The organism is Microcoleus sp. bin48.metabat.b7b8b9.023 (genome assembly GCF_013299185.1).
Lineage (GTDB): Bacteria > Cyanobacteriota > Cyanobacteriia > Cyanobacteriales > Microcoleaceae > Microcoleus.
This window is the reverse complement of sequence record NZ_JAAFKG010000020.1, coordinates 57,672-104,482: the sequence shown is the minus strand read 5'-3', so window position 1 is coordinate 104,482 and position 46,811 is coordinate 57,672. Positions and strand designations below refer to the sequence as shown.

The window sequence follows — 46,811 nt, the reverse complement described above, 5'->3', positions numbered from 1 at the left end:
CTTTAATCGTTCACTGTTCATTTAGGGAGTGGATAGGTTTTCTTTTTCACCCTCATTCTCTCCTGGGACGGTGGCTTTAGTTCTTCTTTTGCCACCGTTCTCATCTTTGGTTAGTCTAAACTACAGTAAAGAAGCACCGGGGCTGAAAAATGCCGGGATCGGTTTAGGATGGGATATCAATGCTACAGACACCGGAGGAGCATTTGACTTAGATGCTTCCGTGTTTATGCTGGGCGCTGCTGGTAAAATTCCCAGCGAAAAATACTTTGTTTTCTACAATAACAAAGAGTCGCCGGATAATTCTGTAAAACATCTGGGAGATAGCAGAACCGGAGAAGGAAGTGGCGATGATGAAAGAGTTACAGTCGATTTAACCAAGGTAGATCCTGCGGTGCAAGAAATTGTGTTTGTGGTGACAATCCACGAAGCGGAATCGAGAAGGCAAAATTTCTGTCAACTGCGGAATGCTTTTATCAGGATTTACGACACTACTACTGACATTGAAGTCACTAGATACGATTTGGATGAGGATTTTGGGAAGGAGACTGCGGTGGAGTTTGGCAGACTTTACAAGAAAGATGGCGAGTGGAGGTTCCAAGCTGTCGGACAAGGTTACAATTCAGGCTTGCAAAGCTTTGTAGATAAGTACGCCTGATCGAAGGTCGATCGCTCTAAACTAGATTAGTTCGCGATCGCACTCCGAGACCAAGAAACCGGGTTTTTTGCAGTTTTAAGTGGTGACAACAAACTATTTTGGTCAAAAAACCCGGTTTCTGGCTATCCTGGCTCCAGGAATATCGATATCGAGACTCAATTTGGCAACAGTACAAATATTCCCCTGAATTGTAGTTTCTAGAACCTCAGTCGCGTTAATCCGTAGGGTGCGTCGCTGCGACATCTTGGACATAACTTGCGGATTTCTGAGGGCGACGCGCCCTACTTACTAGAATATGCTGTATAGCATTTCTCAAAAAGGTTCGCGGACGAATTTTGAGCTGGAAAGCTTGACAACAATACAGGGTTTGTGTTTCTTCAGTATAGAAGACCCGGAACATATTACCGATGAGGAATTATACGATTGGTTGACAGCAGAATATCCGCATTGGGTAAAATCAGCGCGTCTGGAAAATATCTTATCCTAGAAATAGCAAACCTTACAAAATAATCAAACTATGGCTATCAACTTGACAAAAGGACAATCGATCGTACTCAGCAAAAGCGAATTCGACTTATCTCGATTGACAATGGCCTTGGGCTGGGATGTAGCGAAAGCTAAAACAGGTCTTTTCGGTAGAAGCAGCGGTGCAAATTTTGACTTAGATTCCTACGCTCTGCTGCTGGGAGAAAATGGCAAATTAAAAAACTACAAAGAAGATGTAATTTATTACTCTCATTTGGAGTCAAAGGACAAAACCGTGGTTCATTCCGGCGACAATCTCACGGGAGCTGGAGACGGAGACGACGAACAAATCTTTGTAAAATTGAGTTCTTTGCCAGTAGAATATCACAAAATTATCTTGGGTGTAAATATTTACGATGGGCCAGCAAGAAAACAGCATTTTGGCATGGTAGAAAACGCTTACGTAAGGGCTGTAGATGCAGCCGGAAAAGAAATCGCTCGCTATCGCTTGTCAAATGACCCTTCCTATGAAGGCAAAATAAATATGTTGATGGGAGAAGTTTATCGAGAAGGTGGCGAGTGGAAATTTAAGGCATTGGGAAATCCTTTGGCTGAAGATTTGAATGGTGTTGTCGGTTCGTTTATGCGGTGATATCAAAAACTTCGGTTGTGTTGAAAAGATAATTCATTCTTTCATATCATGTCCGGTCAATTGACCGAAACAAGTAAGGTTCGTAGTGCGGACTTCAGTCCGCATCCAGAAAGCGGACTAAAGTCCGCACTACGAACCTTTTTTCTGATGGTTGATTGGACATATGGGTAGGGACACAGCAATGCTGTGTCCTAATTTGTGTGCTAACCAATCAGTTATTCTTGGACAGCCACACAGGTAGAAAGCATTTTCGCCACTCCAACAATCGGCAATTGATTGAGCATTTCCGCCGCAAAAGCATCAATTAGCAAATAGCGACTTCTTTCTAAATCTAAGCCGCGGCTTTGCAAGTAGAAAAGTTCATCATCTTCCAACTGGCTGACTGTTGCACCGTGGGAACATTTAACGTTATCCGCCACAATTTCTAACTGCGGTTTGGTATCTACCCGCGCCCTCGGCGACAGCAACAAATTCCGGCTCAATTGTCCGGCATCTGTCAATTGTGCGGCTTTACGAACAAAAACTTTACCGTTAAATACTGCACGAGCTTTGTTACCGACAATGCACTTGTGCAATTGCCGGCTTGTGCCGTGGGGGTGATTGAAATCAATTAAACTGTGAGTGTCCGCTAACTGTTCGCCAAAGGCTACAGTTAAGCCATTTAAAGTTGTTTCGGTGCCTTCGCCGCGCTGAAATACTTCTAAATTGTGCCGCGATATTTTGCCACCCAAGCTGATAGCATGACAAGTATAACGGCTGTTGCGGGATTGCTCGATCGCACTTTTGCCCACATGAACCACATCCAAACCTTCGCGCTGAAGCCGAACATGGTTCACTGTGGCGTTTTCAGCGACAACAACATCCGTGACAGCATTCGTCAAAGCCGAGACATTACCAACAGTTGTGTAATCCTCAACAACAGTGACTTTGCTGCCAGCCTCAGCTACAATTAAGCAGTGCGGCTGACACATCGCCGGAGATGCACCTGGTGCAGTCACGAACAGCAAATGAATCGGAAGGTCGATCGACATATTAGCAGGTACAAACACCACCGCAGCATCCACCAAACCCGCAGTATTCAAGGCTGTAAACACTTCAGTTTGCTGTTTGTGCTTGCTCAAAACATCGGTGATGCGCGATCGATATTTTTCCGGTACGTTAGATAGATTACCTGCATAAAAGTCGATCTGTAAATTCGGAACAACCCCAGAATCAACCGTTGACAAATCCGGCGCATAAAAACCGTTAACAAATACCAATCTCAACGGTAAATCATCCCGATTCTTCACAGGCATAATAACATCAGCCAGCTTAACCGTTGACTGATTGCTCTGCGGTACATGAAAAGGAACTTGCAAAACCGGCGACAAATCAGTAAAGCGCCATTCCTCATCCCTCACCGTCGGAAAACTTGCAGCCAGCACATATTCAGTCGCCGCATCCCGCAAATCCTGCAACCCGTAAGTCGAACTTTCGCTATTAGCAACCTCCAACTTACCGCACTGATTCACCAAATCAGCCAAAAACATTTCCCTAGTAGCAACCTGCGTATTTATCATCGCGCGCCAACTCCTGCTGCTTCCTCTTCCACAACCCAGTCATAACCGCGCTCTTCCAATTCCAGCGCCAACTCTTTCGGGCCAGTTAAGATAATTCTGCCCGCTTCCATGACATGAATAAAATCAGGAATAATGTAATTCAACAACCGTTGATAGTGAGTAATCACCAACATCGAATTTTCAGCCGTTGACAACTGATTTACACCACCGGCAACAATTTTGAGAGCATCGATATCCAAACCAGAATCAGTCTCATCCAAAATAGCTAACTTCGGTTCCAAAAGCGCCATTTGCAAAATCTCATTCCGCTTTTTCTCACCGCCAGAAAAACCCTCATTGACACTCCTTCCCAAGAAAGCCGGATTCATCTTGACAACATCCAGCTTATCCTCGATTAAATCTTGGAAATCAAAAGCATCCAACTCTTCCAAACCGCGATGTTTGCGATGAGCATTGTAAGCCACGCGCAAAAAATCGACATTACTAACGCCCGGAATTTCCAAAGGATATTGGAAAGCCAGGAAAATTCCTGCTAAGGAACGTTCTTCCGGCGGTAATTCCAGGAGATTCTGTCCCAGGAAAGTAACTTCTCCACCCGTCACCGTATAAGCAGGATGGCCGGCTAATATTTTGGATAAAGTGCTTTTACCCGAACCGTTGGGGCCCATGATGGCGTGAATTTCACCCGATTTAATTTCCAGATTCAAACCTTTTAGGATTTGGGTATCTTCCACATTCGCAGTTAAATCGCGGATAGATAAAACCACTTGACTATTTTCAACAATCATCTATTTTTTTCCTTGGCCTCAATGGGGTTTACACTTTTTTTTGTCGTTTCTAGGCTGTGCCGATTGCTGACAGTTTAGGGTAAAATCTATAGTCTCTCTTGTTTGTATCGAAGTTTCGATTCCCCCTAGCCCCCCTTAATAAGGGGGGGACAAGAATGTTCTTAAAGTACCCCTTCTTAAGGGGGGACACCAGAAGTATTCTCTTTCGTCCCCCTTATTAAGGGGGATTTAGGGGGATCTAGACTCGAATAAAAGCGACATTAAACCTACCTACCATCTCTCTTGTTTGTATCAAAGTCTGGATCCCCCCTAGCCCCCCTTAATAAGGGGGGGACAAGAATGTTCTCAAAGTACCCCTTCTTAAGGGGGGACACCAGAAGTATTCTCTTTCGTCCCCCTTATTAAGGGGGATTTAGGGGGATCTAGACTCGAATAAAAGCGACATTAAACCTACCTACCATCTCTCTTGTTTGTATCAAAGTCTGGATCCCCCCTAGCCCCCCTTAATAAGGGGGGGACAAGAATGTTCTCAAAGTACCCCTTCTTAAGGGGGGACACCAGAAGTATTCTCTTTCGTCCCCCTTATTAAGGGGGATTTAGGGGGATCTAGACTCGAATAAAAGCGACATTAAACCTACCTACCATCTCTCTTGTTTGTATCAAAGTCTGGATCCCCCCTAGCCCCCCTTAATAAGGGGGGGACAAGAATGTTCTCAAAGTTTCCCTTATTAAGGAAGGATAATAATGTTCTCTTTCGTCCCCCTTATTAAGGGGGATTTAGGGGGATCTAGACTCGAATAAAAACGACATTTATTTGGTTGCAGTTTTAAGTTGTCATCCATTGGCAAAGCCTGGAAGGGTTTTTCACCCACATAAATTATCCGACGCTGCCTTCCAACTTCAGACTCAACAGCTTATCAGCTTCCGCCGCAAATTCCATCGGTAACTGATTGAAAACATCTTTACAGAAACCGCTAATCATCATCGAAATCGCATTTTCTGCGGAAATTCCCCGCTGGGCAAAGAAGAACAATTGCTCCTCCCCTATCTTGGAAGTCGAAGCTTCGTGTTCCACTTTAGCAGTATGGTTCTGCACTTGAATATATGGGAAGGTATTCGCTTGAGCGTTATCGCCAATCAGCATCGAGTCGCACTGAGAATAATTCCGAGCACCTTTAGCACTCGGCCCCATTTTCACCAAGCCGCGATAGCTGTTAGCAGAATTTCCCGCCGAAATTCCCTTAGAAATAATCGTGCTGCGAGTGTTTTTGCCGACGTGGATCATTTTGGTGCCGGTGTCAGCTTGTTGCTTGTTGTTTGTCAGCGCTACGGAGTAGAATTCACCTACGGAGTTGTCGCCGACTAATACGCAACTGGGATATTTCCAAGTAATCGCTGAACCAGTTTCTACCTGCGTCCAAGAAATCTTGGAATTTACTCCTTGACACAAGCCGCGCTTTGTTACAAAGTTGTAAATTCCGCCTTTGCCGTTGGCGTCGCCGGCGTACCAGTTTTGCACTGTTGAATATTTGATATCGGCATTGTCCATTGTTACCAATTCCACGACGGCGGCGTGCAGTTGGTTGGTGTCAAACATCGGTGCGGTGCAGCCTTCCAAGTAAGAAACAGAGCTGTTTTCTTCTGCGACAATTAGGGTGCGCTCGAACTGGCCGGAATCTCCGTTGTTGATGCGGAAATAGGTGGACAATTCCATCGGGCATTTGACGCCTTTGGGAATGTACACGAAGGAACCGTCGCTGAATACGGCGGAGTTTAGGGCTGCGAAAAAGTTGTCGCCGACTGGGACGACGCTACCGAGATATTTTTCTATTAATTCGGGATAATCTTTGACTGCTTCTGATATGGAACAGAAGATAACACCGTCTTTGGCTAGTTTTTCTCTAAATGTTGTGGCGATGGAAACGCTGTCGAAAACGGCGTCAACGGCGACATTTCCGAGGCGCTTTTGTTCGGATAGGGGAATGCCCAGTTTCTCGAAGGTTTCCAGCAGTGTCGGGTCAACTTCGTCCAAACTGTTGAGCTTTTTGGGCTTTTGTTTTGGCGCGGAATAGTAGATAATTTGTTGGTAGTCGATCGCCGGATAGTTGACATGAGGCCACGTCGGCTCGGTCATTGTCAGCCACTTGCGGTATGCCTTGAGGCGGAATTCCAGCATGAATTCCGGTTCGTTTTTCTTCGATGAAATCAGTCGCACTACATCTTCACTCAAGCCGCGGGGGATGGTGTCTGACTCGATGTCGGTGACGAAACCGTATTTGTAGGGCTGGTTGACTAGGGTTGTGACTGTAGAGCTCATGATTTTGCGTGTTCAGTGTTCTAGATAGTGCTCTCAAAGATGGCAGACGGGTCAATCGCTGTCTGGGCTTGAGCGAGTTCTGCTGGACTGCTCGGTTGAGTTAAACAACTGGTTTGTTGCTTTACTATATTTTAAGCTACATTAACAATAGTGATATTGTCAAAGTCTCAGAAATATTTTTTTGTGAAGATGATGCAGACTCAGCAGACTTCCACTAAACAAGACATCTTGCAGTTTTTGCTCAAGGGGGATAAAGCGACGGCTCTGGAGTTGGCGGAGTCTTTGGATATCAGCCCGCAGGCGATTCGCCGTCATTTGAAGGATTTGGAGGCGGAGGGGCTGATTCAGTATCAGTCGGTTCAGGCTGGGATGGGGCGGCCGCAACACATTTATGAGCTTACCAGTCTGGGGCGCGATCGCTTCCCGAATCGTTATGGCGATTTTGCGGTTTCTTTTTTGGATACTTTGGCTGAGACTGTTGGCCGCGAGCAGGTGATTTCTATCCTGCAAAAGCAGTGGGAACGGAAGGCGATGGAGTACCGCAGGTTGGTGGGTTCTGGTTCGCTTCAAGAGCGGGTGAGCGGGTTGGTGGAGCTGCGGAGGGCTGAGGGTTATATGGCGGAGTTTTATCCTGTGGACGATCGCGATTCTGATTTTAGTGCTCAGGGCGATCGATTTGTGTTTATGGAACACAATTGTGCTATTTCTAATGTGGCTGAAACTTTTCCGAGTGTCTGCGGTAATGAGTTGGAGATGTTTGCGGCTGTGTTGCCGGATTGTTCTGTAGAGCGGACTCACTGGATTATTGATGGGGAACACCGTTGCGGTTATTTGATTGTTGCAAAGAAGGAAGTTCGGCAGCGGATTTTGTAGCGGATGTAGCGGATGTCGGTTCGGCAGCGGATTTTGTAGCGGATTTAACGGATGTTACGGATGTCACGGATTGCCAATAACAAGTAACAAATAACAAATAACAAATAACCAATAACAAGTAACTAATAACTATGGAATCTGATTTTTTAAAGCCGGAAGAGTGCGCGGAAGTTGATATGGCGCTGTTGTCGTCGAAGGAGAAGTTTTCGGCGCGGTTGGCTATTTATGCTTTGAGGGTTCTCAAGCAAATTGCTGGGGAGACTGGTTTGTCTGTGGCCGAGGTGAGCAATCAGCAGGTGATGGATTGGGTGAGGAATGATGAGAGTATTCAGCAGTCAATTCAAGTTGATGCGAGTTTTGAAAACTTTTTTACGAATTTGGTGGTGGCGTCTTTGCGGCCTTTGAGGCAAATTGCGGCAGAATCTGAAGGGGCGATCGAGCAATTAACTGTTAAGCAGGTTGTGGCGTGGTTTGAGAAGGATGCGAAGATTCGCAGAGAGTAGGGTATGGATGCTGCGTTTTTGGATTTGCGAGTTTCATTCTTTGTAGGGGCAATCCCCCCGTGGTTGCCCCGATACCTGAAATGCCCACCTATCGCCTATGGGCTGGGCGGGCACGGGGGCACCGCCCCTACAAAACCTTGGTTGTTCGGACGGCGAACGTCAAAAATATTTCAAAAAGGGGTTGACAAACCTAGGCGAGTTTGGTAATGTAATAAATGTCGAGCGAAAGAGATGCAGCGCATCAAGTTTAACGCAGACACAGGATTCAAAGTTTTCAAAGCTTTCCTGGTGCTTATGATGTAATGGAACCACTCCGATCCATCCCGAACTCGGTTGTTAAACGTTACTATGGCGAAGATACTCGGCGGGTCACTGCCCGGTAAAATAGCTCGGTGCCAGGTTAATAATAAATTAAAGCTCTTTTCCCGCAACAACGGAAAAGAGCTTTAGTTTTTGGGAGTTGTTAGTTTCCTTTAGGGCTCGGCGGTTGAAACCGCTTCTACACAAACGAAGTCCGCCTTCGCGGACTGAAGAATAAGAGGTAAAATTTAATGAAGATTAGTTATGATTCCGAAATTGATGCTCTCTACATTAGACTTGTAGAAGGTAAGCATCAGTGCCGCACTTTACAGTTAACTGACGAAATTGCTTTAAATATTGGGGAAAATGAGTTATTGGTAGGGATAGAAGTTTTAGATGCTACACAGGTTTTAGGTAGTGGAAATGTACCTAATGTAGTGCTAGAAAATATAGCTTTTACCGTAGCTTAAATAGGTAAAGCAATCGCTACCTATGCAAATCTAAGTAAGGATGAGTGGAAAAATGATCCGTACTTTTGATGCAAAATTTTATACAGATTTACTTGTTCGGTATCAACCAAAACCGATCGCAAATGAAGCAGAAAATGATGCCGCGATCGCTCTTGCTTGCGAACTGGAACACGGCCCGATGCGATCGGTGGAGGAAGAGCTATTTCTGGAGCTTTTGATAACGCTGATTGAAAAATTTGAGGCTGAAAATTATCCAATCCCCGCAGGTAATGCTGCTTCAATGTTGCAACATTTAATGGATGCGAGAGATTTGGACAAATCCGATCTGATTCCTGTTTTGGGAACGGAAACAGAGGTTGAGAAAGTTTTTGTTAGTGGAAGGGCGATCGAAATAGATGAAGCCAGAAAATTAGCTGATTTTTTCCAAGTGGATATTAGTTTTTTGCTTTAAGTGCGATCGCAGTTATCGGTTGGGAAGGGCGGGTTGATTAATATTATCGATGGGTGGCAAAAATTATCGATGAACCCGCCCATACAAATTTTATTCAATATCGATCGCCCTTAAACCAACTCTACATCACAATAACTGGAAATGGGCCCATCACGTAATCCACCATCAAGACCAAAATTTGTGAAATTTGCAATAGAATTTAAGTCACGATTGCCACTTCTAGCTGAAACGCTCACGAATTGACCTGATGTAATACAGTCCCCAAAAGCGTTTGGCTTGTTTCGTATTCCAAAACTTATCGTGCCACTGGAAGATGAAACGGGAATGATTTTGGTTTGTGTTCCACTCCCTGTACTAAGTTCTACGAGAAAATTGTCTATGTCGTTTATTGGATCGCAGTATGTCAGTGTGTATTGTGCCGTTTGTCCATAGGGGATGCGATCGGGTATCAAATCTACTTTAATGTTTAAAGCTCCTCCTAAACAAGTTGGTGCTGGTTCAGGAGTAGTCGCAGGTTTGTCGCAAAAGTCAAATGGAAAATTATACTTTTTAGTAAGAAACTTTCGGATCTGAGGCAAAAAATTGGTTTGAGAAGGTTCAGTCGGCTCCTCCTTCCCAAATGAATCAATGAGATCCTTGGTAGATGAAGATAAATCTAAAGTACCTCCTACAGCATTTTCTAGGTCTTCAGCAAGTCCTGCGGATTTGAGAGCTTTTTCAATTCCTATTCCCTTCAATTGGTCAATGACCGCATCACCAAGGTCTTTATCGCTACCTGTAAGAAGTTTGCAACTGTAGTCAATGACTGTCAATGCCGTTGATACTCCCTTCAATCCTAGTCCAATAGCGTCAAGTGATAAGCTAGTTCCCCCGCTAGGAACAGCAAACAATAAACCAGTAACTACTGCAACGTTAGCAACAAAATCCACCACTTTAGCCACTTTGCCAATTCCTTCACAGAACTTTTTAAGCGGCTCACAATTTGTCGCAAAATCTGGCCCAACTGGGGGAGGAGTAACTGGTGGCTCAGGATTAGTAGGTACGGTCGGCTCCAGTGGCAGAGGAACAGTTACAGTGTCAATAATCTGACCATCTTTGAGCCGCGATATAACACCTCGATCCGGCTTTCCAGGTTCTTTACTCGGTTGATTCTCAACTCGTACAGTTTCATTAGATCCTTCAACAGTAATATCCGCCCTTGTACCATCTCGATTCAAGCGCGTTGTACTACCACGAACACCCGTTGTACGATTGGGTACAAATATAACTGATTCTACGAAACGTCCATCAGCATCATCTTGAAAAACTACTGTATATTTGCTACCATCACTAGCTGGAAATTCCATCTGAAATTTGTTATCAGATAGCTTTTTAACTTCCGGTAAATCAATTGTGACTTTATCTTCAGGACGATCGGGTTCCACATCATAAGGTCTGAAACGACCTTTTAAATCATCTGGTGTCACTCCCAAAACAGTACCTAACAAAGCCCCTGTTGCGGCTACTTTAATATCCACAGCCGAACCACCAGCAGGCTGCACTTTCGACTCCAAAACAATATCGGATTCCTTAAGATTTGTGCTAAGTCCGATGAAATCGATCGTTCTTTGAAAGTCGGTGATTAAGTCAAACGTAGGAGAGCCTAAAGCCGCCTCAGAGCGCAGAAAAAATAGATCTTGACCCGCACCACCAGTCAGGGTGTCATTGCCCAAATCGCCAATCAGGAAGTCATTGCCATCTTGCCCATTGATAATATCGTTACCGCGACCACCCCGCAAAAAGTCGTCTCCGCCTCCACCGAAAATTACGTCATTACCAGAATTTCCATTGACACCATCGGCACTTTCACCACCCTGCAAAGTGTCAGCACCCGGACCGCCAAGCAGACCGTTTTGGCCCGTACCGCCACTGAGAAAGTCGTTTCCCAAGCCGCCGTACAGCAAATCATCACCACCTCGGCCCTCAATTCGGTCATTTCCTTCGTCGCCATAGATGATATCCCCGGATTCCGAGCCTGTAATGGAATCTGCACCTCCTAAGCCTCGCAAACCGCCCAAGAGAGTATCGAGCAAGCCAAGAGGAACCGTAAATGTGTCACTTTGCTCAGTTAAAATGTATGCACTACCATCGGCAGAAAGCGATCCAATGCCGACTTGAGAACTCGATCGCCCAATATCGCCATCAGCACTACCGGAGATAAAGTCCTTTCCTGTGTTACTATCCAGAAAGTCTTGCGCGCTGCTACCGTTCAGTATGTCATTCTTGTCCAGCAAAGCTAAATTGTCAGGCATATAATATTATTCTGTGTTTGTGATTTAAGAAATCTACCTCACCTGTCTCATCTATGTCATCGCTGAAAAAGCCCGAAAAAGACTGAAAAAGCCCGAAGTTTCCCCAACTTTATATTTTATTCACTTAACCCATGCAGCCCAACGACGATCGCCCGTTGCAAGCCGTCCCTGACGATAACGAACTGCTGAAATTGGTCGATGGTCTAATATTTGAGAAAACAGGCAAACATCTCAACACGCTGCAACGACTACTGTTTCAGGGAATGTATGATGGCAAAACCTACGAAACGATCGCCCGCGACACCCGCTACACCACAAAATACGTCCGAGAAGTCGGCTACAAGCTACTCAAAACTCTCTCCGCAGTGATGGATGAAGAGATGCAAAAAGGCAATCTCAAAGCTGCGATCGATCGCAGAAATATCAGCAATACCTCAAATTTTGGTAGAGATTATATTCATCAATACGTCGAATACGTCCACACCCTCAACCTCAAACCCTGTGCTTTTTCGCCTAACAACTCCGACAACGATCCCCCCACTGAATCCAGATTTAAAACTCAGATCGAACGGCTAGAAATTGATGTCGCTGATGTTGTTTGTAAATTGCACAGTCAAGGTATCCAACCATCTCAAATCGCTCAGTTGCTTGGTTTGCCGGATGCGGTAATCGACAAAATATTGCGTGAATTATCATAAATAAGGGCGATCGCCCAAAATCGCACTAATCATCATTCTGCAACTTGCCTAAAATTACGCGATCGACTATTCTTCCTAATAGCAGTCCTAGACGCACGGGTAGTCAGAAACCGGGTTTTTTCCGAGATACTTTGTTACAGCCCGATTCTCTGGCAAAAACCCGGTTTCTTGGGTTTTGATGCGTAATTCCTATTGATATAACAACCGACAAAAACATGAAAGCAATATTGCCACCTTGGATAGTTTTAGACTCCCTATTGCACAACTGGCTGCTAGAAGATATCGGTAGGGGCGATCGCACAACATCGGCCTTATTCCCCGCAGCCAGCATCCAGGGTACTGCTAAATGGATAGTCAAAGAAGCTGGAGTTATAGCCGGATTGCCGATCGCACATCGCACTTTTAAACTTTTAGACAGCAGCCTCAGTTTCATCCCCCAAGTACCAGAAGGGAAACTGTGCGAAAAAGGAGAAGTAATCGCCGAGATTTCCGGCAATTTCGATGCGCTGCTAACCGGAGAAAGAGTAGCATTAAACTTGGCAATGCGTTTGAGCGGCATTGCTACTTTAACTCAGAAATATGTTGACAAAATTGCCGATTTGCCCGTGCAATTAGTGGATACCCGCAAGACAACACCAGGATTGAGATTGCTGGAAAAATACGCGACTCAAGTCGGCGGTGCTTGCAATCACCGCATGGGATTGGATGATGCGGTGATGGTGAAAGACAATCACATTGCGGCGGCTGGGGGAATTGCTGAGGCGATCGCCCTTATTCGCAATTCTATCCCCTATCCCCTGACGATCGAAGTTGAAACAGAATCTCTGGCTGAAGTGGAGACAGCTCTTCAGCACAAGGCGGATATTATCATGTTGGATAATATGTCTTGTGATTTAATGCGGCAGGCTGTGGCAATAATTCGCGAAAAGGGCGATCGGGTAAAAATTGAAGCTTCTGGGAATGTTACTTTGGAAACGATTCGGAGTGTCGCGGAAACCGGAGTTGATTATATTTCAACCAGTGCTCCAATTACGCGATCGACTTGGCTGGATTTGAGCATGAAAATTAATAGTTAATGGTTATTTGTTGTTAGTTGTCGGTTGTTATATCAAATTTGGTGACATCGGAATTAATGTGTTATGTTAATTCCGGTGGCATCGGAATGATTTTGAACCACAGAGAACACAGAGAACGCAGAGGAAGAGAAGAGAGAGCGGATTTCATACTTACCCACACTCAGAATGACATCATTACTTTGAAATGCGTCCAAGACTATATTTGTTAGTTGTTACTAATAACAAATAACCAATAACTGATGACTTTTCCGGTGGCATCGGAATGATTTTGAACCACAGAGAACACAGAGAACGCAGAGGAAGAGAAGAGAGAGATGAATAATTATGATTAAGAGCGAATTTCATATTACTACACTCAGAATGACATCATTACGTTAAAATGCGTCCATAACTATATTGGTTAATTGTTACTAATAACAAATAACAAATAACCAATAACAAATAACCAATGACTACTTCGAGATAAAATGCACCCAAAAATTCCCGTCAGCCATACAAACGCTGCGGATTAAGCGATAGGAATAGTGCAAGTAAGAACCGCTGACAGTTGTGTCATAACCCGTGGGGAACCATTCGCCGTAGGGATCGTGCACGAAGAATCCGTCGCTGTCGTAGCCTGTGGCAACTATAATGTGACCGAAGGATGTAAAGTATCCGTGGATGACAGCCGGATTTCCGCTGGCGAGCCAATCTTGAACGTCATCAATCGTTGCATTCTCGGTAAAGTAATCTTGAGCGCCGTAATCTCTAACAATTTTGGCTAAATCTCTGGGTTCCCAGCGACTGTAACCTTTGTCGATCGCATATTGGTAGAGTTCATCTTCATATTGTCCGGTTTTTTGGCGCCGGGGAACTCTCAAAAAGTCCAAACACATCGCGATGGAAGTAACATTGCAAGAACCTGTAGGATTGTACAAGTTATCCATTTGCGATCGATAAGGAATGCCAAGTCTGACAGTCGGCGGATTCGGTTTGGGATAAAGCAAAACGCCGTCTAGAGTAACTTGAGCGTGTAAACCGTAAACATACCAAATCCCTGAACCTTTGAAAGACTCGTTGCGGAGAGCTACTCTAATGTGACCCCGAATCGGAGCAAAAGCTAGAAGTTCAAACTGTTTTCCCGCTGGGATTACTTGTTTTTCCGCTTCCTGAAGTTGAGATGACGCCAGCGGTTTTGATTTAAAAATGGTGTCTTTGAGGATTTTCAGGATCGGGCGAGGTGTCGGAATGTCCGCCGGTTTGGCTTCGATCAGCTTTTGGGCTGTGATTGCTCCCAAAAAACCCGGTTCCCCGCACTTCATTAGGGTTTGAAATCGGTGGAGGGCTGCGGTAGAAAGAGGGCCAAAGATGCCGTCTACTGGAGGTTTCAGTAAACCTAGGTCAATGAGGCGACTTTGAATTTGACGGCTGAGTTCGTTGTCAGCAGCGATCGCCCTAGAATCATACCTAATTTTTGACTTGAGAAAGTTTTGTAATTTCATGATTCCCTGCGCGCTTCAATGATTCCAAGTTTATCCTCTCAGAAATTTACGGCAATTTTACCGATCGCCCGCACCTTAAAAACTTTGTATTCATGATTCGATACAAATCTTTAAGGCGACAGCCGATCGAACTTGATATCGTGTCCGATCGATGGATCGCAATAAGATTGCTTCGTAGTACGGACTTTAGTCCGCAACTTAAGAGCGGACTAAAGTCCGTACTACGAACCTTTTTTTGTGACGATCGTAGATCGGACCTGATATGACGGAGTATTCTCTAATCTAAGATGACGATAATTTAACTTTTTTGTGCCGTTGCAAGTCTCCCTAGCTTAGCCATGAAACGATTGCGCTGTTTAGCAAAAAGTCGATTTTATGCTTCGTTGGGGCGAATTACCACCACACCCATCGCATCGGGAGACAGGTATTTGACGGCGGCTTCCCGGATATCCTCCGCAGTTTGAGCTTGGATGCAGGCTGCGTAGTTGAGGGCGGGAGCGATATCTCCTACCATCGACTGATAGTAACCGTACAAACTTGCTCGATCGCTCGGAGTTTCGTTACCGAAGATAAACCGATTTGCTACTTGGGTGCGGATGCGGGAAATTTCGGCATCTGTCACGAGTTCGGTTTGTAGAGTGCGGATGTGTCCGACGATGGCTGCTTCCACTTCTTCTATATGTTCTGTCGCTAGTTGAGCAGAAATCGAGAATACACCGCCCAGTCGCTGAGTCATGTTGCTGACAGAAATTGACGAGACTAGCCCTCTGTCTTCGCGCAAATCCTTAACCAAGCGAGTTGTGCGCCCGTGGCCCAAGACTGTCGCCAAAACGTCGAGGGCATAGGTTTCAGACATTTCCACGAAACCGGGCACCCGCCACATGACAATCAGTCGGGCTTGCTGAAGTGCTGAGTCTACAAATTCGCGGCGGACTGTTTCGGTAAATGGCGATTCTTGGCCGTAGTTGAGAATTTCCGATTCTGGGCTAAAGCTGCTGACAGCGGGCAGATTGATGCTGCTGTTTTGGGCTGTGCTTTTGGCGGCAAAACTTTCTGCGACAATTTCAATTAGTCGATCGACCGGCAAATTGCCTACAGCGACGGCTGTCATCGCCCCTGGCTGGTATCTGGTGCTGTGGAAATCCCGCATTTGTTGGGCGGTAAGATTTTCGATAACGGAAGTCGGGCCGAGTACGGGTCGTTTGTAGGGTAGGACTTCAAAGGCTAATTGCATCGATCTTTGATAGGTGCGGCGGCGCGGATTGTCTTCCGATCGTCTAATTTCTTCCAATACTACCAGCCGTTCGCGATCGAAAGCGTCGTCGGGAATGCTGGCGTTGAGCAAGACATCGACTTGCAGCGGGGCTAGTTCGGCAAAATCTTTAGGAGCTGTCGTGATGTAATAGTTCGTGTAATCTTGGCTGGTGGCTGCATTGGTGACAGCGCCCCGTTGCTCGATCGCCCGCTCAAATTCTCCGCTAGGAATACTCGGAGTTCCCTTAAAAATCATATGTTCTAAAAAGTGCGCCATGCCGTTGATTTCGTCGGATTCGACGGCTGAGCCTAAATTCATCCACACGCTGAGGTTAACGGCATCGACCGGCAAATGTTCCGCTATAACTGTGAGGCCGTTGGGAAAATGGCGCACTGTTGGGGCGTTGAGGGGCGATTTGGAGGAGGCTTTGAGTAGGGTTGATGTCATGCGCTTTTAAAATTATCTTCTTCTCTATATCTTAAAGGGTATTGAAGGAAGTCATCAGTGATAAGCAGGCGATCGACTGTTGGCTGGTGGGCCGTGGGGAGCGGTGAGGGGGCGATCGGGTAACACCAGATACATAATATTCTCTGTAGGCATGATATGATAGACTGCGTCGCAACTTGTTTACCAATTGCTCAAGAGTGTAATTGATAAACTTGGAGTCTTTTGTAAGTCAGGGCGATCGGATTTAGCGGCGTTGATATTTATGTGGGTTGTCAAGTCAAACGAGCAAAAAAAAATCATGAGCCAAAATTATCGCAAATTCAATCACCCTAAATTGGGTTTTCTCTTAGGTCTTGCTATTGCTTTAGTAGTACCAACTCTAGCTGCTTCTTCACCTGCTGCACCTCCCAAACCTACTACTCGTACAACCGAGGGATTTCGATGCCAACTAATGTACGGATTTTCAGCCAAAAACTATAATGACTTAATTACTATTGGCAAGCGCACTGAGGAACCTACAAGCCGTTTTTACATTTCCTCTTCAAATCCCAGATCTATTACCTGTAAAATCATTAATAACCCAGGTGAAATCAAATTAGCTTACGGTTTACCTGACAACTCTAATTTGATTCGTGTATCTGTCAAAATTTATGTGGATGGTGAACTCAGAAACACTTTAGATTTTGGTCGTGGTGAGGCTATACGTGAGTCAATAGATATTACGGGTGCGTCGGGGTATACCATCGATTATAAAGTTATTTCAGCCAATGGTGCAGATTATATCTATAATTTGCCTAAATCCTGAGTTTTTTTAGGTGGCAGTAAAAGATAAAAAATTAAAATTGGCTGAGCAGCTTAATATTTAAATATTAAGCTGCTCAGCCAATTTTAGAGATAGAATTATACTAGATTAGTACAATCAACAAAAATAATTTTTACAACTGTAAAAATTAAAGTTATGTATGAAGTTATCCTTTAATTCCTGCTTTCATATTTAAGTTTCGGAGTTCCCAATGCAATTTGAGTTTCTGATTCCAAGACGCCCTGTATCTTTGCAAACTAGGCAGAGAAGAAAGCTACAGGATTGGCAAACATTTGTACGTGCAGAAGCATCAAAAACTTGGGTAGGAACTCCTTATTCTGGAAACGTTCATTTAACTTTAGTTTATCTCTATGATACAGACCCTGTTGACACAGACAATATAATAAAACCCATACAGGACGCATTAATTGGGTTAGTTTATGAGGATGATTCACTTGTCACAGATGTGGAGTCCCATCGTCGATCGCTTAGTGACACATTTAAGATTGCTCTATGTCCATTATTGTTGCTGGATGGCATCAGATCTGGCAGTGAGTGCGTCTACGTTAGAATAAGTGAATCAAAAGCATTGGAGAGTTACTTATGACTGCTAAATTGATACAGAACACATCAGTGTCTAAAATTGCTGAAAAATATCGACAAGAAGGCTATAGAGTATTTGTTGAGCCTGAACCGGAAGACATCCCTTTCAATTTAGGCACATATCGCCCAAATTTAATTGCCAAAAAGAACGAAGCCGAAGGTTATATAATCGAATTCAATGCTTCTGGCAGACAAAAATCCATAGACAGGTTGAAAGAAATTGCTGAAATAGTCTCTGAAAAAACAGGCTGGCGTTTCTTGTTAATTACTGAAGAAGATGCTTTACTGAAAGACGAAGCCAAGGAAGTAAATCTCTTATCTTGGGAACAAATTTTTAGTAGAATAACACAGAGTGAACGCCTAATCTCATTGGGAGAAAATGAAGGGGCTTTTTTGTCACTTTGGGGAATATTTGAAGCACTCCTGCGTAGACGGGCCCAGGAGGCTATTATTCCAATTGAAAGATTTCCCACTGTATCTCTGATTAAACATATGTATTCGCAAGGAGAACTTTCAATCGAACAGTACGATCGCGCTATGCTACTTTTAAACGTGAGAAATCGATTTATTCATGGATTTGAAGCGCCAGAAGTCAATGAGTCTGTATCTGAATTGCTCGCCCTTGTCCATGAATTAATCAGTTTATGGGTACCACACGGATTTTAGATGGTAATGAAACAGCAAAAATCGCTGAACAGCTTAATATTTTCACAGCCTGCTTGGCAGCGATTTGCCCGATCGACATCTGGGAAAATCGGCTTAATTTTGACTCTAGCGCTGATTGTTGTGGCAGTGTTAGCCCCCCTAATTTACCCTTACAATGCTGCGGTCGATCGCGATTATTTATCCCGCTTAGTGGCTCCTAGCGTCAAACATTGGTTCGGAACCGACAGTTTGGGGCGAGATTTGCTAGTGCGGGTGTGGCACGGATTGGGGATATCTTTGCTCGTCAGTCTGGTTTCTGTGGGTGGGGGATTATTTGTGGGAACTCTGTTGGGACTCTTGGCTGGGTATTTTCGCGGATGGGCTGAAGTGGCGATCGGGATTTTGGCAGATATTTTGCTAGCTTTTCCTTCGATCTTACTGGCGATCGCCATTGTTACCGTCACCGGGCCCAGCTTGCAAAGCGTAATTATCGCTGTCAGCATCGTGCAAATACCGATTTACATCCGCCTCACTCGCAGCATGGTGCTGTCACTGCGAGAACAAGAATTTGTCTTAGCTGTCAAAGCCTTGGGCGCCAGCGACTTGCGGATTATTTTTCGCCACATTTTGCCGGGAAGTCTCGCCCCGCTTGTTGTACAAGCAACTCTTTCCACAGGTACAGCGACGCTAGAAGCTGCTGGTTTGGGTTTTCTAGGTTTGGGCGCGCAGCCGCCAGCCCCAGAGTTGGGAACGATGCTTTCCGATGCTTTCAAAGGCGGATACGCTCTTTCGTCTCCTTGGACTATTTTGTTTCCCGGTTTGCTGATCACCTTAACAGTTCTGGGTTTCAACCTTTTAGGCGACGGGCTGCGAGACGTTTTAGACCCTAGAGGGAATTAGATGGGGAGAGGAAAGAGGGGGAGAGGGGGGAGAGGGGAAAGAGGGGGAGAGGGGGAGAGCTGACAGGTGTAGGTTTTCCCCTGGCAAAACCCAGCAAATCCAGACAGTGCAACGGTTTTGGAAAGTGGCTTACTGGAAGCATCAAACTCTTATGGGATAAGGCTTTTACTAAAAAACCTGCACCTGTCAGGAGGGGGAGAGGGGGAGCATTTATACTTGTGTCTTCAAAATCAAAAATCTAAAATCTAAATATAGATTGGCTTGACTGATGTCACAATGTACGCGAAACTTTACATACAACTGATGTATTGCTTCTACCTATTAATAACTTCTGTTAAGTTGTGACTCAAAACCTATCAATTAGTCAAAATTGATATAGCGGTTTTTTTAGTCCGCCAACTCTCAAGAAGCGACTTCAGGAGGCATCGTCCCACGCGAAGCTGGTGTCAGTGTCTGATTTCACTATTCCTATTCAGTCAGCCCGGATTATGGAAACACTAGAATTTGTCATTTATCCAGATGGCCGCGTACAGGAAACAGTCACCGGCATTGTCGGTGCTTCCTGCGCTGAGGTAACGGCAGCAATTGAAGCCCAGCTCGGTGTGGTGCTTCATCAAGAGTCAACATCTGAATATTTCGCGCAAGTGCTGCATCAGTCAGCCGAAGCGACGGCCCAAGTGGCTTTTAGCGATTGGTAATCTTTTTTGTTCAGTTCACTTAAATTTTTTTGGAACCACCATGTCACACTTTAGCCAAATTAAGACCCAGATCCGCAATTTGAATTCTTTGGAATCTGCTTTAACTGACTTGGGTATCGACTGGAAGTCCGGCCCGACTGAGGTGCGCGGCTATCGCGGCCTCACCAGCACTGCTGAGGTGGTGATTGAGCAAGAAAACGGCTATGACTTAGGTTTTAGCTGGAACGGGACTGAGTATGAATTGGTGGCTGACTTGCAGTTTTGGCAGCAAGCTTGGTCTGTCGATCGTTTTCTGAATAAGGTGACTCAGCGCTATGCTTACCATACTGTGGTGAATGAAAGCGCTAAGCAAGGTTTCCAAGTTTCTGAGCAAAAGCAAAATCAAGACGGTTCGATCCGCCTGGTGGTTCAGCGCTGGTGCGCTTAAGAGTTGTTGGAGATTTTTACAATTTTGTTTCATCTAAAGTCCGCCCAGGCGGACTTATTTATTATTGTGAGGGATCTAAATGTCTGAGCTTTCTGGACTCGGAATAGATACAGCAGGCGATCGCACTGGTTTAGAGCCTGAGTTGGGCGGATTTTTGCGAGATTCACCCGATCGCACTGGTTTAGAACCGGAGTTGGGCGGCGTCTTGCGCCAAAAAGGCGTCTATGTTGATGAGATTACCTGCATCGGCTGCAAGCACTGCGCCCATGTTGCTCGCAATACTTTCTACATTGAGCCGGATTACGGGCGATCGCGGGTAGTCCGACAAGACGGAGATTCCGAAGAGTTGATTGCTGAGGCGATCGACACTTGTCCGGTAAATTGCATTCACTGGGTTGACTACACTGAGCTCAAAAACCTCGAAGAAGAGCGCAAGGATCAGGTGATTCCTGTAGTTGGTTTTCCCGTGGATATGGCTACAGTTCAGGCGGGTGTTCGCCAGCGCCAAAAGGCTAAGGGCGATCGTCAGTTCAAAAACAGTCATTAAAATCCACCATCAAAATCCACAGCTTGAAACCTGTGGCGACAAAAACAAAGCCCGCCTGCGCGGGCTATTTTTATACAAAATATAACTTGCTCCGACTCTTAGTCCGCGGAGGCGGACTTCGTTTATGTAGCCGCGGTTTCAACCGCCGAGTCAACCGCCGAGTAACTTATTTCAAAGGATGGTGATCTGCGAGAATTTTCTCAACTCTAGCCTCATCAATTCTCGCAGTCAATCTAGTTGCCTCATTGTTATCCCGAATCGTTTTTGCTAAAGTAAAAGACGAACCAACCGAAAAAGTTAACCCCATACCCACGAAACTTTTTACCCAGATATCTACGGGCAGATAAATGACACCTATAGCCGTAGTGGAAATGGCTAGAATAAAGGAAACCCAGCACTGTAAAATCCAAGCATTAGTATCTCTTTGACGTACAATTTGTTGCTGCATAATGCCTCTATCTAAAGTATATCTTTTGGTTAATTAACTTCAAGAATAGAGAGTATAAATGAAGCGATCGGGAGAGATAGGGACAGTTTGGATAAGTGCACAGGGCGATCGGGCTTTAAACTAAAAATTAGAACGCTGTAGATAGGTTTTAGCCTAAAGCAACACACGCAGCCAGTGGACAGTTTAGAAACTCTACTCAAGAAAGCTACTTTTTCCTCAAAATAGCGTAGGGCGCGCAATACGTAAACTGCGCGCCCTACTTCTCCCAGTCCGCGGAGGCGGACTTCGTTTTTGTAGCCCCGAATTCCATTCGGCGGGCTTCTTTGTTTGTGTACCCGTAAACTCCCCGAATTCTATTCGGCGGGCTCTTCTTCCGCTCTACTTATTTTTCTGCTGAGTCTTAGCTTGTTCGATCGCAATTTCCCTCACAGCTTGGAAAGAACTCAAATTCGACGAACCCTCAATCGCCTTCACCGCCAAATCTTGAACCTGTTTCAAAGCAGAATCAAGCTGTTTCGACAAACTCGCAATCCGCGATTCCTGATTTTGAATTGTCTGCAACATTCCTTGAATTTGCAATTCATAATTTTGCTTTTGTCCCTCGATATCCTTAGCCGACAAATCAGCTTTAACCTTAGCTTGATAATTGCCAATATTGCGACCATTATCTTTCCCATTCTTGATATTAGCTTCCAGTTCCTTCGGGAAAGCTTCCACCTTAGCTTTAACTTCCGCAGACAATTTTTCCCGTTCCGAAATGGATTTTTCCCGTTCCGCCCACTGTTTCTCCTGTTCCTGACGAAACTCTTCAATTTCTTGATACAGCCTTTTCTGACGCTGTTCGTATTCTTCGATATCCAAATCTCGCTGAAGATTCAGATCGTAATCATACAACTCTTCATCGCGATCGCGAGTTTTTTCCTGATTCTCATTGCGTTCTATAACCGCCAACTTTTGCAATTCCTGCTCTTTTTCCCAAGCCAGACGCTGTTCCAGCAATTCCTGTTCAACAGTATCGCGCTGTTCGGTGAGTTCGTTAGTAAAAGTTTTCGCACTTTCTTCGTACTGCTGAATTAAATTATCCAGTGTATCTTCAGCAACATCTTCTAAACCGTGTAACTCTTGCAGTTGTTGAATTTCCTCGCCCACTGTGCACCGCAATTCTTCCAGTTTAGCAGCTTCTGAAGTTAGTTTTTCCGACAACTCGCTGACAGCGCCACCAAAGCCAAATTGCAGCAAGATTAAATTATCAATTGTGGACTGCATTTTTTGTTGAGTTTGAGTTAAAGCCATTGGTTTTTGTGCCTCCACAATAGGTTTTTCTGGTGCTGGTGCTGCTGCTGATTGCTTTGGAGAAGCATTTAGCTGTTTGATTTGCAATTCTAACGCAGCTTTTTCTTGCGCGGCTTCCTTGTACGCTTCTAAGATTTCAGCCTTAGTGCTTTTGTCCGTAAGTTTTTTGTTCATGGCTTTTCATTTGTTAATATTTGGGAATTAGGTTCGTAGTCAGGACTTCAGTCCTATTAGGTTCGTAGTCAGGACTTCAGTCCTATTAGGTTCGTAGTCAGGACTTCAGTCCTATTAGGTTCGTAGTCAGGACTTCAGTCCTATTAGGTTCGTAGTCAGGACTTCAGTCCTATTAGGTTCGTAGTCAGGACTTCAGTCCTATTAGGTTCGTAGTCAGGACTTCAGTCCTATTAGGTTCGTAGTCAGGACTTCAGTCCTATTAGGTTCGTAGTCAGGACTTCAGTCCGAAAGTTTTGAGAAAATAAGGACTTGCATTCCGATGCTACGAACCCGGATGCGGACTAAAGTCCTCACTACGAACCCGGATGCGGACTAAAGTCCTCACTACGAACCGGGTTTTAAGCTTTGCTCGCAAAAGCTTTCATTGCCAAATCTTGTGCTTGCTTCATCGTAGCTTGCAGTTGTGCAGAAATTTCGGCAATTTGTTCAGTTTGACGCGCAATAGTTTGCTGTAAAGATTGTACTTTCAACTCATATCCCTGCTTGCTTCCTTCCCATTCTTTATCCGCTAAATCTGCCTTGACTTTAGCTTCGCGGGAAACTTCTTGAATTGCTTCTTCTTTGGCTTTGATGTAAGCCTGTTTGAGTTCTTCTTCAAATCCCGCAGCTTTGGTCTGATTCTTTTCAAACTCCGCTTGATTGTCGCTCAGGACTTTTTCTCTTTCGGCCCAGTTTTTGTCTTTTTCGCGGGTAGACTCTTGCAATTCCCGTTCTAGTTTGCGCTTCGTTTCTTCGTATTCGTCGGTTTCAATTTTGCGATCGCGCTGCAATTGGTATTGATAATCTGCCGCTTCCTGCTGGCGCTGTTTAGTTGTGAATGCAGTTTTTTCGGAAACTGCGGTGTCAAATTCTTGCTGTTCTTTTGCCCAAATTTTGCGTTTTTGGGTCGTGTCTTTTTCGATAATTTCGCGCTGGTTCGCAGCATTTTGTTCGAGTAAAGTCAATTTTTCTTGATGCTCTTGAGTTAAAATGTGGAGGGCATCTGCTACAACTCGAATTTGCTGCAACTCCTGTAATTGTTCAGCTTCAATGTCGATCGCCTTTTTTAACTCATCTAATTTTGCAGATTCCGCCTTCAGTTTTTCGGAAAGTCCGCTGGTGATGCTGCCGAAATCTAATTGTAAGTCTGCCAAGCCTTTGACAATGCTGTCAATTGTGTAGGTAGATGCGACTTCGAGGAGTTGTTTGTTTTTAGCTTTTTCGGCTGATTGTTCTTTCGTTTCGACTTTAGATTCAATCTTTTTCTTTTCAGCTAAAATCTGCTGAAAATTTTGCAAAATTTTGGCTTTGCTATCTTTAACATTTGCCAATGTCATAATGCTTGTTGCTCCTGATTTTAACTTTTCGAGACCTTGTTTCTAAGACGTGTTGAACTATCCTAAGTTCCGGAGTTGGCTGAGAATAGATCGATATTTTTTGGCTGCATTTGGTGGGAAGTTTGGATGATTGCTCTCAAGAGATTTGAGAATTTTTTTACAGCGAGCGCACCGATTGGATTGCCAGCACTCGCAATCGTCAACTATACTTACAAGTGTGTCTTTAAGCAGTTGATTTTCCGAGAGCAAAGCTTGGTAATTTCGCCGGATAGATTCGGCAACTACACTCATGTGCTGGAAGTCTTCGGTGAGACTTTCGATGTCGTTAACTGTATCTGCCCGAATTTGGTCGAGTAGCTCGCAATTTTCTCGCAAACGGCTTTCTTGCAGGTTTGGTTTGGTTTTAATTTTCGTTAATTTCTTCATTTTACTTTTCGCTGTCACAGTTACGGAAAAGGCGCGATTGAATCGCGCCTTTTCCACAAAATTAGAACAAGTCAGCAGTTGCTCTGTCTTCCGCTGATGGTAGGGACATATTACCGTTGGAATTCAAAGCAATAGCATCGCTTTCACCGTTGGCGTGAGCGGCCATCAAGGACGCAACTTGTGCTGCTGGTAGGTTGTCTAAACAAATCATAGCCCTGGTTCCTTCCAAGTCAATCATCCGCGATTGATTGCTCAGATCGGATAAAACTGCTGCTGCTTGATCGATAACTCCCCAGTCTTTCCGCTCCATCCACGACCATTTTAAACTGTAGTAATTGATCGGTTTTACTACTCCGCTGTCGTCGGGTTTTTGACCGGAATGTTTGACAAATTCGGGGATAAATATTCCAGTTGCTGGCTCTACGCCGCGTGATTGAACTGATGCGACTAAACGGTTAAAATCGTTCAAGCTGCGGTTTTTGATGTAGGTCACCATGACAACTCCTTGGGGCAGTTCGCCTGTTTCTGCGACGAACCAAAGTTGACCCCAAAGTGTGTGAGAAGTTTGACCGAGGGAACCGAAGAATTTGGCAAATTTGAGGATGGTGATCGAACACTTGGAACCGTAGTCTGTGTCGCCGATCGCCCATTGGCCACTTTGGCAATTGTTGCGAACTGCGATCGGAATTTCTGGTACTAGCAAAGCATTGGTTGGTTTGGCTCCAAATACTGAAAATGTAGGTCTTTCTTTTGTAGTAGTCATTGTTCGTTTTTCCTTGGTTATTTATTGATTTACTGACTATGGGGAATTGGCAATTGCTAATCCGCTACATCCGTTGCATCCCGTACATTGCTCGTTGCCGAACTTCCTTCAATTGATTACCGAATGAGATGTGTTGTGGCTTTTGGTTCTGGATATGTGTACTCAAGCAGCGCCTCTTGTTGAGCTTGAATAATTCGCAGCGCGGTGAGCAAATGCTCTAACGTTTCTAAGTGCGCTGGGGTGAAGTGGATGCTGAAGCCTTCGCCATCCCGTGCGTAGCCCGGACAAACCAGTGAGGCCGAGCTTTGTTCTTCGTGGGTGGCGATGTATAGCCAGTCATCGTCTTCGAGCTTGTAATGCGTGTCTGTCCAGGTTCTCAGCATTTGCTATCTGTTCCTCCTTAATTTGCTGCGTACAAGCGTTTTGACGCCCAGCGCCGATCGCTCCTCTAAAGTTAATGGTGCTATATCTAGTGTTTTGTCTGGATATTTTGCACCCTCAACCATACCCGTGTGGTTAATTTGGTTGATTAAACCGTCAACTAAACCTATGGTAGCCTGTGTTGATTTTCCCGTCAAGTGTTTTGTTGAACTTTTGATCAAAACAGGCTAGAATGCCTGTCAGGAGGCGAAAAACCGTGGAACAAACATTTGGAAGACTGATCCGTCAAGCTCGCAAGGACAAGGCTTACTCACAACGTGAGCTAGCTGGTATGTTAAGTGTGGATTTTACTTATTTGTCGAAGCTGGAGAACGATCGCGCCGATTACGCACCAAAAGAGGAGGTAATTCGAGCATTAGCGCGGAATCTAGATATCAACGAAGAGGAATTGATTTTTCTGGCGGGGAGACTGCCTCAACAGTATGAAGCGCTGCTGAAGCAGAATCCGAAGGAAATGCAGGCTCTTTTCCGGCGGATGCAAGAAAATCCAGATTGGCTCAAACAATCTTTTGAAGCGTAACAGAGGCCTATCACAGTGAGTATTTTTAAACCGTATTGCTTCTATCCCAAAGAATCGATCGAGCGTTTGGCAAATGACATCCTGATGCAGATGCAGAAAACGCAAAATTTTGCTCCGAAATGGCCTTTTGAAGCGACAACGGTGGCTGATTTTCTGGACTTGGGCGTAGTCTGGGACTGCATTGAGCCGGATGACGAAGGTGCGATCGCCGCCAGGATTTTACCCCAGCAGCGGTTAATCGAAATCAACGAATTGATTCTCGAAAAACCGCCGGGGTTCATCGAATCGACGATCGCCCACGAAATCGGCCATTGGGTGCTGCACGTCAATCAAGACGAAGCAGACGGGACTGCGAAACAGTTGGAACTCAACCTGGGCGATACAGAAAAAACCGTTCAGGATGTCGAGGAACCGTTTGTGTGTCGGGGCGCGGGTGCTGATAATAAGGTTTTGTCGATCGAATGGCAAGCCCAATATTTTGCAAGTTGCTTGTTGATGCCTCGATGTATTTTGGAGGAAAAAAGACAGGGACGGGATTTAACCAAGTGGTCGCATTTATACAAAATGAGAGATGAATTGGGAGTGAGCATTTCCAATTTGACCAACCGCTTGCAAGAGTTTGGCTGGATTTACATTCCCAAGGGAACCCGCGAGATTTATGCCGGGAAAGAGGCAGCAAACGGACAGCAGCGGTTGTTTGGTTGAGAATGCCAGAATTTGAGATGCGAGAATTGCGATCGGTTCTCTAAGCTCAAATCTTTAAAATCACTTTCACGCAAGGAGGCACCAAAATGGAAACAAAACTCGTAGCAGACTTGACAGTTGCAGAACTGCAAGCGATAATTCTCCAAACCAAACGAGTATCCGACTTAACCGTTGAAGAACTGAAGGCGATCGTTACGGAAGTAGTAGATCGGCGGTTAACTTATTGGCTAAATTTAGTCAATAAAAATCCATCACCTGTGCTTCCTCCCCGCACAAAAGAAGAACAAATGGAGAGAAATTTAGCCGCAATTGAGTGGTTAGATAAATGGTCACAAGAAGGAGACGCTGAGGAACAGACAGAGACATTTGAATACTTGCAAAAAGCATTAGATGAAGACCGCCTGTCATCACAGCGACTTTTATTTCAAAAACAATGATTGTATTATTAGATTCTGGCCCTTTAGGAACATTGACAAATCCCAAAGGGTCGGCTGTGACAGTCGAATGCCGGATGTGGGTGCGCTCTTTGTTGCTCAAAGGTTACAGGGTGATTTTACCTGAAATAGCCGACTATGAAGTAAGGCGAGAGTTGCTGCGTGCAAATAAACTGGCAGGAGTTAGACGGCTTGATGACTGGAAAGAAAGGCTTGAATACTTGCCAATAACCACACCGATGATACTCAAGGCGGCTGAGTTGTGGGCGACATCGCGTCAAGCAGGAATGCCAACAGCAGACTCCAAAGAATTAGATGGAGATGTGATTTTAGCTGCTCAAGCTATACTGGCTGGTGAAGGTGGAGAAACAGTTGTAATTGCTACAACAAATGTCGGGCATTTGTCGCGATTTGTGGATGCTCGCCAGTGGAAAGATATTCAGTAATTCTTCTTGCTTCCTGCTGTGGTACAGTAGGAATGAAAAAAATCAGGGACTGCGCGTGGGGCTAGAAACCGGGTTTCTACGAGTTTTGCCAACACTGATGAAAAATAGTCGAAGAAACCCGGTTTCATCAGTCAGCGCGCCAGTCCTAAATAATTTATACTGGGCAAATTATGCAGACAAATATCAGTCTGATTCTCGAAGCTTGTCAAGAGTTAAATATCAGTTATGAAATCATCGCACCAAACCAAAACTTAGTTAGAATCAAACTGAACGGTCAAGACTATTATTTTGTTAATTTCAGTATGCCGTTTAACAACGAGCAAATCGTACACATATTTAAAGACAAAGAATATACATATCACTTGCTAAAAGGCAAGATTAAAACTCCTCAAACTATAGGATTTCTATCGCCTTTTTGCGAGGAAAAGTATCACAAATATTTAGAGTTTAAAGATTGTGCAGAAATTGCAGCAGAAGTTGGCAAAACATTTTCGCTTCCTGTGATTGTGAAAAGAAATCGCGGTTCCGCTGGAAACAATGTATTGCTTTGTGAAACGAAAGAGCAAGTTCAAGCAGCGATCGCAACTGTATTTAATATCAATAGCAAAGATTATGACTATGTTTGTCTAGCTCAAGAGTACATTGATATCCGACACGAATATCGGGCGGTTTTTTTCAATCACAAGCTGGTTTTGCTGTATGAAAAAGATAAATCAGACGCTAAATTTGCGGGGAATTTAAGCCCGCTGCACTGGGATGGTGCAAAAGCTAAGCATATTACCGACTCAAAGATTATTTCGGAAATTGAAAATTTTGTCCGCCCTGTTTTTGAAGAGATTAAGATTAATTATGCCGGGTTTGATATCGCCTTAGATACAAAGGGGAAATACTGGTTAATTGAAATTAACTCAAGTCCTAATTTTGAGATTTTTGTGAGAGATAACGATCGCCAAATTGCGGTAACAATGTTCAAAGGCATCTTGGAGAGCTTGGTTGTTAACAAAAGGCCGTAAATGCTCAATTTGAGGAATGCGCTATAATTTACTAAATCCAATTCTGAAAAAAAAGTAACAGCAATGACAGCACAAGTGTTAGAACTAGAGGGAACGTGGGAAGAGATTCTCGCCCAAGCAGCAAAATTTTCTGGACTCAGAGTTCGCATCATCGTTCTTGCTGAGGAAGATGAAGAGGTACTCCCATCTCCCGAAGAAAGTTTTCGGCAAGCATGGCTGGAAATAAAGACCGGGAAAACTAGACCTGTATCGGAACTGTGGGAAGGTATTGATGCAGCGATCGAGATAATTGAGTCTTTGCCAGAAACTTTACAGCAGCAAGCAGTAGAAGACTTGAAAGAGTATATTGAAGAATTAAAAGATGAGCTTCGATGGGAAGAATCTTTCAAGAAAACGCAACCGCAACTTGTGGCTGCTGCCCAACGCGCAAAACAAGAAATGCTTCTTGCTGATGAAACGCTAAAGTCAGCAGAAGAGTGTTTTCGTCAAGGATGGTACGAAGCAATGACAGGGCAGACTATAACGCTTGCTGAACTTTGGGAGGGAATTGATGCAGAATAATCCTCCTTTAAGGCAGATTATACCTACACGAGAATTTAAACGCGACTTGCGGACTCTCTCTAAAAAGTACCGCCATATTCGATCGGATGTTCAGCCGATTATTGAAAAACTGCAAGCTGGAGAGTTGCTGGGAGTTCCAATACCTGGGACTGGTTACGAGATATTTAAGGTGCGTGTCAAAAACAGCGACATTCAAAAAGGAAAAAGCGGTGGATATAGATTCATTTACTATCTTCAAACAATGACAATGGTAATCTTGATTGCTATTTATTCAAAATCAGAACAATCAGATATTGCCTCAGATCGAATTTTAGAAATTATCAGCGGTTTTAATGAGTTGATTGAAAACTCAGGAGAAACAACAGAAGAAATACAAGATGAGGACTAAAGTCCTCACTACAAACTTTATATTACATTCTCTCTAATACCTGAATTCCCAACAACTCCAAACCCAACTTCAAAGTTCTCGCCGTCAAATCGCACAAAATTAATCGCGAAGTCCGCAACGGTTCCTCAGCTTTCAACACCGGACATTGTTCAAAAAATTGATTGAATTTTTGACTCAATTCAAACAAATACTGACAAATCCGATTCGGCAACAAATCGCCCCCAACAGCATTTACAACTTCATTGAACTGCAACAAATGCTTGGCTAAAACTAACGCCGCATCCGACTCTAAAATAACTTTTGCATCTGCATCTAAGTTGTCAAAATCAATCTCACCTTTGCGCCGAATTCCCTGCACCCGCACGTAAGCATACAGCATATAGGGAGCGGTATTTCCTTGCAAAGCCAGCATTTTGTCGTAACTAAAAGTGTAATTGCTCGCCCGGTTTTGACTCAAATCGGCATATTTGACTGCACTCAAACCAACTACGTGAGCTACATTAGCTATAAACTCTTCTGTTTCATGTCTTTTCTCATCTTCCAATCTTCGTTCCAAATCTTTCCGCGTGCGGACGATCGCCTCATCGAGCAAATCCTGCAACCGTACTGCCTCCCCAGAACGAGTTTTCAATCTTTTGCCGTCTTCTCCCAATACCAAGCCGAAGGGAATGTGGACAATCTCGACATCTTCGGGAATCCAACCGGCTTTTCTGGCGACTGCAAATACTTGGGCGAAATGGTTGGCTTGTCCCGAATCGGTGACGTAAATCAAGCGTTTTGCGCCGTCTTCTTCGATCCGGTAGCGCACTGCTGCTAAATCGGTGGTGGCGTAGTTGTAACCGCCGTCGGTTTTTTGGACGATTAGCGGCAATGGTTCGCCTTCTTTGTTGGTGAAACCGTCTACAAAAACGCATTTCGCGCCGTCACTTTCTACTAGCAAACCGAGATTGGTTAAATCTGCGACTACTGCGGGTAATAAAGGATTGTAAAAGGATTCGCCACGTTCGGTTAGTTTGATGTCTAGCAAGTCGTAGATGACTTGGAATTCGCGGCGGGATTGATCGCACAGCAGTTTCCAGGCGCGGCGGGTGTCTTCGGCGCCGGCTTGGAGTTTTACTACTTCTTGGCGGGCGGTTTCTTTGAAGGTTTCGTCTGCGTCGAAGCGCTGTTTTGCTTGGCGGTAAAATGCGACTAAATCGCCTAAGTCTAGGGCGTCTGCGGTGGTGAGGGCTTCGGGGTGAACTTCCCGCAGGTAGGCGATTAGCATTCCGAATTGGGTGCCCCAGTCGCCGATGTGGTTGATTCTGATTACGTCGTGGCCTTGAAATTCGAGGGTGCGGGCGATCGCATCTCCGATGATTGTCGATCGCAAATGTCCGACGTGCATTTCTTTGGCGATATTCGGGCTCGAAAAGTCGATCGCGATTCTCTGAGGCGTTTGAGTCGGTGAAATCCCCAAACGGGTGTCGGTGGCGATCCTCTTCGAGGGCTTCGCTAACGCGCTTATCTGCGCTTCCAAATAAGCCGGTTTCAGCTTCAAATTGATAAACCCCGGGCCGGCGATTTCTGGGGTTTCGCAGATGTCGGCAATATCTAGATTTTCGACGATCGTAGAGGCGATCGCCCGCGGTGGCTTACCTAACTTTTTGCCCAAACTCATCGCCGCGTTGCACTGAAAGTCCCCAAACTTCGGATTATTCGCAGGCGCTAGCATCAGATCCGTATCGGCATAACTCTCGCCGAATGCCGAGGTGAAGGCTTTTTCAAATCTTGTTTTTAACTGTTGGGCGATCGAGTTCATCTTTTATATTTTGATTGGATGTTTATTTTAAACTCTAGATTAAGCACTTTGTGCCAATAATATTCTTACAACTCAGGCAATTTCCCTCTCTCCCCCTCCCCCTCCCCCCTTCTCTCCCTCTCCCCCTCTCCCTCTCTCCCCCTCTTTCCCTCTCTCCTATTCTTGCCGATTCCCCTCTCCTATTCTTCCCGATTCCCGAGAAAATTTTGCGTACTTAGCTTTTAGCTGCTGGTGCAGTGGAATCACTGACGGTATTAACACATAGTACATTTTATCACAGTTGCGATCGCTACACAAAGCAAAAAAGATCACATCTAGTCAACGATCGCGATCGCTAGATAATTTATTTAAATCAGTTACATTAAGGTATGTTAATATTTTTTTAATGCTCCCCAAAATTCTACGGAAGGAAGTAGTTATGTTATCTCAACCTGTTTTTGGCGATCGTTCTTTGACCCAAGCCTTTTATCAAGCAGTAATCGATCGCTTCGATGACCCTCTGAGTCTTTCGACTCAAGCACTATTACGAGAGTGTACCCTCGGTTTCGCCCCTTGTCCCGAGGGAGTCAAAACCTTTTTCATTATCGCGCCGAGTCTGGAGGCTGCCGAGCAACTAATTGGCAAAATCAACAACATTTTAGAGCGAGTTGCCGAACTCATGGCTGGAGTCGGACAAGTTGCTCTGTGCATAGTTCCCCCCGGCAGCGAACCCGAGGAACCAGTAGATCTGCAAAACTTAGAAAAAGTTCCCCCCGATTGTCTCGCTTGCAAATTCTTTACAATTATGTGTGCCGATGCTACGAGCGATCGGTAACATTGACACTTAGCAACCAGCAACTCGCTGTGTTGTGCCGAACCTGTGCCAGTACCGGTGCGGGAGAGATTGCATATTAGTAACAATCGCTGGAATCATGAGGGCAAAGCGTGCAGGTAATTCGATCGAAAGCAAGATTTCACTCACTATCAAAGAGTGTTCAACAAGCAGGCAAAATTAACATACCTTCATGCCCGCTTGTCAGTCGATCTGATTTTTACCTGCCGGCTCAAGCAGCCGTGCATCTACTTTTTAGCTCCCCAATCAAAGCCGCCAAAAAGCCGCACTAACTTTCCTCGGTATCTCGCTTTAAAAAATAGCAATAGGAATTAGGCGTTTAACAGTTGACAGTTGACAGTTGACAGTTGTCAGTTGTAGGGGCGGTGGATGGTGCGGGCCCGCCCTCTTCGTTGTCAGTTGTCAGTCATCCGAACTTGTAATGTACGGGATGTAACGGATTTAAAAGTTAAGGAAGAGAGAAAAAGGCTCGCTTGGGCTGCGCGATCGCGCAAAAAGAAGGAAGAGGTTCGAGGGCAGAAGACATACACAGCCAGCTTTTGAGCGAGAGATATTTTAGGTTGAGTTAGGTGGATTTACTGCTCGTTGCAAAATAGAGTTTTGATTGACATTCATTAAGTTTGCAGCGAGCAGAAGTATTGAAAAAAATAGATAGTTAGTAAGGTGCGTCAGTCCCAAGTTTTGACACAATTTAAACACAGAGAAACTGACGCAGCTTACCAAGAAGAATGGGTTTAAAGCCTCCTCCTTAAGCAGGGGGAAATAAAACAAAATTATTTACTGCTTCAATACTCGGACTTTTAGGTAGAGGTCGATCTCAAACTGTCAACTATCAACTGTCAACTGTCAACTGTTCAAGGAGATATATAGTGCGATCGCATCCCAAGCTCATAAAAATTGTGAAAAATTTCAGTTGAAAATTTTAATTATTAAATTTTCTGTCTAACATTGGCGATAAAATCTAAGATTGCAATTCTCAAATCTCAAATCAAGCCATCATGGTAAAACTGACACCGAACCCCAGCTTTAGTTTAACGATTCGCGTTGCTCTGCCGAACCAGCCGGGAATGCTAGCAAGCGTCACCAGTGCGATCGGATCTGTGGGCGGCAACTTCGGCCAAATCGACTTGATCGAGCAAACCCGGGCTACTACAGTGCGCGATATCACCGTCGATGCTTACAGCACCGAACACAGCGAAGAAATAGTGCAAGCAGTGAAAGCGCTACCGAATATCAAAGTGATCGACGTGTACGATCGCACTTTTAACCTGCACCGCGGCGGTAAAATCAGCGTAGAAAGCAAAATTTCCCTCAAACGCCAGTCAGATTTGGCAATGGCCTACACTCCAGGAGTCGCCCGCATCTGTACCGCGATCGCCAATGACCCCCAACAAGTTTACAACCTGACAATCAAACAAAATACTGTTGCCATTGTTACCGACGGTAGCGCAGTTTTGGGACTGGGAAACCTGGGGCCGGAAGCCGCCCTGCCAGTCATGGAAGGCAAAGCCATGCTATTTAAAGAATTTGCCGGAATTGACGCCTTTCCTATCTGTTTGAATACCCAAGATACTGACGAAATTATTCGCACAGTGCAGAATATCGCCCCGGTTTTTGGTGGCGTTAACCTCGAAGATATTTCTTCACCTCGCTGCTTTGAAATTGAAGCAAGATTGCGGGAAACCTTAAATATTCCCATTTTTCACGACGACCAACACGGAACTGCGATTGTTAGTTTGGCAGCATTAATTAATGCCTTGAAACTTGTCAAAAAAACAATGGCAGAAGTGTGTATCGTAATTAACGGGGCCGGTGCGGCCGGAGTCGCGATCGCCCGTTTGCTGCGGAAAGCAGGTGCCGAAAACATCATCATGTGCGACTCCAAAGGCGTCCTTTCCAAAGATCGCACGGATATGAACCCAGAAAAACTCGAATTTGCTGTGGCTTCAGGCGGTACCTTGGAAGATGCGATCGCCGGTGCGGATGTATTTTTAGGTGTCAGCGCGCCCGGGGTGCTCACGCGATCGATGGTGCGATCGATGGCCGAAAATCCGATCGTTTTTGCCATGGCAAATCCCATTCCCGAAATTCAGCCAGAATTAATCATGGAGGATGCCGCCATCATTGCTACCGGACGCAGCGATTACCCGAATCAAATTAACAATGTTTTGGCATTTCCGGGGATATTTCGAGGCGCTTTGGACTGCAAAGCTCGCACGATTACGACCAGTATGTATCTAGGTGCAGCTTACGCGATCGCCTCTTTAGTCAGTCCTTCGCAGCTTGACAAAGAACACATTATACCCTCAGTTTTTGACGAGCGAGTTGCCATTGCTGTCGCCGGTGCAGTGCAGTTGGCCGCCCGATCCGAAGGTATCGCCCGCGATTAACAAAAAAAAGAGTTGACAGTTGGTGTGTCGTAGGGGCAGTGCCCCCGTGCCTGCCCTCTTCGTTCCGTGCCCGCCCTCTTAGTTCATAATTGACAGTTTACAGTTGAGAAGAGTTGACCTGGGAGAGACACAAGAGGTTCGAGGGAAGAAGGAATAGGGAAGATACTATGTATAAATTCATCGTCTTTGTGGCAGTTTTGTACTTCTTATTTTGGGATTTTTCTGGTTTATTCTCATTTTCTATTTCCTCCTTCCCGTTCATTCTTACTGCTTTTTTCTTCCCCATCCTCTCTTTGTCCCTCTCTCCTCCCGTAGCGGATCGGCGTTACTCCAATCCTCGAACTGACCGGGAGAGGTTGCCCTCCTGCTGTCAACTGTCAACTGTCAACTGTCAACTGTCAACTGAATGAAATCCGTTGCCGAACTTCCTTCTTCCTGCTTTTTTGCTGAGTGATGAAAATCACACCAATAAACCATATAATTCAGAGAATAAAGATATAATTAATTATCCCAAGCCAGCTAGGTCAGATGCAAAGCCAGTTAGGAGAAGAGCGCAGCAACAGCAAATTGTTAGAACCGTCCCCGCTCGGGCTGGCATTGTGCCGGACAGACGGGACTTTTCTTGACGTAAATCCAGCTTTTGCGAATATTATTGGTCGGACAGTTGTAGAAACTCTCAACCTCAACTACTGGGAAATTGTTCAAACACAGTGTACTAGCAGAGACAAGTATCTAGAAATTCCCACAAAAAATAGGTGCGCGGGCACGCGTGCAGCAGCATACAAACATAAGAACAACCATCTCGTACCCGTGCGAGTGTCGGAGCGGGCAATTGAAACAGACGGAGAGTGGGCGATTTGGTTGAGTGCTGAACAAGTTGTTAATTGGGAGCCTGAAAATAGCGAGCTGCTGGAATCAGCGCCGCCACACTGCAATTCACATCTAGAAAAATTGCTGGAAAACCAGAATGCTGAGTTGGCAAAAACTCACGAACTACTCCAAGAAAAAATCGCCGAACTCGAACTTGCAAAATCGCAACTGCAACTCCAAAATCAGATTCTAGACCAAATTCGCGAATCGGTGATTTGCACCGATATGGACGGCTCGATTACCAGTTGGAATCAAGCCTCGCAAAGGCTGTACGACTATCAAGAGAATGAGGCGATCGGACAGCATATTTCTATAATTTACCCTCCAGAAAAGCACGATTTTTTATTGGATAAAGTAATCAAACCGCTACAAGAAAAAGGCTACCACGAAGTAGAAGTGATCACCCGCCGGAAGTCGGGAGAACAGTTTGACTCGCACCTGTCACTTTCGCTATTGAAAGACTACACGGGAGCCGTTGTCGGGATGATTGGCTATTTAACAGATATCAGCGATCGCAAAAAATTAGAACAAGAATTAGCACAGAGACAAGCACTATTTGATTCCTTTTTGCAGGAGGCACCCGCAGGATTTTGCATTTTTGATTCCCAACTTCGGTACGTGCAAATTAATCAATTTCTAGCCGAAATAAATAGCCTGAGTCCTGCAGAACACATTGGCAAGACTTTCCGCGAAATATTGCCGGAAATCGCTCCAATGGTAGAGCCTTTATACGAACAAATATTGAGAACCAAGCAACCTCTAATTAACATGGAAATGAGCGCTGAGAATCCCAGAAATCCGGGGATTATGCGACACATGACAGCCTCTTATTTTCCTCTACTCGACAAAGACGGTGAGGCGATCGGCATGGGTGCATTGGTTATTGACATTAGCGATCGCAAACAAGCAGAAGCAGCCCTCCAAAAAAGCGAACAGCTCTACCGCACTATGGCAAGCAACATTCCCAACAGTGCGGTGATGCTGTTCGATCGCGAAATGCGCTTTACCCTGGTAGAAGGCACAGAATTAGCAGGAGTGGGGCTTTCTAAAGAGTTAATGGAAGGCAAGACAATCTGGGAAGTATTCCAGCCGGATTTTTGCGCTGCTGTCGAGCCAAATTATCTGGCGGCCCTGACTGGAGAAACAGTTGTTACAGAATTTACCTATGGCGATCGCATTTACCTCGCTTATACTTTGCCAGTCAGAAACGAACGGCAAGAAATCACCGGCGGATTGCTAATGACTCAAAACATTACGGCTCGCCAATTAGCAGAAGAAGCCCTCAGGGAAAGCGAGGAAAAATACAGGTGCATTGTCGAAACAGCCGATGAAGGCATTTGGATGATCGATGCGGAGGGTAAAACTACTTTTGTCAACCAAAAAATGGCTGATATGCTAGGCTGCACCGTAGAGGAAGCGATCGGGCAGTCACTATTTGCTTTCATGGATGCAGAAGGCATCGCGATCGCCCAAGCCAATCTCAACCGCCGCAGTCAAGGAATTCGCGAACAGCACGATTTTAAGTTCCTGCGCCGAGACGGGAGCGAGTTGTGGGCGATGCTTTCTACTAATCCATTGCCAGACAAAGAAGGGCGCTATATCGGCGCTTTGGCAATGGTTGCCGACATTACCGATCGCAAGCAAACAGAAATGGCATTGCAGCAGTCGGAAGCTAAATTTAGATTGCTTTACGAATCAACCAGTTTGGCTGTTTTAATGTTAGATGAAAATGGGATCCGCGATGTCAACAACACCACCATAAAACTATTGAGAGCCACTAGCAAAGAGCAGTTTTTCGGCAAGAATCCAGGCGAATTTTCGCCTCCTTTCCAACCCAACGGCAGAGACTCTTTGAGCATGGCGAATGAGATGATGGCGATCGCCTTTGAATGTGGTAATCACCGTTTTGATTGGGTTCACCAGCGTTTAGACGGTACGAATTTTCCCGCAGAAGTCGTGCTGACAGTCATCGAAGTTGGAAATGAAAGCGTTATTCAAGCAGTCGTCCAAGATTTAACCGATCGCTTCCTTGCAGAAGAAACATTAGTGCGATCGGAACAAGCCCTCAGACAGCAAGCTCAGAGAGAACAACTACTCAATCAAATAGCCAACCAAATTCGCATTTCTTTAGATTTAGACACAATTTTAGCAACCGCCGTTCAAGAAATTCACAATCTCATGCAGCCAGATTGGTGCATCTTCACTTGGTACCGTCCCAACAGCAATCCTCCGGCTTGGGACGTGACTTGCGAAGCCAAAAATGCAGCTTTGCCAAGTTTCCTAGGTACTTATGTTATACAGGACAAATCAAGTGTAGGAGTCGAGCAAATTTTGCGCCGAGAAATTCTGCGAATTGATGATGTTAGCACTTTTGACAATGTAGAATTGCGCCAAGCTTTTCAAGCAATAGAAGTTAACTCAGTGCTGTCGCTACCAATTCACACTGCTTCCGGCGATATTGGGGCGATTACGTGCTATCAGGCTTTGTATGTGCGACATTGGAGCGACTCAGAAGTCGAACTGATGCAAGCGGTGATTGCTCAAATTGCGATCGCGATCGACCACGCAAAATTGTACACCCAAACCCGCACAACCGCTCGATTAGCTCAAGCTCAAACTCAACAGCTAGAACAAACTTTACACCAACTTCAACGCACCCAAACTCAATTAATTCAAAGTGAAAAAATGTCTAGTTTGGGACAATTAGTAGCAGGTGTCGCCCACGAAATCAACAACCCAGTTAACTTTATCTACGGCAATCTCAGCTACGTCAGCGAATACACTGAAAACTTGCTAAAGATGCTGCAATTTTACCAGCGTGAATACCCCCAGCCTAGCACAGAAATTTTAAATGCCAGAGAATCCTTTGAAATTGATTATATTTTTGAAGATTTACCAAAAATTGTCACATCTATGAAAGTCGGAGCCGATCGCATCCGCGACATAGTTTTGAGCCTGCGGACTTTCTCAAGATTGGACGAAGCCGAAATGAAGCAAGTTGACATTCACGAAGGCATAGAAAGCACGCTGATGATTTTGCAAAATCGCCTAAAAAATAAAGCCGATCGCCCGCAAATAAATGTTACTAAAGAATACGGTAACTTGCCTTTAGTTGAATGTTATCCGGGTCAGTTAAACCAAGTATTTATGAATTTGTTGAGCAATGCGATCGACGCATTGGAAATGGAGACAAATAAACCAGAATGCAAGGAAGGTAAGGATTTAGCAATTAGAATTCGCACCGAAGTAACCAACAATAACTGCGTAATGATGCGGATAGCTGACACAGGCCCCGGAATGAGCGAAAACGTGAAAAGGCGGTTGTTTGACCCATTTTTCACAACAAAACCCATCGGCAAAGGCACAGGCTTAGGATTGGCGATTTCGCACTCTATTGTCGTAGAAAAACACGGTGGCGAGCTGACGTGCAATTCTGTATTGGGAGAAGGTTCCGAATTTGCAATCCAGATTCCGCTGCGGCAAAAAAGAAATTAGTTATTAGTTATTGGTTATTGGTTATTGGTTGTTCGTAGGGTGCGTCAGTTAGGGATTAAAATAGCACAGAAAATCCTGTAAGCTGACGCACCTTTCAACAAACTATGGTGCGTCAGCCACTATAGCATTTATCAGAAAGATGAGGTATGAGTGTAAATGGAGTTTTTGATGCGACCTCGCTTACTATATAATAAATATAAGACAATACGGTTGACTTAAGAAGGATCTGACTTGCAAAAAACTCCTGTACTGCATATAAAATCGTCAGATGAACTTCGCAAAAAAGTGTTAAGTAAACCGTATTGAAATATAAGAGGGCTAAAGCCCAACAACGTACCTCACCTATCTAAGAAAGGCTATAGCTTCTCAACATCACCAAATATCGCGCATACTGACGCACCCTACGACACTACGACAAATTACGACAAACTACCCTTTACCACCAGACGCACACCGCCAGCGGGCGCCATTGTCAAACCCCGGCGTACTGGCAAAATCGGACGATTTTCTGCAAGTTCCAAAGAATATCGCGACAGCACTTTCGCCAAAACTAACTTCATTTCAAACATCGCAAATGCTGCGCCAATACAGCGACGGTTCCCTCCCCCAAACGGCAAATATTCGTAAGGTGAAAATTGCCTTTCTAGAAAACGTTCTGGTTTAAAACGATTTGGTTCGGGGTAAAGATCCTCTCGGTGATGAACCAAATAAATGCAGGTAGAAAGCATGACTCCTTTGGGAATATCATAACCCATTAACTGCATCGGAGCTTGCGGAACGCGCGGAAATGCAAAAAATACGATCGGATAAATTCGCAGCGTTTCCGAACAGACAGCATTCAAATACGGCAGTTTAGCAATTTCCATCCCATCGCAATTGTCAACATCAATAGAAGAGAGTTCTTGCAGCAGTTTTTCGCGAACTTCCGGGAGATAGTGAATCCAATACAAAGCCCAGGCTAAAGCTGTAGCTGTAGTTTCATGTCCCGCGAATAACATTGTCATTAATTCATCGCGCAATTCAACATCGCTCATCGGCTCTCCGGCTTCGTCGCGGGCTGAAACCAACAAGCTGAGGATGTCTTCGCCCAAGGGTTGAGATTGAGTTTTGCGATCGCGAATTTCTTGATAAAGTAGTTCATCCAAACGCTGTCTCTGCCGCAAAAACCGTCCCCAAGGACTCCAAGCACCCAAATCTTTTTGCAGTGACTTTACCAGCAAAAAGGTAGCATTTAATGGATTACTAAACACGCTGAACATATCAACCATTAATTGGTGAATTTGTTGGTAGCGTTCTCCTTCGCTCAGCCCAAAAACTGCGTGCAAAATCACATCCAAAGAAATGTTTTGCATGGTTGCTTGGGCTACGAAAGTATTACCAGGAGTCCAAGTATTAATTGCTTTTTCGGTGATGTCGCGGATGATTTCTCCGTAAGCTTTCATACGTTCACCGTGCAAAGGTGGCATTAAAAGCTTGCGCTGCTGCAAATGTCGATCGCCATCTAACAACAATAAGGAATTGGGGCCTACTAAAGGTAACGTTACTTGGTTTCCCGTACCAGATTCAAAGAATTTACTATCCCCTGTGAAAATTTCTTGAATTGCTTGAGGATTGCTAATAACTACCTGGGGCGGAAAGTTGCTGAATTGGGTGGTGAAAATGTCGCCGTATGTCTTATAATTTTTCTCTAAATAATAGAGGGGATTTAAAATCCCCCGGACTGTCTGAACAAATCTCCCTTCTTTTGGGCCGTCGAGAGATTTGTTGCTAGTGTTATTTTGAGATTGAGAATTTTCTGTGAGGATAGTCATTGGTTTTTATCCTGCTTTTGTTGTTTCAGATCACTGAAAGCATTATTACTATTTCCAAGCGATCGCGAATCTCTATTCTAGCTTGTTGACGCCGAGAGATTTTACGTAAACCCGATCGCACCTTGCTGTTTCCACACCCGTTGTCGGTAGATATCCGCTAGTTTCGTACATTTTAACAGCTTCTTTGAGAACGCTAGCAGTTTCGATCCAGATTTCATCAAAGCCGCGAGCGATAATTTTACTTTCCAATGCTTGCAGTAAAAATTTCCCCAAACCTTGTCCCCTTGCTGCTGGCAAAATATACATTTTGCGGATTTCCACAGCATTCTTTCCGCGTTGGACGGGATAGTAAGCCGCTGTACCGACTATTCGATCGTGCTTTTCAACTACCCAAAATTCCCCGCCCTTCTTCTGATAGTGTAGTTCTACATCATAGACATCTCGATCGGCGCCATGAACTTCGCATTGTAAACCGTACTCTACCAAAACATTCTGAATTAAATGGAATGCCTCAGCCCGATCGCGCGTTTCCCAGGAACGAATTAAAAAATCCCGATGTTGGGTTCTCATTACTTGTTGCTAATTATACTTATTTTTTGACTTTGGCAACTGTAATTTTACTGACAATTAGTGTTTTACAGTCTGGAAATGCACCCAACTTTTAACTATGAATTCTCGGTTCAGGATAAAGAGTTGCCAGCAACTCGCTCTCTATCAATGATAATTGCTCCAGCCGCTCAATAACAAGATCGCGATCGAAATAAGTTGTTGCCAAAATCCAATATACCCCGTAATGGCGCGCTTCCGAAGCCATCAAACTGCGGTAAAACTTAGCTAATTCTGCGTCGGGACAATGCTCGCCTAGCAGCCCCAACCGCTCGTGACTCCGCGCTTCAATCAAACCAGAAACCAACAAAGAATCCAAAAGTCTCTCCGGTTCCTGCTTGCGAATTTGGGCGGACAAACCCCCACCGTAGGGAGGCGCAGCCAAAGGGCCCAAAGCGATCCCGCGCTCTTCTAAGCGCTGGTTGACTTGCTCGAAATGCTCCAATTCTTCGCGGGCGATGGCGGTTAACATCCTTACCATTTTTTCCCGCGCTGGGTAGCGAAACATTAAATTTAACGCTACTCCGGCTGCTTTCCGCTCGCAGTGAGAATGATCTAATAAGATTGTATCCAAATGTGCGATCGCCTGTTCGATCCAAGCTGGCGAAGTCGGCTGTTTCAAAAACTTAATTGTTGTCATTAGTCAGTTGTCAGTTGTCAGTTGTCATAGTGGTGTCCCCGCTCGCGAACGTTATTACTCAGTAGTCAGTAGTTAAATAGCCTTCGAGTAAATAACCTTTCTCGGTTTGTTTTATCGTTCGGACTTCAGTCCTTTGATTGGTGCGGACTGAAGTCCTCACTACAAACCTATTTAATCGCGGTCATTCCAGTGGAAATCATACTATTAATTCAGATTTTACCAGAAAGAATTGGTTGAAAGCCCGCCCGCCTTCGAGGGAGAAATTAAAATCAGACTATTCATTACTCCAATACTCGGACTTAAGGGTAGAGGTCCCTCTCTGGGGGTCAACTGTCAACTGTCAACTGTCAACTGTCAACTGTTGAAATAGCTTTTCAAACACCGCATACATATCACCAGCAAACTTTTTCGGATTCCACAACGGCGACAAATTGGCTGCGTCTTTAGATTTCATCAACTGTGCTTGAATTGCCTTTCTTAATTCACCATCTTTACCCAATTTTACACCCAGATCCACATATTCAGCCCAAGACCATGCCACACCAGTTTCAATTCCCAAAGCCTGCAAGAACGAATAACCCATTCTCGACAAAAACTGTTCTCCAGTGCGAGTCACCACAGGCAAATTAAACCACAAAGCCTCTAAAGTGTGAGTACCTCCATTATAAGGATAAGAATCTAACAAAACATCAGCCAGCAAATAGACAATTCTGTGTTCTTCCTCCGTAGCAAACCTGGGCAAAAACTTAATTCTGTGCCGACTAACTCCCTCAGCTTCGCAAGCTTGATGGTACGCACCTTCAAATACGGCAGCATCGCCCAAAGCTTTGTGAATTAAAATACTGTTCGGCACTTGTTTGAGAATCGCAATTTGTGCTTTTACTAAATCGGAATTGAATTTTCTGCCGGGAGCGACGCACAGGTAAACTATCTGATCGAAACCGATCCGATTCGACTTTCTCAACGCCACCGGATCGACTCCATACCTCTGAAAACCTGACACGGCCACAAAGGAATCCGGCATTCTGATTAGCTGCTCGTCATAATATTTTTCCCTACCTGCTGGGTGCGAATGCCAGTCGGTAAGAAAGTAATTTTCCGAGGATATGTATGGGGCGTCAAATCCGAGCCAAGAGACACAAACTGGTGCGGGTTTTTGGTGAAGTATTTCAGCGTGAATTGGGACGCTGAGAGAATCTAAATCGACTAAAATATCCAATTCATCTTGCTGGATTTGGTTGATAATTTCTGCGGAATTGGCAAGTCCGTTTGGGTAAGTTTTGGGGAAAGTGAGTTTGCCCAAACTATCAAATTGCTGAGTGCGATCGTCAGGAGTAATTCTTTCGGAAGCGTACAGATATAAATTGGGTGTGAACTCGGACAATTCGCGAATGATGTCAGCGCTGCACCAACCTACAGAATGACGGCTGAAGTGATTGGATAAAAACCCGATTTTTAATTTGCTGGCTGGGGATTGTGGTTTTAAACTGTAATTTGCGGGTTGAGAAAAATTGGGTTTGATACATTTTTCGATATACTTTTGGGCAATTAATCTGTAAAGTTTAGAGTTGGCTGCTAAGTCATCTCGCACATAGGGCGTGCTGAATAAGAAGTTTGCATAAAGCGATTTAATTTCTACCGAGCTAGCCGTTTCTAAGTTCTGTTGCAAGTACGACTCTAACTCTAAAAATCGATCGCCCGCAATTTGATTCAATCCCGAGACTTGATAGGTGCTGACGTAGTAAATCGCCGTCATAATTGGATCGGTTTCGGCGCACATTTGGCTGTATTTGTGTACGGCTTGCCGCGCGGCCGCTAAATCGCTAGTATCTCGGAGGATGCCACACAAATGTTGGTGGGCGGCAATAAAATCTGGTTTGATTTCTAGCGCTTTTTGCAGGTTGGGTATGGCTTCTTTTGCTTTGCCCTGGTGGCGCAAAATTATGCCAATTTGACAGTAGGCTTCGGGTAAATCGGGTTTAAATGCGATCGCCCGTTGCCATGCAGCCACAGCCTCGTCTAACTTCCCTTGTCGCGCTAATTTATCGCCTAAATTTATGTGAAAATCTACCTGAGCGAGATGGGGATTGAGTTCGAGAGCTTTTTGCTCGTAGGCTACGGCTGCATCCGACTGCCCTTGCTGCTTCAGTGCGCCTGCCAAATTCCAGTAAGCAGCAGCCAAAGTTGGTTTAAGTTCGATCGCCTTTTGGTAATTGACGATCGCCTCCACGAAATGCCCTTGTTTGTAGAGCATACTCCCCAAATTAGCATAAGCCTCAGCAAAATCGGGATTCAGGGCGATCGCCTCCGAATAAAACCGCATTGCTTCCTGAATCTGGCCGCTTGCTTGCTGCACATTGCCCATTGTCACGTAAGCCGCCGCCCAATTCGGTTGCAATTCCAGAGCTCGGCGACAAGCAGCGACGGCGGCTGCTAAATTGCCTTCAGAGTAATAAGTTTCTGCAACGACAGTCAGCGATGCAGAATCTTCTAATTGGGGTGTTTCGGATTGGTTGTGAAAATCGGAATTCATTTGGCGCCCTATCTGTGCTATCAAGTTAGAGGTTGAATCTAAATCATTTTGCAGAGTAGCAGTTTTAGCGGAACTACGGGCGATCGTCACAGATAATTTATGAGCGAGAAGCAAGCGACACAGCGCCAACATCACATCAAGTGGAAACCAAACCTCCTGCTGGGGATACTCTTGTTAGCCTTAGCAATCCCCTTACCCTTTGCCCAAAATACTCTCGCGCAAAAGCAGACAGCCGACTTTCGGCAGCGACTATTTCAAACAGCCCTTTATTTCACCCTATATTTTGAGGGCGGATTCAGCAATCACCCCGCAGATAAGGGCGGCAGAACCTATCGGGGCATCCTGCAAACGGAATACAACTCCTACCGCTACAGTCGCGGGCTGCCACCCCTCGACGTGACGCAGATGTCGGAAGCAGAGCTCATGGAAATTTATAAATATTACTGGGATTCGAGCCTGTCGGGTACGATGCAGCCTGCTTTGGCGATCGTCATGTTTGACACTGCTGTTAATTTTGGTATTAATAATTCTATTACATTTTTGCAGCAAGCTTTAGGATTGCCGCAAACTGGTGTTTTTGATGCGCGCACGAGGGATGCGCTAAAATCTGCTAATAACAAAAATACGGCGCTGCAAATGATTAACGAACGGATTATTTACCGCTACAAACGAGTGCAAGAAGATCCGAGTCAAATGGCTTTTTTCCGGGGTTGGCTGAGTCGCGATTACAGTTTGTGGGGCTACGTGAACAAGATTAAGTAATTAGGAATTGGGCATTGGCCAAACAGGGCATTGGGCGGAGCGTAGCGGAGGGATTGGGCATTGGGCATTGGGAATTAATAGCCGTTTCTCCCTCTCTTCAATTGTCCAATTCTTCCCTTCTTCCCTCTTCCTTATTCATTCTTCCATCGGAATTCCATCCGTTACATCCGTTACACAATCCGTTGCCGAACTTCCTTCTGCCTTTTTAATATTATCTCTCTCTTCTTCTCTGCGCTCTCTGCGGCCTCTGCGGTAAAATCATCCAGAAAAAATCGTAGTTGCGAGATTCCCCACTTCTTAAAAAAGTAGGGAATCTAAAAAATGAATCTACAGCAACACAAAATCCCATGCAGTAACCAAACTATTGAACCCAGTCACCGTTGCCAAAACTTGATTATCTGCCGCTGATAAAATCGTTACCGCTGGCGCCGATTAAAGTAACGCTACGATCGGTACCGAGTCGATCGCACTTTGCTGTAGTTATAGAAGAAAGACAGCCCTTCGGCTTCGCTCTGCGTAAAAAGCTAACTAAGGATTTTTTTTAATTGGGTACAGCCAAATTTGCAACGTGCTAATTTGGGAATATATTCCGTAGTTAAAACTTGTACTTGATACAATAATCGGAACTGAGAATAATGTCAATTCATAAAAGTCATAACTTAAAATCATAAAAGTCATATTTATAAAAATATATTTCAATCAGTAGCCAAAGCTATCAAAGTTAAGTCAAATCATGTATAACAGAAACTCAGGCATAGAAAAATGCGTGACTCCCGTACAAATCACTTAAAATATGAAGCCTATGACGGTAGAAGAAGCAATATTTTTTTTGGACAACCTGGTATACCAACAAACAGAAAAAAACCTGAGTCGGTTGCAGCAGTCGATAATTAAAGGCGTTTTAACTGGTTTGACGTACCAAGAAATTCAGCAAAACGATCCGATCGCCCGCGGGTACACAGTGGGATACCTGGGCCGATATGTCGGCTACAAATTGTGGAAAGATCTCACCAAGATATTCAAGCAAGCAGAAATTATTCGACCAGAAGAAAGAGTAGTCGGAGCAAATCTTTGGGACTGTATCATGAGATCTCTAGAAAAAGGCACAAAACCTGTTAAATCGGTCGATCCGATCTTGCAAAAGCTGCTGCGGATGCGTTACCGAATCCGAGAACACTTA

Annotated in this window: 45 protein-coding genes and 1 rRNA gene (1 of these 46 only partly in view); 29 read left to right on the top strand and 17 right to left on the bottom strand. The window is 44.8% G+C overall.

Going from position 1 to position 46,811, the window contains the following annotated elements; translation table 11 throughout:
• The first annotated feature begins 106 nt into the window (after positions 1-106).
• The 3 genes from QZW82_RS13970 (at position 107) to QZW82_RS13960 (ending at position 1,772) form a co-directional block, all read left to right on the top strand.
• On the top strand, positions 107-655 hold the full coding sequence (locus QZW82_RS13970; protein ID WP_293149066.1) for a TerD family protein: 549 nt from the start codon (positions 107-109) through the stop codon (positions 653-655).
• Positions 656-950: 295 nt separating this feature from the next.
• A complete protein-coding gene (locus QZW82_RS13965) occupies positions 951-1,142 on the top strand; it encodes a VWA domain-containing protein (protein ID WP_293149064.1) in 192 nt (63 codons plus the stop codon).
• A 30-nt stretch (positions 1,143-1,172) separates the two neighbouring features.
• Positions 1,173-1,772 carry a TerD family protein gene (locus QZW82_RS13960; RefSeq protein ID WP_293149062.1) on the top strand — a complete coding sequence of 200 codons (600 nt, stop codon included), beginning with the start codon at positions 1,173-1,175 and terminating at the stop codon, positions 1,770-1,772.
• A 215-nt stretch (positions 1,773-1,987) separates the two neighbouring features.
• Here the strand turns inward: QZW82_RS13960 and sufD are convergent, their stop codons facing one another.
• The 3 genes from sufD to sufB form a co-directional block, all read right to left on the bottom strand.
• Positions 1,988-3,331 carry a Fe-S cluster assembly protein SufD gene (gene sufD, locus QZW82_RS13955; RefSeq protein WP_293149060.1) on the bottom strand — a complete coding sequence of 448 codons (1,344 nt, stop codon included), beginning with the start codon at positions 3,329-3,331 and terminating at the stop codon, positions 1,988-1,990.
• Positions 3,328-4,119, bottom strand: a complete 792-nt coding sequence (sufC, locus tag QZW82_RS13950; protein WP_293149058.1) for a Fe-S cluster assembly ATPase SufC — start codon at positions 4,117-4,119, stop codon at positions 3,328-3,330. Before sufC ends, sufD begins: the two co-directional genes overlap by 4 nt.
• Positions 4,120-4,996: 877 nt before the next feature.
• Positions 4,997-6,436, bottom strand: a complete 1,440-nt coding sequence (gene sufB, locus QZW82_RS13945) for a Fe-S cluster assembly protein SufB (RefSeq protein WP_293149056.1) — start codon at positions 6,434-6,436, stop codon at positions 4,997-4,999.
• Positions 6,437-6,625: 189 nt separating this feature from the next.
• Here sufB and sufR point away from each other — a divergent pair, with 189 nt between their 5' ends.
• The 5 genes from sufR (at position 6,626) to QZW82_RS13920 (ending at position 9,033) form a co-directional block, all read left to right on the top strand.
• Positions 6,626-7,309, top strand: coding sequence for an iron-sulfur cluster biosynthesis transcriptional regulator SufR (sufR, locus tag QZW82_RS13940; RefSeq protein WP_293149054.1), 684 nt, complete (start codon positions 6,626-6,628; stop codon positions 7,307-7,309).
• A 131-nt stretch (positions 7,310-7,440) separates the two neighbouring features.
• Positions 7,441-7,812, top strand: coding sequence for a hypothetical protein (locus tag QZW82_RS13935; protein ID WP_293149052.1), 372 nt, complete (start codon positions 7,441-7,443; stop codon positions 7,810-7,812).
• A gap of 284 nt (positions 7,813-8,096) precedes the next feature.
• Positions 8,097-8,213 (top strand): 5S ribosomal RNA (gene rrf / locus QZW82_RS13930).
• A 150-nt stretch (positions 8,214-8,363) separates the two neighbouring features.
• Positions 8,364-8,582, top strand: coding sequence for a DUF2283 domain-containing protein (locus QZW82_RS13925; protein WP_106332875.1), 219 nt, complete (start codon positions 8,364-8,366; stop codon positions 8,580-8,582).
• A gap of 40 nt (positions 8,583-8,622) precedes the next feature.
• Complete coding sequence (locus QZW82_RS13920) at positions 8,623-9,033, top strand: transcriptional regulator (protein WP_293149046.1); 411 nt, start codon at positions 8,623-8,625, stop codon at positions 9,031-9,033.
• 110 nt (positions 9,034-9,143) lie between these two features.
• Here the strand turns inward: QZW82_RS13920 and QZW82_RS13915 are convergent, their stop codons facing one another.
• Positions 9,144-11,324 (bottom strand): calcium-binding protein, encoded by a 2,181-nt coding sequence (locus tag QZW82_RS13915; protein WP_293149044.1) that lies wholly within the window; start codon positions 11,322-11,324, stop codon positions 9,144-9,146.
• Between the two features lie 131 nt (positions 11,325-11,455).
• Between QZW82_RS13915 and QZW82_RS13910 the strand changes: the two genes are divergently transcribed.
• Positions 11,456-12,022 carry a hypothetical protein gene (locus QZW82_RS13910; protein WP_293149042.1) on the top strand — a complete coding sequence of 189 codons (567 nt, stop codon included), beginning with the start codon at positions 11,456-11,458 and terminating at the stop codon, positions 12,020-12,022.
• A 215-nt stretch (positions 12,023-12,237) separates the two neighbouring features.
• Positions 12,238-13,098, top strand: coding sequence for a carboxylating nicotinate-nucleotide diphosphorylase (gene nadC / locus QZW82_RS13905; protein WP_293149040.1), 861 nt, complete (start codon positions 12,238-12,240; stop codon positions 13,096-13,098).
• A 452-nt stretch (positions 13,099-13,550) separates the two neighbouring features.
• On the opposite strand, the gene QZW82_RS13900 is transcribed toward nadC, so the two are convergent.
• The gene (locus QZW82_RS13900; protein WP_293149038.1) at positions 13,551-14,579 is read right to left on the bottom strand and encodes a C39 family peptidase; all 1,029 of its coding nucleotides are present in this window, start codon (positions 14,577-14,579) and stop codon (positions 13,551-13,553) included.
• A gap of 373 nt (positions 14,580-14,952) precedes the next feature.
• Positions 14,953-16,281 (bottom strand): pitrilysin family protein, encoded by a 1,329-nt coding sequence (locus QZW82_RS13895; RefSeq protein ID WP_293149036.1) that lies wholly within the window; start codon positions 16,279-16,281, stop codon positions 14,953-14,955.
• Between the two features lie 298 nt (positions 16,282-16,579).
• On the opposite strand from QZW82_RS13895, the gene QZW82_RS13890 reads away from it, so the two are divergent.
• The 7 genes from QZW82_RS13890 to QZW82_RS13860 all read left to right on the top strand — a co-directional run bounded on the left by QZW82_RS13890 (position 16,580) and on the right by QZW82_RS13860 (position 20,903).
• Positions 16,580-17,086, top strand: coding sequence for a hypothetical protein (locus tag QZW82_RS13890; RefSeq protein WP_293149034.1), 507 nt, complete (start codon positions 16,580-16,582; stop codon positions 17,084-17,086).
• A gap of 208 nt (positions 17,087-17,294) precedes the next feature.
• Positions 17,295-17,690: a RusA family crossover junction endodeoxyribonuclease gene (locus tag QZW82_RS13885; RefSeq protein ID WP_293149032.1), complete on the top strand. Its 396-nt coding sequence runs from the start codon at positions 17,295-17,297 to the stop codon at positions 17,688-17,690.
• A complete protein-coding gene (locus QZW82_RS13880; protein ID WP_293149030.1) occupies positions 17,687-18,352 on the top strand; it encodes a hypothetical protein in 666 nt (221 codons plus the stop codon). Before QZW82_RS13885 ends, QZW82_RS13880 begins: the two co-directional genes overlap by 4 nt.
• 6 nt (positions 18,353-18,358) lie before the next feature.
• Positions 18,359-19,231 (top strand): ABC transporter permease, encoded by an 873-nt coding sequence (locus QZW82_RS13875; protein ID WP_293149028.1) that lies wholly within the window; start codon positions 18,359-18,361, stop codon positions 19,229-19,231.
• Positions 19,232-19,719: 488 nt separating this feature from the next.
• The gene (locus tag QZW82_RS13870) at positions 19,720-19,929 is read left to right on the top strand and encodes a DUF2997 domain-containing protein (RefSeq protein ID WP_194071124.1); all 210 of its coding nucleotides are present in this window, start codon (positions 19,720-19,722) and stop codon (positions 19,927-19,929) included.
• A gap of 40 nt (positions 19,930-19,969) precedes the next feature.
• Positions 19,970-20,356: a DUF1257 domain-containing protein gene (locus QZW82_RS13865; protein WP_293149026.1), complete on the top strand. Its 387-nt coding sequence runs from the start codon at positions 19,970-19,972 to the stop codon at positions 20,354-20,356.
• 79 nt (positions 20,357-20,435) lie between these two features.
• Positions 20,436-20,903 carry a ferredoxin gene (locus QZW82_RS13860; protein ID WP_293149024.1) on the top strand — a complete coding sequence of 156 codons (468 nt, stop codon included), beginning with the start codon at positions 20,436-20,438 and terminating at the stop codon, positions 20,901-20,903.
• Between the two features lie 166 nt (positions 20,904-21,069).
• Here the strand turns inward: QZW82_RS13860 and QZW82_RS13855 are convergent, their stop codons facing one another.
• The 6 genes from QZW82_RS13855 to QZW82_RS13830 all read right to left on the bottom strand — a co-directional run bounded on the left by QZW82_RS13855 (position 21,070) and on the right by QZW82_RS13830 (position 25,766).
• A complete protein-coding gene (locus tag QZW82_RS13855; protein ID WP_293149023.1) occupies positions 21,070-21,351 on the bottom strand; it encodes a YiaA/YiaB family inner membrane protein in 282 nt (93 codons plus the stop codon).
• A 378-nt stretch (positions 21,352-21,729) separates the two neighbouring features.
• Entirely contained in the window at positions 21,730-22,818 is a 1,089-nt protein-coding gene (locus tag QZW82_RS13850; RefSeq protein WP_293149022.1) for a hypothetical protein, read from the bottom strand.
• Positions 22,819-23,216: 398 nt separating this feature from the next.
• Positions 23,217-24,194, bottom strand: a complete 978-nt coding sequence (locus tag QZW82_RS13845; protein WP_293149020.1) for a hypothetical protein — start codon at positions 24,192-24,194, stop codon at positions 23,217-23,219.
• Between the two features lie 57 nt (positions 24,195-24,251).
• Positions 24,252-24,620, bottom strand: coding sequence for a hypothetical protein (locus QZW82_RS13840; protein WP_293149019.1), 369 nt, complete (start codon positions 24,618-24,620; stop codon positions 24,252-24,254).
• A gap of 61 nt (positions 24,621-24,681) precedes the next feature.
• Positions 24,682-25,383: a hypothetical protein gene (locus QZW82_RS13835; RefSeq protein ID WP_293149017.1), complete on the bottom strand. Its 702-nt coding sequence runs from the start codon at positions 25,381-25,383 to the stop codon at positions 24,682-24,684.
• A gap of 116 nt (positions 25,384-25,499) precedes the next feature.
• Positions 25,500-25,766, bottom strand: coding sequence for a hypothetical protein (locus QZW82_RS13830; RefSeq protein ID WP_293149015.1), 267 nt, complete (start codon positions 25,764-25,766; stop codon positions 25,500-25,502).
• 254 nt (positions 25,767-26,020) lie between these two features.
• Between QZW82_RS13830 and QZW82_RS13825 the strand changes: the two genes are divergently transcribed.
• The 7 genes from QZW82_RS13825 (at position 26,021) to QZW82_RS13795 (ending at position 29,891) form a co-directional block, all read left to right on the top strand.
• Complete coding sequence (locus QZW82_RS13825) at positions 26,021-26,344, top strand: helix-turn-helix transcriptional regulator (RefSeq protein WP_190739559.1); 324 nt, start codon at positions 26,021-26,023, stop codon at positions 26,342-26,344.
• 15 nt (positions 26,345-26,359) lie between these two features.
• The gene (locus QZW82_RS13820) at positions 26,360-27,049 is read left to right on the top strand and encodes an ImmA/IrrE family metallo-endopeptidase (RefSeq protein ID WP_293149012.1); all 690 of its coding nucleotides are present in this window, start codon (positions 26,360-26,362) and stop codon (positions 27,047-27,049) included.
• 86 nt (positions 27,050-27,135) lie between these two features.
• Positions 27,136-27,486, top strand: coding sequence for a hypothetical protein (locus QZW82_RS13815; protein ID WP_293149010.1), 351 nt, complete (start codon positions 27,136-27,138; stop codon positions 27,484-27,486).
• Positions 27,483-27,929 (top strand): nucleic acid-binding protein, encoded by a 447-nt coding sequence (locus tag QZW82_RS13810; RefSeq protein WP_293149008.1) that lies wholly within the window; start codon positions 27,483-27,485, stop codon positions 27,927-27,929. Before QZW82_RS13815 ends, QZW82_RS13810 begins: the two co-directional genes overlap by 4 nt.
• 170 nt (positions 27,930-28,099) lie before the next feature.
• The gene (locus tag QZW82_RS13805; RefSeq protein WP_293149006.1) at positions 28,100-28,942 is read left to right on the top strand and encodes a YheC/YheD family protein; all 843 of its coding nucleotides are present in this window, start codon (positions 28,100-28,102) and stop codon (positions 28,940-28,942) included.
• Positions 28,943-29,005: 63 nt separating this feature from the next.
• Complete coding sequence (locus QZW82_RS13800; protein ID WP_293149005.1) at positions 29,006-29,503, top strand: hypothetical protein; 498 nt, start codon at positions 29,006-29,008, stop codon at positions 29,501-29,503.
• Complete coding sequence (locus QZW82_RS13795) at positions 29,493-29,891, top strand: type II toxin-antitoxin system RelE/ParE family toxin (protein WP_293149003.1); 399 nt, start codon at positions 29,493-29,495, stop codon at positions 29,889-29,891. Before QZW82_RS13800 ends, QZW82_RS13795 begins: the two co-directional genes overlap by 11 nt.
• Positions 29,892-29,913: 22 nt before the next feature.
• On the opposite strand, the gene argS is transcribed toward QZW82_RS13795, so the two are convergent.
• Positions 29,914-31,692, bottom strand: a complete 1,779-nt coding sequence (argS, locus tag QZW82_RS13790; RefSeq protein WP_293149001.1) for an arginine--tRNA ligase — start codon at positions 31,690-31,692, stop codon at positions 29,914-29,916.
• 418 nt (positions 31,693-32,110) lie between these two features.
• Here argS and QZW82_RS13785 point away from each other — a divergent pair, with 418 nt between their 5' ends.
• From QZW82_RS13785 to QZW82_RS13775, 3 genes are all read left to right on the top strand, one after another.
• Positions 32,111-32,506 (top strand): hypothetical protein, encoded by a 396-nt coding sequence (locus QZW82_RS13785; RefSeq protein ID WP_293148999.1) that lies wholly within the window; start codon positions 32,111-32,113, stop codon positions 32,504-32,506.
• Positions 32,507-33,522: 1,016 nt separating this feature from the next.
• Entirely contained in the window at positions 33,523-34,914 is a 1,392-nt protein-coding gene (locus QZW82_RS13780) for a malic enzyme-like NAD(P)-binding protein (RefSeq protein WP_293148997.1), read from the top strand.
• A gap of 528 nt (positions 34,915-35,442) precedes the next feature.
• On the top strand, positions 35,443-39,279 hold the full coding sequence (locus QZW82_RS13775) for a PAS domain S-box protein (RefSeq protein WP_293148995.1): 3,837 nt from the start codon (positions 35,443-35,445) through the stop codon (positions 39,277-39,279).
• Between the two features lie 419 nt (positions 39,280-39,698).
• Here the strand turns inward: QZW82_RS13775 and QZW82_RS13770 are convergent, their stop codons facing one another.
• From QZW82_RS13770 to QZW82_RS13755, 4 genes are all read right to left on the bottom strand, one after another.
• Entirely contained in the window at positions 39,699-41,090 is a 1,392-nt protein-coding gene (locus QZW82_RS13770) for a cytochrome P450 (protein WP_293148994.1), read from the bottom strand.
• A gap of 72 nt (positions 41,091-41,162) precedes the next feature.
• Entirely contained in the window at positions 41,163-41,660 is a 498-nt protein-coding gene (locus QZW82_RS13765; RefSeq protein ID WP_293148991.1) for a GNAT family N-acetyltransferase, read from the bottom strand.
• Between the two features lie 91 nt (positions 41,661-41,751).
• Entirely contained in the window at positions 41,752-42,336 is a 585-nt protein-coding gene (gene miaE / locus QZW82_RS13760) for a tRNA isopentenyl-2-thiomethyl-A-37 hydroxylase MiaE (protein ID WP_293148989.1), read from the bottom strand.
• Positions 42,337-42,676: 340 nt separating this feature from the next.
• Complete coding sequence (locus QZW82_RS13755; protein WP_293148987.1) at positions 42,677-44,869, bottom strand: tetratricopeptide repeat protein; 2,193 nt, start codon at positions 44,867-44,869, stop codon at positions 42,677-42,679.
• A gap of 99 nt (positions 44,870-44,968) precedes the next feature.
• On the opposite strand from QZW82_RS13755, the gene QZW82_RS13750 reads away from it, so the two are divergent.
• On the top strand, positions 44,969-45,631 hold the full coding sequence (locus tag QZW82_RS13750) for a glycosyl hydrolase 108 family protein (RefSeq protein ID WP_293148985.1): 663 nt from the start codon (positions 44,969-44,971) through the stop codon (positions 45,629-45,631).
• A gap of 793 nt (positions 45,632-46,424) precedes the next feature.
• Positions 46,425-46,811 carry the start of a serine/threonine-protein kinase gene (locus tag QZW82_RS13745; protein ID WP_293148983.1) on the top strand. 762 nt of this gene lie beyond the right edge of the window, so 387 of the gene's 1,149 nt are visible here — the first part of the coding sequence; the start codon lies at positions 46,425-46,427; its stop codon lies off the right edge, out of view.

What these genes read in the sequence shown, in the direction of transcription:
- QZW82_RS13755 (WP_293148987.1), bottom strand. Translation starts at nt 44,869, where the DNA reads ATGAATTCCGATTTTCACAACCAATCCGAAACACCCCAATTAGAAGAT.
- sufD (WP_293149060.1), bottom strand. Translation starts at nt 3,331, where the DNA reads ATGATAAATACGCAGGTTGCTACTAGGGAAATGTTTTTGGCTGATTTG.
- QZW82_RS13835 (WP_293149017.1), bottom strand. Translation starts at nt 25,383, where the DNA reads ATGACTACTACAAAAGAAAGACCTACATTTTCAGTATTTGGAGCCAAA.
- QZW82_RS13890 (WP_293149034.1), top strand. Translation starts at nt 16,580, where the DNA reads ATGAGCCAAAATTATCGCAAATTCAATCACCCTAAATTGGGTTTTCTC.
- QZW82_RS13915 (WP_293149044.1), bottom strand. Translation starts at nt 11,324, where the DNA reads ATGCCTGACAATTTAGCTTTGCTGGACAAGAATGACATACTGAACGGT.
- QZW82_RS13935 (WP_293149052.1), top strand. Translation starts at nt 7,441, where the DNA reads ATGGAATCTGATTTTTTAAAGCCGGAAGAGTGCGCGGAAGTTGATATG.
- QZW82_RS13880 (WP_293149030.1), top strand. Translation starts at nt 17,687, where the DNA reads ATGACTGCTAAATTGATACAGAACACATCAGTGTCTAAAATTGCTGAA.
- QZW82_RS13860 (WP_293149024.1), top strand. Translation starts at nt 20,436, where the DNA reads ATGTCTGAGCTTTCTGGACTCGGAATAGATACAGCAGGCGATCGCACT.
- QZW82_RS13870 (WP_194071124.1), top strand. Translation starts at nt 19,720, where the DNA reads ATGGAAACACTAGAATTTGTCATTTATCCAGATGGCCGCGTACAGGAA.
- QZW82_RS13965 (WP_293149064.1), top strand. Translation starts at nt 951, where the DNA reads ATGCTGTATAGCATTTCTCAAAAAGGTTCGCGGACGAATTTTGAGCTG.
- QZW82_RS13885 (WP_293149032.1), top strand. Translation starts at nt 17,295, where the DNA reads ATGCAATTTGAGTTTCTGATTCCAAGACGCCCTGTATCTTTGCAAACT.
- QZW82_RS13770 (WP_293148994.1), bottom strand. Translation starts at nt 41,090, where the DNA reads ATGACTATCCTCACAGAAAATTCTCAATCTCAAAATAACACTAGCAAC.
- QZW82_RS13925 (WP_106332875.1), top strand. Translation starts at nt 8,364, where the DNA reads ATGAAGATTAGTTATGATTCCGAAATTGATGCTCTCTACATTAGACTT.
- nadC (WP_293149040.1), top strand. Translation starts at nt 12,238, where the DNA reads ATGAAAGCAATATTGCCACCTTGGATAGTTTTAGACTCCCTATTGCAC.
- QZW82_RS13865 (WP_293149026.1), top strand. Translation starts at nt 19,970, where the DNA reads ATGTCACACTTTAGCCAAATTAAGACCCAGATCCGCAATTTGAATTCT.
- QZW82_RS13895 (WP_293149036.1), bottom strand. Translation starts at nt 16,281, where the DNA reads ATGACATCAACCCTACTCAAAGCCTCCTCCAAATCGCCCCTCAACGCC.
- QZW82_RS13875 (WP_293149028.1), top strand. Translation starts at nt 18,359, where the DNA reads ATGAAACAGCAAAAATCGCTGAACAGCTTAATATTTTCACAGCCTGCT.
- miaE (WP_293148989.1), bottom strand. Translation starts at nt 42,336, where the DNA reads ATGACAACAATTAAGTTTTTGAAACAGCCGACTTCGCCAGCTTGGATC.
- QZW82_RS13750 (WP_293148985.1), top strand. Translation starts at nt 44,969, where the DNA reads ATGAGCGAGAAGCAAGCGACACAGCGCCAACATCACATCAAGTGGAAA.
- QZW82_RS13845 (WP_293149020.1), bottom strand. Translation starts at nt 24,194, where the DNA reads ATGACATTGGCAAATGTTAAAGATAGCAAAGCCAAAATTTTGCAAAAT.
- QZW82_RS13840 (WP_293149019.1), bottom strand. Translation starts at nt 24,620, where the DNA reads ATGAAGAAATTAACGAAAATTAAAACCAAACCAAACCTGCAAGAAAGC.
- QZW82_RS13765 (WP_293148991.1), bottom strand. Translation starts at nt 41,660, where the DNA reads ATGAGAACCCAACATCGGGATTTTTTAATTCGTTCCTGGGAAACGCGC.
- QZW82_RS13805 (WP_293149006.1), top strand. Translation starts at nt 28,100, where the DNA reads ATGCAGACAAATATCAGTCTGATTCTCGAAGCTTGTCAAGAGTTAAAT.
- sufR (WP_293149054.1), top strand. Translation starts at nt 6,626, where the DNA reads ATGATGCAGACTCAGCAGACTTCCACTAAACAAGACATCTTGCAGTTT.
- argS (WP_293149001.1), bottom strand. Translation starts at nt 31,692, where the DNA reads ATGAACTCGATCGCCCAACAGTTAAAAACAAGATTTGAAAAAGCCTTC.
- QZW82_RS13810 (WP_293149008.1), top strand. Translation starts at nt 27,483, where the DNA reads ATGATTGTATTATTAGATTCTGGCCCTTTAGGAACATTGACAAATCCC.
- QZW82_RS13855 (WP_293149023.1), bottom strand. Translation starts at nt 21,351, where the DNA reads ATGCAGCAACAAATTGTACGTCAAAGAGATACTAATGCTTGGATTTTA.
- QZW82_RS13960 (WP_293149062.1), top strand. Translation starts at nt 1,173, where the DNA reads ATGGCTATCAACTTGACAAAAGGACAATCGATCGTACTCAGCAAAAGC.
- QZW82_RS13830 (WP_293149015.1), bottom strand. Translation starts at nt 25,766, where the DNA reads ATGCTGAGAACCTGGACAGACACGCATTACAAGCTCGAAGACGATGAC.
- QZW82_RS13910 (WP_293149042.1), top strand. Translation starts at nt 11,456, where the DNA reads ATGCAGCCCAACGACGATCGCCCGTTGCAAGCCGTCCCTGACGATAAC.
- QZW82_RS13900 (WP_293149038.1), bottom strand. Translation starts at nt 14,579, where the DNA reads ATGAAATTACAAAACTTTCTCAAGTCAAAAATTAGGTATGATTCTAGG.
- sufB (WP_293149056.1), bottom strand. Translation starts at nt 6,436, where the DNA reads ATGAGCTCTACAGTCACAACCCTAGTCAACCAGCCCTACAAATACGGT.
- QZW82_RS13920 (WP_293149046.1), top strand. Translation starts at nt 8,623, where the DNA reads ATGAGTGGAAAAATGATCCGTACTTTTGATGCAAAATTTTATACAGAT.
- QZW82_RS13815 (WP_293149010.1), top strand. Translation starts at nt 27,136, where the DNA reads ATGGAAACAAAACTCGTAGCAGACTTGACAGTTGCAGAACTGCAAGCG.
- QZW82_RS13795 (WP_293149003.1), top strand. Translation starts at nt 29,493, where the DNA reads ATGCAGAATAATCCTCCTTTAAGGCAGATTATACCTACACGAGAATTT.
- sufC (WP_293149058.1), bottom strand. Translation starts at nt 4,119, where the DNA reads ATGATTGTTGAAAATAGTCAAGTGGTTTTATCTATCCGCGATTTAACT.
- QZW82_RS13780 (WP_293148997.1), top strand. Translation starts at nt 33,523, where the DNA reads ATGGTAAAACTGACACCGAACCCCAGCTTTAGTTTAACGATTCGCGTT.
- QZW82_RS13775 (WP_293148995.1), top strand. Translation starts at nt 35,443, where the DNA reads ATGCAAAGCCAGTTAGGAGAAGAGCGCAGCAACAGCAAATTGTTAGAA.
- QZW82_RS13850 (WP_293149022.1), bottom strand. Translation starts at nt 22,818, where the DNA reads ATGAACAAAAAACTTACGGACAAAAGCACTAAGGCTGAAATCTTAGAA.
- QZW82_RS13800 (WP_293149005.1), top strand. Translation starts at nt 29,006, where the DNA reads ATGACAGCACAAGTGTTAGAACTAGAGGGAACGTGGGAAGAGATTCTC.
- QZW82_RS13785 (WP_293148999.1), top strand. Translation starts at nt 32,111, where the DNA reads ATGTTATCTCAACCTGTTTTTGGCGATCGTTCTTTGACCCAAGCCTTT.